This is a genomic window from Nocardia halotolerans (assembly GCF_042650145.1).
GTDB classification, from domain to species: domain Bacteria; phylum Actinomycetota; class Actinomycetes; order Mycobacteriales; family Mycobacteriaceae; genus Nocardia; species Nocardia halotolerans.
Window position 1 is genome coordinate 171,418 of sequence record NZ_JBHSDL010000028.1, and the last position, 55,616, is coordinate 227,033.

Consider the following 55,616-nt stretch of genomic DNA (forward strand, 5'->3'; position numbering starts at 1 on the left):
TCAGCCTCTACATCGCCGGCTCGGGTGTCTCGCTCAGTCAGGTGCTGCCGGTGTTGCAGAGCTTGGGTGTGGAGGTCATCGACGAGCGGCCCTATCAGCTCGAACTCGACGGCGGTGACGAGCGCTGGATCTACGACTTCGGTCTGCAGGCGCGTCCCGAACTGCTGCGCAACGCGCTCGGCGGTGACCTCGACGCCGAACTGCTCGAGACTCCCGGCCGGGCCGACGGTCTGCGTACCCGGTTCACCGACGCGTTCGAGGCGGTCTGGTACGACCGCGCCGAGGCCGACGGCCTCAACGAGCTCGTGCTCCGTGCCGGCCTGCCGTGGCGGTCGGTGGCGATCCTGCGTGCCTACGCGAAGTACTTGCAGCAGGCCGGTTTTCCGTACAGCCAGGTCAACATCGCCCGCGTGTTGCTCGCCCACCCGGAGGTGGCGCGCGACTTCGTGGCCCTGTTCGCCGCCCGCTTCGATCCCGACACCGTCTCCGCCGAGGTGGCCGCCGAGCTCGAGACCCGGGTACGCGCCGGTATCGACGAGGTGGTCAGCATGGATGCCGACCGTATCCTGCGTGCCATTCTGGGGCTGATCAAGGCGACGCTGCGCACCAACAATTACGTTCTCGACGTCGAGGGCCGTCCGCGTGAGTACCTGGCGCTGAAGGTCGAACCGCGCGAGATCGCCGAGTTGCCCAAGCCGCGACCACAGTTCGAGATCTTCGTGTACTCGCCGCGCGTGGAGGGTGTGCACCTGCGCTTCGGTTCGGTGGCGCGCGGCGGGCTGCGCTGGTCGGATCGGTTGGAGGACTTCCGCACCGAGATCCTGGGTCTGGTGAAGGCCCAGGCCGTGAAGAACGCGGTGATCGTGCCGGTCGGCGCCAAGGGCGGGTTCGTGGTGAAGCGCCCGCCCGCGGCCACCGGCGACGCGACCACCGACCGGCAGGCGAGTATCGCCGAGGGTGTGGCCTGCTACCGCACCTTCATCTCCGGCCTGCTCGATGTGACCGACAACGTCGATCTGGCCACCGGCGCGGTGTTGCCGCCCGAGCGGGTCGTGCGCCGCGACGCCGACGACACCTACCTGGTGGTCGCCGCCGACAAGGGCACCGCCAGCTTCTCCGACATCGCCAACGATGTGGCCAAGCGCTACGGCTTCTGGCTCGGCGACGCCTTCGCCTCCGGTGGCTCGGCCGGCTACGACCACAAGGCCATGGGGATCACCGCCAAGGGCGCGTGGGAAGCGGTGAAACGCCACTTCCGGGAGATGGGTATCGACACCCAGAGCCAGGACTTCACCGTCGTCGGCGTCGGCGACATGAGTGGTGACGTGTTCGGCAACGGCATGCTGCTGTCGCGCCACATCCGGTTGGTCGCCGCGTTCGACCACCGCCACATCTTCCTCGACCCCGACCCGGACGCCGCCACCTCCTACGCCGAGCGTGAGCGGCTCTTCGCCCTGCCGCGGTCGTCGTGGGCCGACTACGACCGCAGCCTGATCAGTGCCGGCGGCGGGGTCTTCGAGCGCACGGTGAAGTCGGTGCCGATCTCCCCGCAGGCCAGGGCCGCGCTCGGGCTGCCCGACTCGGTGCAGACGCTCTCGCCGCCGGAACTGGTGCGCGCGATCCTGCTCGCTCCCGTGCAGCTGCTGTGGAACGGGGGCATCGGCACCTATGTGAAGGCCAGTAGCGAATCCAATGCTCAGGTCGGCGACAAGGCCAACGACGCGGTGCGCGTGAACGGAAACGAGTTGCGCGTGCAGGTGGTCGGCGAGGGCGGCAACCTCGGCGCCACGGCGCTGGGCCGGATCGAGTTCTGCCGGGCCGGGGGCAAGATGAACACCGACGCCCTGGACAACTCGGCCGGTGTCGACTGCTCCGATCACGAGGTCAACATCAAGGTGCTGCTCGACGCTGTGGTGAGTGCGGGTGCCCTGGCACCCGCCGACCGCAATCCGCTGCTGGCTTCGATGACCGACGAGGTCGCTCGGATGGTGTTGCAGGACAACGTCGATCAGAACGTGCTGATCGGTATCTCGCGCACCGACGCGGCACACATGGTGAGCGTGCACGGCCGGGTCATCACCGATCTCGAACAGCGCCGCGGCGTGGACCGCAAACTCGAGGCACTGCCCTCGGCGGTCGAACTCGAACGCCGCGGCGAAGAAGGCACCGGCCTGACCTCACCCGAGCTGGCCAACCTGCTTGCGCACGTGAAGCTCGCGCTCAAGGCCGACCTGCTCGACACCGAACTGCCCGACAGTGTCTCCTTCGCGAGCCGGCTGCCGTTGTATTTCCCCACACCGCTGCGCGAGCGGTTCGGGGCCGAGATCAAGAAGCACCGGCTGCGCCGCGAGATCGTGACCACGATGCTGGTGAACGAGATGGTCGACTACGGCGGCATCACCTACGCGCACCGGCTGAGCGAGGAGATCGGCGCCACCAGCTCCGACACGGTGCGTGCCTTCGCCGCCGCCACCGCGATCTTCGAGTTGCACGACGTGTGGTCGCGGGTGCGCGGCGCAGACGCCCCGGCCGCGGTGTGCGATCTGCTGGAACTGGAGTCAAAGCGGACGCTGGACCGGGCCTCGCGGTGGCTGCTGACCAACCGTCCGCAGCCGATCGCGGTGGGAGCCGAGATCAACCGGTACCACCGGCGGGTTCAGGAGCTCGCGCCCCAGGTGCCGGGCTGGTTGCGTGGGCATCACGTCACCTCGCTCACCGAGGGTGCGGCCGAACTGATCGCCCGTGGTGCGCCGGCCGAACTGGCCACCGAGGTGTTCGGCCTGCTGAGCCTGTTCCCGCTGCTTGATGTGGTCGACATCGCCGACATCGCCGAGCGTGACGGCGCCGAGGTGGGCTCGCTGTACTACGCGCTCAACGACCACCTCAAGATCGACTGGCTGCTCGAGGCGGTGAGTCACCTCGAACGTGGCGACCGCTGGCACGCGCTGGCTCGTCTCGCCTTGCGCGACGACATGTACGGTTCGCTGCGCTCGCTCACCCTGGATGTGCTGTCCGCGGGCGACCCGGAGGAGACGGCCGACGAGAAAATTGCATACTGGGAGTCGAAGAACCAGTCCCGGCTGGGCCGTGCACGTGCGGCGCTGTCGGAATTGTTCGAGTCCGGGACCCACGACCTCGCCACATTGTCGGTTGCCGCACGACAGGTGCGGAGCATGGTGAGCGGGGTGGGCGCCCAATCGGAGGTACCACGGTGACCAGTTCGCCGAACGGCAACATCGCCACAGCCGCACCGGAAATGGTGCTGCCCAAGCGCTTTCATGCCAAGGTCGAGATCCGCTGGTCGGATATGGATGTGTTCCAGCACGTCAACCACGCTCGGATGGTGACCCTGCTGGAGGAGGCCAGGATCCCGTGGTTGTTCGACGGCGCCAAACCGACTGCGTCGCTGGGGCGCCAGGGGTGTGTGCTGGTCGATCTGCACGTGAAGTATCGCGGGCAGCTGCGCCACGAGGACACCCCGCTCGACATCGCCATGTGGATCGAGCAGTTGCGCGCGGTCGACTTCACCATCGGCTACGAAGTGCGCGCGCACGGTGCGCCGCTGGATTCGGCGCCCGCGGTGACCGCGAGCACCCAGCTCGCCGCGTTCGACATCGACACCCAGCGGTTGCGCAGGCTCGATGCCGCCGAGCGCGACTACCTGGCACTGTGGCGGGCCTGATCCCGTGAGCTCCGATCAGCGGGTGCTGCACACCCCCGACCCCGCCGAACGCGAGAACCTGGCCACCTTCCTCACCCATGCGATCCGGCTCGATCCGGCCGCCGTCGTGCGGATGCGCCGGCGGGGATCGAGCCTCGTGTCCGCCTGGGTCACCACCGGGTTCGAGACCCTGGCCGTGCGCACGGTGACCGCCGAGCTCGGTGTCGACGATGTGACCGTCGGTGCCGACTCTGTGCTGGCCGGGCTCGGCACCGGCCATCCGATCGACCTCGGCTATTCGCTGGATTCGGCCTGGCGCGGTGCCCTGCCGCCCACCGACGGGTTCACCCACCTCGACGACGTCCCGGCCCGCACCCTGGTCGAACTCGCCGAGCGCGGCGCCGATCTGGCACGTGAACACGGCGGCCCCCACGGCCCGCCGCCGTCCCTGCTGGATCAGTCGGTCCTCACCGTCACCGGTGCGGAGGATCTCGAGGTGCAGGTTCCCATGCGAGTCGTGTTCGCGCTCACCGCGATGGACTTCATTCCGCACGCCGGGGAAAAGGTCGAATCGCACCGCATCCAACCCTCGGAGCTGGTGCGCGTGCGCGCCACCCGAACCTGGTTGCGACTCGACGCCCGCTACGGTTCCGTCGCACGCAGACTCGGTGGCGGAATCCCGCTGACGCCCAGCTGAGGCCATGACGCCGCTCGCCTTGCGGAGTCAGTGCACGCCGAGCAGTCGCAGCAGCGCGGTGGTCGCCGCGGCGGCCAGGACGGTGACGAGCAAGGGGGCGCGCCGCCACGCGAGTGTCCCGCCCACGGCTACGCCCGCGGGCAGCGCGATGCCGAGCTCACCGGAACCCGTGGGCAGCGTCGAGGTGGCGACCAGTGCGGCGAGCAGGATCAGTGCGCCGGTGTCGAGCAGGCGGGCCATGCGGGCAGACAAGCGAAGCCGATGCCGGAGGGCGGGGCCGGTCCAGCGCAGCGCATAGGTGCCGATGGCCAGCGCGAGCATCGCGGGGACGAGGTACGGCTCGTTCACGAGCCCCGCACCGCTCGCGCGCCGCGCCGAGGTGGCTCGATGCCGAGGGCTGCCGATCGCCCGCCACGGGGCCCGGCGTGCGATCGCGTGCTCTGCGCATTCGCTGGGTGCCCGGCGCTGCACCGCGCCTGCCCCGCGTTGCACCGCGTCTGCCGCGGGCTGCACCGCGCCTGCCCCGCGTTGCACCGCGTCTGCCGCGGGCTGCACCGCGCCTGCCCCGCGTTGCACCGCGTCTGCCGCGGCCTGCACCGCGCCTGCCCCGCGTTGCACCGCGTCTGCGGCGGCCTGCACTGCGCCTGCCGCGCACTGCACCGCGTCTGCGGCGGCCTGCACCGCGCCTGCCCGGCGCTGCACCGCGTCTGCCGCGGGCTCCACCAGAAGCGCCGCATGCGCCGGGCGTGGTCGACGGACGGTGCCACGATCAGCATGATTGCCCCGCCGTGGCCACCTTTTCCTGCGGTCGCAACGCGAACACCAGGCCGAGCAACGCGATCAGCACCGGCAGTCCGGCCGGCACGAAAGGCGCGACCACCACAGCGAGCCCGGCGCCGGCCAGGACCGGCGGCAAGGTCGCTCGGTCGCGCAGGGCGGGCAGGATCAGGGCGAGCAGGATGACCGGGAACACCGCGTCCAACCCGAGGGCCGAGGTGTCGGGGACGAGCGAACCGAGCGCCGCGCCGAGGGCGGCGCCGAGCGGCCAGCACAGCGCCACGCCGATCCCGCACGCCCAGTACGCCGCGCGTTTGCGTTCGTGATCGCCGGGTGCGGCGGCGAAGGCCACCGATTCGTCGTTGAGGACGTGGATGCCGAGCGCCCGGCGCCATCCCTGCCCGAACACCTCGGGCGCCGACAGGCCGTAGGGCAGGTGGCGGACGTTGAGCAGCAGCCCGGCGACCACTGCCGCCAGTGGGCTGCCACCGGCCGCGACGATGCCGAAGAACAGCAGCTCCGAACCGCCCGCCAGCACCGTCACCGCCATCACCACCGGCATCCAGGCGGGGAATCCGGCCGCGATCGTCGAGGCGCCGTAGGACACGCCGAACAGGCCGACGGCGAGGCACGCCGCGGCAACGGCCGCGACGGTGCCTCTATCGAGTGTTCGCCATATCGAACGCATGTTTTTCATAGTGAACGGACCGGGTGGGTAAAGTCAACGTGATATCGCCAGCACCCAGGAGACACTGATGGACCGGCAGGACGCGGTCGCCGGACCGCCCCAAGCGGTGATCGCGGCGGCACTGCGCCGCGAGCGCGCCCGTGCGGGTTTGTCGCTGACCGAGGTCGCGAGCCGGGCCGGGGTCGCGAAATCGACGCTCTCGCAACTGGAATCGGGCACCGGCAATCCCAGCCTGGAAACCCTGTGGGCGTTGTGCGTGGCGCTGGAGATGCCGTTCTCCCGGCTGCTCGATCCGCCGCGGCCCAATGTCCAGGTGATCCGCGCGCAGGAGGGCACGCCGGTGCCGTCGGCCGATGCCGACTACCGGGTGACGTTGCTCGCAGCCGGCCAGTCACACACCCGTTGCGACGTCTACCGCATCGCGGCCGAACCCGGCTACCCGCGCCGTTCCGACCCGCACACCCCCGGCGTCGTGGAACACGTGGTGCTCGCGGCCGGACACGCCATGGTGGGACCAGCCGAGGAACCCGTCGAGATGCGCCCTGGCGACTACATCCGCTATCTGGGTGATCTGCCGCATGTCTTCGAAGCCCTCGAACCGGGGACATGGGCCACGATGGTCATCGAGAGCGCCTGATCAGGCCGCGCCTTCACCCAGGTATTGCAGCCAGGCCGGATCCAGCTCGGCGGTGGTCGAGAGCAACCGCCAGTGCGGGCCCTTGGGGGAGACCAGCGGATGGCGCAGGGTCCAGCCGAGCTCGGCGAGCATCTTGTCGGCTTTGCGATGGTTGCACGGTGCGCAGCTGGCCACGCAGTTCTCCCACGAGTGCTCACCGCCGCGGCTGCGCGGGATCACGTGGTCGATGGTCTCGGCTTTGCCGCCGCAGTAGCCGCAGCGGTAGCGGTCGCGGTGCATGAGCGCGGCGCGGGTCATCGGCACCCGGGCGCGGTAGGGCACGCGCACATAGGTGCGCAGCCGGATGACGGAGGGAATGGCCACCGTGGCGCCCGCCGAATGCAGGACGGGGGCTTCCGGGTCGTCGTGGACCGCGTCGGCCTTGGCGCAGATCAGCAGCACGACCGCGCGGCGCGCGGACAGGGCGGTGAGCGGCTCGTAGGTGGCGTTGAGCAGGAGCACCCGGCGTTTGCGCCATGCGGCGGCGTCGTGGTCGCCGGCGAGGTGCAGTGGCGTCCGGCGGTGCGGTAGGTCGTGCAGACCGTGTGCGCCCGGATAGTGGTCGGACAAGATGTGCAGCGGAATGGCCCCCGAGTCACGATTGTGGACCTCGGCGGGCTGGAGTTGTCGGTGCGCGCGCGCCTCGGGTGACCGGGCGCCTGGTCGCTGCTTCATCTTGACCTCAATTTCATGATTGGCAGGATCATGTGGTATCTGGGGCCGATACTGCCCCCAGTTGACCATGCCTGCGTCGGTATTGCACGGCTATTTTTCAAACTTCCGGGTGAACTGTGGTTGAAGGGCAGCGTGTTCGTGATCGAGGCTGCCGACGGGCCGCGCCGCCCGCGAGACGGGCACAATGGAGCGCGTGACTTCAGGCGAACAGACAGCGACCTCGTTCTACGACGCGGTGGGCGGCGCGGAGACCTTCCGCCGCATCGTGTCCGTCTTCTATCGTGAGGTCGCTGCTGACGAGATCCTGCGACCACTGTATCCGGAGGAGGATCTGGGGCCGGCCGAGCGCAGATTGCGGATGTTCCTCGAGCAGTACTGGGGTGGTCCGCGCACCTACTCCGACGAACGCGGGCATCCCCGGCTGCGGATGCGGCATCAGCCGTTCGTGATCGGCCCGCTCGAGCGCGACGCCTGGATGCGCTGCATGCGGATCGCGGTCGACGAGATCGAACCGTCGATTCTCGACGCCGCCCACCGCAAGGCGATGCTCGACTACTTCCAGATGGCCGCGGCCTCGCTGCAGAACGCGCCCGTGTGACGAAACGCGCACCGCGTTCGGGTGGCCGCGCCGCGCGATGTCGCGCCCGACAGCCGGGCGTGCCCCGGGTTCGCTGAACACCCGCCGGTGGGGGCCCTGTTCGGGGCAGAAGTTGGGGGGTACTCCGATGTTCGCGCCGCAGCCGGTGGAAGCTGACGATTTGCCGGATTCGCAGAAAGTCTCGTGCCGCAGGAATATTGTCGGTGCACTTTGGCAATATTGCGGGTGTGACACAGACACCTGCCTCGCCGGTGCCGGGGGATAAAAGCACCGCTCCGTGGTGGAAGACCGCCGTGTTCTATCAGGTCTATCCGCGTTCGTTCGCCGATTCCGACGGTGATGGCATCGGGGATCTCGGCGGTGTGCGCGAAAAGCTCGGCTACCTGGAGCTATTGGGTGTGGACGCGCTGTGGATCTGCCCGGTGACGCGTTCGCCGCAGGCCGACGGCGGCTACGACGTGTCCGATCCGCGCGATATCGACCCGCTGTTCGGCGGGCTGGCCGCCCTCGACGAGCTGATCGCCGAGGCGCACGACCGCGAGATCAAGGTCACGATGGACCTGGTGCCCAACCACACCAGTGTCGAACACGCGTGGTTCACCGCGGCGCTGTCGGCGGCCCCGGGCAGCCCGGAACGCGCCCGCTACATCTTCCGCGACGGTCGTGGCGCCGACGGCGCGGAGCCGCCCAACAACTGGCCGAGCATTTTCGGTGGCCCCGCCTGGACCCGGGTCACCGAGCCCGACGGCACCCCTGGGCAGTGGTATCTGCACATTTTCGCGCCCGAACAGCCCGATCTGAACTGGGACAACCCCGAGGTCGCCGACGACTTCGAGAAGACGCTGCGTTTCTGGCTCGATCGCGGGATCGACGGGTTCCGTCTCGATGTGGCCCACGGCATGGCCAAGCCCGACGGCCTGCCGGACATGGCGAAGGTCGACACCAAGATGCTGGTCCACGACGACGACGATCCCCGATTCAACAACCCGGGCGTGCACGCCATCCACCGCCGCATCCGCACCGTGCTCGACGACTACCCGCGCGCGGTGGCGATCGGTGAGGTGTGGGTCGACGACAATGTGCGCTTCGGCGAGTACGTGCGACCCGACGAACTGCACCTGGCGTTCAACTTCCGGCTGGCCGAGGCGCCGTTCACCGCCGAGGCGGTGCACACCGCGATCACCCACTCGCTGGACGCGGTCGCGGGGGTGGGTGCCCCGCCCACCTGGACGCTGTCCAACCACGACATCGAGCGTGAGGTGACCCGCTACGGTGGCGGCAAGGTGGGGCTGGCCCGGGCGCGGGCGATGCTGATGGTGGAGTTGGCGCTGCCCGGCGCGGTTTTCGTCTACAACGGTGCCGAACTGGGCCTGCCCAATGTCGACGACCTGCCCGAGGACGCGCTGCGCGACCCGGTGTGGGAGCGCTCGGGCCACACCGAGCGCGGACGGGACGGTTGCCGGGTGCCGATTCCGTGGGAGGGTGCCGCCGCGCCGTTCGGCTTCACCGAGGGCACGCCGTGGTTGCCGCTGCCCGGCGAGTGGGCCGATCGCACCGTGGAGGCCCAGCTCGAGACCCTGCACTCGACGTTGTCGCTGTATCGGCTGGCGATCGATCTGCGCGGCACCCGCGCGGAGTTCGCCGGTGACCGGATCGAGTGGTACGGCAGCCCCGACGGCTGCCTGGCCTTCCGTAGACCGGGTGGTCTGGTGTGTGTGCTGAACGCCTCCGACGGGCCCATCCAGATGCCGCCGGGCGAATTGCTGCTGGCCAGTGCGCCGGTCAGCGAGGAGCGTTTACCCGCGAACGCGGCGGCCTGGTTGGTCTGAGCCGGACGGACACGCGGCTTTCGGGGCAGCCGGAGGATGAACTACTACACAGCATCGTCTACCTTTGGGGGGTGAGCATTCTCGAGACAGTGCTGATCTTCGTCGGCATCCCGGCCGCGATCTACTTCGCGATCGCGGGTTTGTCCTATCTCGGTAAGCCACTGCCCGGTGAGAAGCCGGCCCACTTCGCGCTCGGGCAGAAGTGGACCCACCCGCCGGTGCTGTGGAGCGCTACCGACGAGGTGACCTCTGCGGGAGGTCACCACACCGCCGAGCCGCATGGCAGCCATGCGGCTCTCGAAACCGCGCATGCGGAGCTGATCGGAGGCCGGGCAAGTGGCAAGTTCTAGTTGGCCCACGGTGGTCGAGGCCGACCTGCCGCACGGATCCGCGCTCACCAGCAGCGGCCGGGTATCGGCCGTGCACGAGCCGGGCACGGTCTTCGACGAGGTGCCGTTCACCGACCGTGAGCGGGTGTCTCTCGACAACGCGCTCACCGAGGCGACCCGCGCGACGAAGGTCCGCTTCAACATCTATCTCGGCGATCTCGGCGCCACTCCGGCGGCCGGTGCCGACGCGATTCTGCCGAACACCCCCGAGGCGGCCGATTCGGTGCTCATCGCCGTGTCGCCGAACCAGGGTGTGATCGAGGTGCGTTCCGGTGCCGCGGTGGCCGAGCGGGCCGACGACCGCATCTGCCAGCTCGGTGTCACCGCTGCGCTGGCCTCGTTCCGGCAGGGCAACCTGATCGACGGCCTGATCTCCGCGGTCCGCGTGATGGCCGCCGCGATGAGTCGCTAGTTCTTTTCGCTGCCGTTCGGCGCGTTCACCCGTGAGGTGAACGCGCCGTTCGTGTTTCCGGCCCCGTGTGCGCCGATCTTTTTCGAAGTTTTTCTCCGATGCGGGAATCAACGCCCAGAAGTAACCGTTCAACACTTGATGAAAGGTTAGACAGTACTGATCGAAAGGCCCACACCATGTCTCGTCTGCCCCTGATCCAGCCCGACACCGCCACCGGCCGCGCCGCCGAACTGCTCGGCGACGTGCAGCAGGCACTCGGCGTCACCCCCAACATGACCAAGGCGATGGCCAACAGCCCCGCGGTGCTGGCCGGCTACCTGGGTCTGTCCGGTGCCCTGGGTGGCGGCGCGCTCGACGCCGCGACCCGTGAACGCATCGCGCTGCTGGTGGCGCAGGAGAACGGCTGCGACTACTGCCTGTCGGCGCACAGCTACATCGGCGCCAATATCGCCGAGCTCGCTGCCGACGACATCTCCGACAGCCGCCGCGGTGCGTCGTCGAACCCCAAGACCCAGGCGGTGCTCACCTTCGCCGCCGCGGTGGTGCGTTCCCGTGGCGAGGTCACCGAGGTGGAACTGAAGGCGGCGCGAGCGGCGGGCCTGACCGACGGCGAGATCGTCGAGGTCGTGGCCGGAGTCGCGCTGAACGTCTTCACCAACTACCTCAACAAGGTCGTCGACACCGACATCGACTGGCCGATCGTGCGGGCCCACACGCACTGAGTCCGGATGGGCCGCACCCACTTCCGGGTCCGGCCCGGCTGGTGATCGGAGAGGAAATCATGAGCGACAACTGTGTCGACGAGCAGGCGATCGTGATCGCACCGGTGACGTCGTGACCGGCCACTACGCGCAGGTGGCGTTCACCGACGCGGTGCGCGAACATCGACGCGCACACGGCAGTCTGCGCAGTTACGAGCGAATGGCGCAGGTCCCCGATGTGGCCGATTCGATCGGGCCCGACGAAGCCTGGTTCATCAGCGAACGCGACAGTTTCTACCTGGCGACGGTCGGTGAGACCGGCTGGCCCTACATTCAGCATCGCGGTGGCGCACCGGGTTTCCTGAAAGTGCTCGATGCCCACACGCTCGGCTTCGCCGACTTCCGTGGCAACAAGCAGTACATCAGCCGTGGCAATCTCGATCACAACGAGCGGGTCTCGCTGTTCCTGATGGACTATGCCGCCCAGGCCCGGATGAAGATCTTCGGCCGGGCGCGGGTGGTCGAAGCCGCCGAGGATCCGGATCTCGTCGCCTCGCTGATGGTCGAGGGATATCGGGCGCAGCCCGAGCGTGCGGTGTTGATCGAGGTCGAGGCATTCGACTGGAACTGCCGCCAGCACATTCCGCCGCTGTATCCGCGAGCCGCGGTCGCCGAGGCGATGCAGGGGCTGCGTGCTCGGATCGCCGAGCTCGAGGGCGAGATCGCCCGTCTGCGTACGGATTCGGCCGGAGACTGACGGCCCGTTACCGGCCTGGATCGAATGCTGTCCAGTGTCAACCGTTGAACACACTTTAGAGAGTTAGGATGTGACGGGCATGCGGCGCGAGCACCTTGCCTGGGCCGGACTGGCGGCGATGACCGTGTCGTTCGGCCTGAACTTCACCATGGGCGTGTTCTTCGCCCCCACCGCCGCCACGTACGGCGTCTCGGCGACCGCACTGGCCGTGGCCGCCGCGCTCGGCACCCTGGTCACCGGCCTGGCACAACAGGGAATCGGCAGGCTGCTGGACCGCTTCGGTCCCAAGGTCGTGCTGACCGGCGGGCTCACCCTGATCTCGAGCAGCTATGTGGTGCTGGCCGGTGTCACCACGACCTGGCAGTTCGTCGCCGCCTACATGGTGCTGGGCGGACTCGGCTTCGCGTCGGCGTCGACACTCACCGTGACGACCCTGCTCGGTCGGGCCCACGGCCCCCAGGCCGGACCCGCGATGGCCAGGGCCGCGATCGGCATCAACCTGGGTCAGCTGATCACCCCGTGGGCGGCGACAGCGCTGTTCGAACCGATCGGTGTGCGAGCCACCTTCGCGCTGCTCGGGGTGATCGGATTGGCCGCGACCGCCGTGCTGTGGCTGCTGCTGCCCGCCGACCAGCAGGCACCGTCGGTCCAGGGCGCGGGCGAGTCGTTGGCACATCGATGGAAAGTACTGGTGTCGTTCGGTTTACACGCGGCGACGCTCTACGTGGTGGTGCTGATGCTGCCCAAGCACGCGGTGGATCAGGGCTGGTCGGTCACCGGGGCGGGCCGGCTGGTGGCGCTGGCCGCACTCGCGGCCGGGATCACCTCCGCGGTGATGGTGCGGCTGCTGCGCCACTACTCGCCCGAAACCCTGCTGCGGGCGCTGTATTCGGTGCGACTGGCCGCCCTGCTGCCCGCCGTGTTCGTGCCGGGACCACAGGTGCTGATCGTGGTGGCCGTGCTGTTCGGCATCGCCTCGTTCCCGGTCATCCCGCTCACCATGGCGATCCTGTCGCGTGGCCTCGACCCGACCCGAATGGGCCGCACATTGGCTCCCGCCTGGGTGATCCACCAGCTCGCCGCCGCGGCGGGCCTCGGCGTGGCCACCGTCATCCACGCCGCCACCGACAGCTATCGCGGTTACTTCGCGCTCGGCGTCGCGTGCACCGTCGCCGCCGCCCTACTGCTCGCCCCGGTCCGCACCCGCGAACCGGCCGCCGTCTGACAACCAACCGTAGAACCCACTGAGAAAGCGAGATTCACGATGAGCGCGATCCACCACAACACCGCCGACATCCAGGGCCAGTCGATCTTCTATCGCGAGGCGGGCGACCCGGCCAAGCCCACTGTCGTGCTGCTGCACGGCTTTCCGACGAGCTCGGCGATGTTCCGCAACCTGATTCCCGCCCTTGCCGCGGACTACCACGTGATCGCCCCCGACCACCTCGGCTTCGGCCAGTCCTCGATGCCGGCGGTCGACGAATTCGACTACACCTTCGACAATCTCACCGAACTCACCCTGGCACTGCTCGATTCGCTCGGCGTGCAGCGGTTCGCGATCTACATCCAGGACTACGGCGCCCCCATCGGCCTGCGCATCGCCTCGCGCCACCCCGAACGGGTCACCGCGATCATCACCCAGAGCGGCAACGCCTACCTCGAGGGCTTCACCCCGTTCTGGGAGGTGCTCTTCGCACACGCGAACGACCGCGCCACCCACGAACCCGAGGTACGCAAACTGCTCGAACTCGACGCCACGACATGGCAGTACACCCACGGTGTTCCGGCCGACCGGCTCGCCCTGGTCAGCCCCGACACCTGGACCCTCGACCAGACCTACCTGGATCGTCCCGGCAACAAGGAGATCCAGCTGCAACTGTTCTTCGACTACAAGAACAACCTGGACGGCTACCCCGCCTTCCAGAAGTACTTCGCCGAGCACCGCCCGCCCACGCTGATCGCCTGGGGCGAACACGACGAGATCTTCGGCCCCGACGGCGCCCGCGCCTACCTGCGCGATCTCCCCGACGCCGAACTGCACCTGCTCGATGCCGGGCACTTCGCGCTGGAAACCCACGGTCCCGAGATCGCCGCCCTGATCCGCGACTTCCTCGCCCGCGCACTGAGCTGAGATCGGTGGACGGCTGGGTGCGCGCGCCCAGCCGTCCGGGCCGTCCATGATCATCGAGTAACCTGGTCGGCGGCTTATCGGCCGCGTCAGGGCTGTCGGTGTATCGGGGGAGAACTTGCAGACACGTAGTGCACTGGTGATCGTGGCAACCTGCCTGGCGTTGACCGCGTGTGCAAGCGACGACGCTTCGGTGGACTCGGTCGCGGGCGCCACGGCCGCCGGGTTCTACGACCCGAGCCCGGAATCGATTCCCGGGCGGCACGGTTCGGTGATCCGCTCGCAGCCGCTGACCGGCGCTCGAGCCGTGCCCGGCGCCCGCAACCATCTGACGCTGTACCGCTCGGTCGACGCGCACGGCGCGCCCGTCGCGGTCTCGGGGACGCTCGCCGTGCCCGAAGGTACGCCGCCGCCGGGTGGGTGGCCGCTCATCTCGTGGGCGCCGGGTACCACCGGCGTCGCCGACGTCTGCGCTCCTTCGCGTACCGAGGGTTCCTCGCCGAGCGCGCAGGAGCAGGCCCGCTGGGTGGCCGAGGGTTACGCGATCGCCAAGACCGACTACCAGGGCCTGGGCACGCCCGGCGGGCACGGCTACCTGATCGGTGACACCGAACAGCGAGCGATGGCCGACCTCGCCACCGCCGCCCGCGAAGTCGACGACTCGGTCGGGTCGCGCTGGGTGGCGATGGGCCACTCGCAAGGCGGGCACGCCGCACTGTTCGCCGCCGGGGCGGCCGCGGCGTGGGCACCGGATTCGGAGCTGCTCGGCGCGGTCGCGCTGGCGCCGGCCTCCCACCTCGGTGAGCAGGTGCGGATGGCGAAATGGTCGGTGTCGAACCCGCTGGGCTCCCTCGGCACCGGCGACGTGGCGGTCTACTTGCCGCTGCTGGTGCGCGGCGCGCAGACGGTCACCGATCTCGACCCGGCGCGCTTCCTCACCGACCGCGCGAACGCACTGTTACCGATGGCCGACTCGGCGTGCACGGGCGAGTTGCGCGAGCAGGACAACTGGGGTGGTCTCTCGCCGCGAGAGGTGTTCACCGAGGACGGCGACCTGTCGGCCCTGCTGCGCGTACTCGACGACAACGACCCGAGCGGACTGCGTTTCACCGCGCCGGTACTGGTCCTACAGGGTCGCTCCGACCGCACCGTCCCGTTGAAGGCCACCGACGCGATGGTCGCCGAACAACAGCTGCACGGCCAGTCAGTCGACTACCGAAAATACGACGATGTCGGCCACAGCGACATCGTCTCCGCTTCCTTCGCCGACGCCCTCGCGTGGGTGGACAGCCGCTTCGGCATCACCGGCTGATCGATCGCGCTTCGTGGGGGTTACGCCCAGAGCAGAAGAGGCGGGTGTGTCGGCGGTGGCGTACTTACTCTCGGAGTATGGGCGAGCACAACGGGTTGCGGGTGATTCCAGGCGGGCGCGATGCACAGCAGTCGCGGCCCGAACCACTCTGGCGGGAAGCGCTGGGTGCGCGACTGCGTGCGCTGCGGCTGGAACAGCAGGGCACGCTCGTCGACACCGCGGGTCGTGCGGGCATCTCGCCGCAATACCTGTCCGAGGTCGAACGCGGCCGCAAGGAACCCTCCAGCGAGATGATCGCCGCCCTGGCCGGTGCGCTGGGAACATCGCTGGGTGAACTCGTCGGCCAGGTAGCCGAAGCGATGCGCCGGCACGCGCTCGTGCCCGCGCGCGCGGTCGTGCTGGGCGGGCAGCGCCGGATCGCCCCGGCACATTCCACACCCACCATCGCACCCAACGCCGTGCTGCTGGCCGCCTGACCCGCACCCCGCCTGCGCCCGGGTCCCACTCGAGGTCCGTCCTCCGCGCACCGCCGGGGCTGAACGACTGCCGGCAGCGCGCAATCCCCACCCATAGCGCTGAACCCCCACGAATTCAGAACTCGATGGCCCGGGCCTGAAAATGGCACCGTTGTTGTCCGCGTGGGCCGGGGCACTGGTCGCCGTCGCCGTGTGGCCGGGTATTGGTCGGCGCTCAGGCTGTTCGGGCGGCGGCGATCTGGCTGCGGAGCAGGTCGACGATCGCGCTGACCGGGAGTTCCGGGTCGATCGCGCGCTGCACGCCGAGGCCGATGCCGAGTGAGAGTAGTTGCAGGGCGGTGTCTTCGGCCGGCATCGCCAGCTCGAGGCCCAGCTGGCTGGCCTGGGTCCGAATCACCGTGGCGAGCATCGCGGTGAGTGTCGCGCGGCGCTGGGCGAGTTCGGTGCGGACCTCGGGCAGGTGCCGGGTGCTCGTCGCGAACTCGACTTCCAGCGCGGTCCAGCCGACATCGCCGATGTTCGCGTCGGCCCAGCGCGCGAACCCTTCGATCCGTTCGGTCATGGTGTCGTGCGACAGCATCGCGTCGACCAGTGACTCTGCGCGCTCGACATGTACGACGTCGAGGACGGCGAGGCCCAGTTCGTGCTTGGTCGCGAAGTTTGAGTACACCGCGCCTTTGGAGAAACCCGCTTCGGTGGCCACTTTTTCCAGCGAGGTCACGTTGTAGCCGTCGGCGAGGAACAGCCGCTTGGCGGTCTCGACCAGTCGCTCGCGGGTGCGCGCGTGCGATTCCTTGCGGGTCATCCTGGCCATGTACCGAAGTTTAGCAATAGGGCTACCGCTGGAATCCGAATACCGTTAGTCTTTGAAATATGACTACTCGACGTGGCCTGGCCATCGGCTGCGGTGGCCTGCTCGGCTTCGCCTGGACCGCCGTGGCCCTCGATGCCGTGGAACGCGCCATGAACTGGGACACCCGCACCGCCGACGTGCTGATCGGCACGTCCGCCGGCGCGGAACTCGTGGCTGCGCTCGGCTCCGGCCGCACCCCCGCCGACCTGCTCGCCGCCCTCGACGGCGCTCCCGGCGCCGACCCGGTCCTGGCCCGGCACATAGCTGTCGACCCGGGCAGATTCCCGCCGCTGCCCGGGCTCGGACTCCCCGCCCTCGGCCTGATCGGCGCGGGTCTGCGCACCCGTTCGCCCTACACCGCGCTGGCCGGACTCCTGCCCCGCGGCCGCGGCGACGCCGACTGGCTGCGCTCCTACGGCCGCTCCTTGGCCGACCCCAGCGGCTGGGTGAGTCACCCCGCGACGTGGGTGGTCGGCGCCGACGCCGCCACGGGCGAGCGAGTGATCTTCGGGCCGGACGAATCCGGCAACGGCACCGGGTCGACCGCAGAGTCGGCCGGTACTGCGGTGTCCGGGCTGCCGGTCGACGCTGCGGAAGGTGAGAAGTCGCCCGGTACGTCGGCGGGATCGTCGGCCGGTGCCGGCTCATCACGGGAGCCGGTCACAGTGCCGACGAACCGGGCCGAGGCGGGAGCGGTGGACCTGGGTGACGCGATCGCGGCGTCCTGGGCGATCCCCGGCTGGTTCCCGCCCGTGCCGATCGGTCCGAGGTACTACGTGGACGGTGGTTCGGTGTCGTCGGTGTCGGCCGACCTGCTGGCGCCACTCGAACTCGACGAGGTGGTCGTGATCGCACCGATGACCTCGGCGGGCGGCGCACCCGCCACCGGCCTGGACCGGATCGAACGCCTGCTGCGCGCGCAGATGACTCGCGGCCTCGACCGCGAAGTGGCCCTGCTGCGCGCCGCGGGCACCCGCGTGATCCGCGTCGAGCCCGGCCCCCGAGAGCTCGCCGCCATGGGCCCGAACTTCATGGACAGCACCCGCCGCCCGGCGACCCTGGCGGCGGCCCGCGCGCACCTGCCCGCCCGGGTCACCGCGGCGATCCGCGCCGCCGATCTCGCGCAAGGCAGCGTGTGAGCGCGGTTCCGGTTCGCGCACAACGATCTTCGTTCGAAGGAGTACCTGTATGAGTCAGCACCACGAGGTGGTCGTCATCGGCGCCGGGATCTCCGGCATCGGTGCCGCGATCAAACTGGCCGAGGCCGGCGTCGACGATGTGGTGATCGTGGAGAAGGCCCACGCGTTCGGCGGTACCTGGCGGGCCAACACGTACCCGGGCTGCGCGTGCGACGTCCCCTCCGGCCTGTACTCGTTCTCCTTCGCCCCGAACAGTGAATGGTCGCGGCTGTTCGCGACCCAGCCCGAGATCCTCGACTACGTCGACCGGGTGGCCCGCGAGCACGGTCTGGCCGAACGGACCCGGTTCGGGGTGGCGGTGCTCGGCGCGCGCTGGGACGAGCCGAACCGATGCTGGCGGCTCGAGACCGACGCGGGCGAACTGACGGCGAACTTCCTGGTGTCGGCGGCGGGACCGTGGAACGAGCCGCGCGTCCCCGACATCCCTGGCCTGACCGAATTCCCCGGCGAGGTGTTCCATTCCGCGCGCTGGAACCACGACTTCGACCTGCGTGGTCAGCGGGTCGCGGTGGTCGGTACCGGAGCTTCGGCGGTGCAGTTCGTGCCGATGATCCAGCCCGAGGTCACCGAACTGCACCTGTTCCAGCGCACCGCGCAGTGGGTGCTGCCCAAACTCGATCACCGGGTGCCTGCCGTGGAGAAACAGCTGATGCGCCGGATACCGTTCGCACACAAGGCATTGCGTTCGATCGAATACGCGCTGATGGAAGGCCTCGGTGTCGCCTTCCGGCACCCGCGGCCACTGATGCAGACCGTGCAGGCCGTGGGTTCGGCGTATCTGCGGGCGGCGGTGCGTGATCCACACCTGCGAGCCGAGCTCACCCCGGACTATCTGCTCGGCTGCAAGCGGATTCTGTTCTCCAACAGCTATCTCCAATCCCTCACCAAGCCGAACGTGGACGTGCACGCCACCGCCGTCGCCGAATTCCGTGGCAGCACGGTGGTCGGCGCCGACGGCAGTACCGCCGAGGTCGACGCCGTGATCCTCGGCACCGGTTTCCACATCCTCGACACCCCGCTGGCCGACATCGTGCGCGGCGTCGACGGCCGTTCGATGGCCGAGCACTGGCAGGGCTCACCCGAGGCCTACCTCGGTACCGTCACCACCGGTTTCCCGAACGCGTTCACCGTGCTCGGCCCCAGCCTGGGCACCGGGCACTCCTCGGCTTTCGCGATTCTGGAAGCCCAGGTCGACTACCTGGTATCGGCGATCACCGGCGCGCGCCGTGCGGGGTGGGCGGTGCTGGACGTGCGCCCGGAGGTGCAGGCGCGCTACGTCGAGCAGGTGCAGCACGCGCTCACCGGGACCGTGTACAACGCGGGCGGCTGCCAGAGCTACTACCTGGATGCCAACGGCCGCAACAGTTTCAGCTGGCCGTGGTCCACCGGCGAGCTGACCAGCCGGGTCAGTTCCTTCGACCCCGCCGACTTCACCATCACCCACGAAGCCGCGGTGCTCGCGTGAGCCGCCCGGGCAGACGCAGCACGGGCCGTCCAACGGGCGAGACCGCACCGGCCGAGACGGCCGACCGCCTGGGCGCACGATACCGACGAGAGGGCACGACATGAGCTACCCAAGGATCGACCTCGATGGCGCACTGATCGCCATCACCGGCGCCGCCCGCGGCATCGGCCTCGCCACCGCCACCGCATTCGTCGAAGCCGGTGCGTACGTCGCCCTCGGTGACCTCGACGAAGCACTCGCGGTGCAGGCCGCCGCCGAACTGGGCGACCGGGCGATGGGCCACGCGCTCGACGTCTCCGACAAATCCTCCTACGCAACCTTTCTCGACGCGGTCACGCAGTGGCGTGGCCCGCTCGACGTGCTGGTGAACAACGCCGGCGTGATGCCCAACGGCCCGTTCCTCGACCAATCCGACCGCATCGACCAGCTCACCATGGACGTCAATGTCTACGGTGTCATCCACGGCATGCGCCTGGCGCTGCCCGGCATGGTCGAGCGCGGACGCGGTCACGTGGTGAACGTGGCGTCGCTGGCGGGGAAGTTCCCGCTCAAAGGACTGGCCGTCTACAACGCCAGCAAGTTCGCGGTGGTCGGGCTGACCGCGGCGACGCGCCTCGAGATGGACGGCACCGGGGTCAGCGTCAGCACGGTGCTGCCCTCGGCGGTGCGCACCGAACTCAGCTCCGGCATCGACGTGGGAATCCTGCCCACGGTCGAGCCCGAAGACATCGCCGCCGCGGTGGTCCGCACGGTCGAGACCAGGGCTGCCGAGACCGCTGTCCCCGGATATGTCGGCGTGCTGGCGAATGCTTCGGGGCTCGTGCCGGAGGCGGTGATGCGGGCTGTCCGCAAACTCGCCCACGACGATGCCGCCATCGCTCGCGTGGACGACAACGTCCGCCGGGTCTATTTGAACCGCATCGAGAAGCAGTGAGCGCGATGTAGTTCCGCTACGACTCAGCGTGTCCGCCGTGGGATTGTGCGTATGCGGGCGCCCTGGGGTGTGATCGGCCGGCTCATCGGGTGGCCGGCCGATCACTCCCGTTCGCGCAGGACCTGATCGACCAACCCGTATTCCAGCGCCGCATCGGCGGTGAACACCCGGTCACGGTCGGTGTCGCGGCGCAGGGTTTCCGGGGTCTGGCCGGTGTGTTCGGACAGAATCGCCTCGATCGCCGCACGCATCCGCACGATCTCGTCGGCCTGCAGAATCAGATCCGGGATGGTGCCCTGACCGCGAGTCGCGGGCTGGTGCAGCACGATTCGCGTGTGCGGCAGCATCGAGCGACGGCCCGCCGCGCCCCCGGCGAGCAGCACCGCGCCGACCGCGATGGCCTGCCCGACGCAGGTGGTGTGCACCGGCGCCTTGATGAACCGCATGGTGTCGTACACCGCGAGCATGGCCGACAGGTCGCCGCCTTCGCAGTTGATGTAGAGACTGATCGGCTGCCCCGGGCTGTCGGACTCCAGGTGCAGCAACTGGGCGATGAGCGCGTTGGCGACCCCGGAATCGATGGCCGTACCCAGGTAGACGATCCGCTCGCTGAGCAGATGTGAGTAGATGTCGGTGATCCGCTCACCGCCACCGCGGTGCTGGGACACGACATTCGGGATGGTGTAGGTCATGGTGTTGGCCCGCCTCTCGGTGTTTTCGGCCTGCTTCGCCTGCCGCCCGGCCGGTGCCGAGGGCGAGCGGATGTGTGGGTCATACGTGCGCGTTCCGTGGCTCTCACCGGCCGGACCGCGAGCGGGTCACGAGGTGATGCCGATGCGGTGGCGTTGGGGAATGACCTGGTCGAAGGACTCGACGATGTGGTCGATGAACCCGTACTCGCGCGCCTGGGGTGCGGTGAACCAGCGGTCGCGCAACGAATCCTCGTAGACCCGGTCGAACGGCTGACCGGTGTCGGCGGCGATGAGCCCGAGTACGGTGTCGACCGTGTAGCGCAGATCGTCGGCCTGCACCTCCACCTCCACGGCGCTACCGCCGATGCCCGCCGAACCCTGGTGCATGAGTACGCGGGCGTGCGGCAGGGCGTAGCGCTTGCCCGGGGCGCCGGACGAGAGCAGGAATTGCCCCGCGCTGCAGGCCAATCCGAGGGCGAGGGTCGACACCTCGCACGGGACCAGCCGCATCACGTCGCGGATCGCGAGCATCGAGGGCACCGAGCCGCCGGGGGAGTGGATCCACAGCGATACCCCCGCCTCGGGGCTCTGCGCGGCGAGGGTGAGCAATTGGGTGATGAGCAGGGTGCCGTTGTCGTCGTCGAGGGGGCCGTCGAGCACGAGGATCCGCCGCCCGAACAGTTGTTCGCGGACCCGCCAGCTGAACATCGGAGTCTTGTCGTCGTGTGCCATGGGTCCACGGTGCCCCGCGTCGGCCCGGTGGCGCCGCTCTTGCTGCCCCCAGCAGATCTGCTCTGAGCAGCGAGACGAACACGCAGCGTGCGCCGTAGGCACCCTCGACCCCGAGCAGCGCCGGTCCCGGATGCGACGGAGCCCGGTGCGCGAAGTCGCGACACCGGGCTCCGAGTTCGAACCAGTTACTTGGCGTCGAATTCCCTTGCACGCAGAGAGCGTTCGATGCCGGCCCGGCCCTCGGAGACCAGGCGGTACAGGGCGGGCGGGTGATCACCGGCCAGGAAGTCGTCGGCCTCGGCCATCGCTTCCTCGCTGATCGCCCAGTGCGGGTACAGGCCGACCACCACGGTCTGGGCGACCTCGCTCGAGCGGCGCTCCCACACGGCGGGAATCTCGGCGAAGTACTTGTCCACGTACGGCGCGAGCAGCGCACCCTGACCGGCGGGGGCGAACCCGCCGACGATGGCGCGGGCGGTGATGTTGGGCACCGAGTCGTCGCCCACCACGGTGTCCCAAGCCTGTGCCTTCACCTCGGCGATCGGGCGAGCGGTCGCCGCGGCAGCGGCCTGCCGCTTGCCCGCCGCGGTCGGGTCGCGCCGCAGCTCGGCGTCGATGGTGGGGGTGGTGAGGCCCTCGGCGTCGACCAGGCCGGCGGCGGCGAGCGCGGTGATGACCCGCCAGCGCAGGTCGGTGTCGACGGTGAGGCCGGCGAGGCCGGCCGTGGCCGGGTCGCCGTCGAGCAGCTGGGCCAACACGTCGGTGTGGCGGGTTTCGAGCTTCGCCCCGGTCAGCGCGTTGACGAAGGCCAGCTGGTGATCCGAGCCGGCCTCGGCCGCGCGAGCCAGTTCGAGCAGCCGGTCGGCGAAGCCGGGCCAGCCCTGCTGCTCGGCCCACCCCGGGTCGGCGTAGCTGGAGATGGCGGTGGCGGTCTGCATGAGCAGCCGCTGGACCACGCCGATCTCGGATTCGCTGCCGATGCCGCGCTGGACGAGGGCCACGAAGTCGCGAGCTCGCATCTCGGCCTGCCGGGTCATCTCCCAGGCCGCCGACCAGGCCAGGGTGCGCGGCAGCGATTCGGCGATGTCACCGACGCGCTGCACGGCCACCTCGAGCGAATCGGGATCGAGGCGCAGCGAGCAGTAGGTGAGGTCGTCGTCGTTGACCAGCACCAGCGCACCGCGCGGCACACCGACCAGCTCGGGCACCTCGGTTCGCGCGGCGGCGTCGAGGTCGAGTTCGACCCGGGTGGTGCGTACCAGCTTCCCGTCGACATCGTCGTAGACACCGACCGCGATCCGGTGCACCCGGAACTCGCCCGCACCCGGTGCGGCGCCTTCCTGCACCACCGCGAAATCCGAGAACGTGCCGTCGGCGCCGACGGTGAACTCCGGGCGCAGGGTGTTGAGGCCGGTGGTCTTGAGCCACTGCGCGCCCCAATCCGACAGGTCACGCCCCGACGCCTGCTCCAGCGCGGCCAGCAGATCGTCGAAAGTGGCGTTGCCGTAGGCATGCTCGGCGAAATAGTCACGCAACCCGGCCAGGAACGGCTGCAGTCCCACATAGGCGACGAGCTGCTTGAGCACCGAGGCGCCCTTGGCGTAGGTGATGCCGTCGAAGTTCACCTCCACCGCGTGCAGGTCGGGGATGTCGGCGGCAATCGGGTGAGTGGAGGGCAGCTGATCCTGGCGGTAGGCCCAGGACTTCTCCACATTCGCGAAAGTGGTCCAGGCGCTGATGTATTCGGTGGCCTCGGCCTGACACAGCACCGAGGCGAAGGTCGCGAACGACTCGTTCAACCACAGGTCGTCCCACCAGCGCATGGTGACCAGGTCGCCGAACCACATGTGGGCCATCTCGTGCAGCACGGTCTCGGCACGCCGCTCGTAGGAGGCCCGGGTCACCTTGGACCGGAACACGTAGTCCTCGAGGAAGGTGACCGCGCCGGCGTTCTCCATCGCGCCCGCGTTGAACTCCGGGACGAACAGCTGGTCGTACTTGCCGAAGGCGTACGGCACGCCGAAGTTCTCGTGGTAGAACTCGAAACCCTGCTTGGTCTCGGTGAACAGGCGGTCGGCATCCATGTGCGCGGCCAGGGACGCTCGGCAGTAGAGCCCCAGCGGGATCGTGCCGTGCGGGTCCACGAAGGAGTCGGACCACTTCGCGTACGGGCCCGCGATCATGGCGACCAGATAGGTGCTCATCCGCGGCGTGGTGGCGAAGGTGTGGCGCACGACCGCGCCGATCTTCTTTTGCTCGATGTCGGCGCCGTTGGAGATCACCGCCCAATCGCTCGGCGCGGTGGCCACGATGTCGAAGGTGGCCTTGAGGTCGGGCTGATCGAAGCACGCGAACATCCGCTTGGCGTCGGCGGTTTCGAACTGCGAGTACAGGTACACCTTGTCGTCGGCCGGGTCGACGAACCGGTGCAGGCCCTCACCGGTGTGCGAGTACTCGCAGTCGGCTTCGATCACCAGTTCGTTGTGCTCGGCCACGGCGGGCAGTGCGATCCCGGTGGATTCGTCGTAGCCGCTGATGTCGATCGGATCACCGTTGAGCACGGCCGAACGCACCTGCGCAGCGACCAGGTCGATGTAGGTGGCGGCCCCGGGGGTGGCGGTGAAGGTGACGGTGGTCTTGGAGCCGAAGGTGTCCGACACCTCCGAACCTGCGCCACGCGGCTGGTCGGTGAGGTCGAGTTCGATCCGGTAGTTCTGCACGGCCACGATGGCCGCGCGTTCGACCGCCTGGTCGCGGGTGAGGTTCGGGGCGGACATTGATCTCCTTCGTCGTCGACGAACAGGGCACGGTTGCGCTCCGACCGGGCCGGTGCGCACATGCGTCCACAATGCCACTTGCCGTGCACCGCCCGCGCACAGGTTTCCGGGCCGTGATTCCCGCCGGTGCCGGGCGTGGCGCTGATCCGAAGAATTGATGTAGCCGTGCATCCCGGGACACGCCGTTGCCCGGGCCTCGACCGTGTCTTCCGCCGACCTCGGCCGTGGCATCCGGGGCACGACCGGACCGGGCTGCCGCACGCCTCCTCGGCACCCCCGCTCCCGTCGCGGCGACCAGCCGGAATCCGGTGTACATGGCGGCCGGTACAGTCGCTACATATTCGTAGGTATGGAACCCCTGGATTCGGAGGCTCGACGTTGAAGCATGTGCACGCGGGGAAAGTTCGTGACCTCTACGAGGACGGCGACACCCTGCTGCTCGTCGCGTCGGACCGGGTCTCGGTTTACGACGTGGTGCTGCCGACGCCGATCCCGGGCAAGGGTGCGCTGCTGACCCAGCTGTCGAACTGGTGGTTCGAGTACTTCACCGGCATCCCGAACCACGTGGTCTCGGCCACCGAGGTGCCCGCGGAGTTCGCGGGCCGCGGTATTCGGGTGAAGCCGCTGCAGATGGTGCAGGTGGAGTGCATCGCGCGCGGGTACCTCACCGGGTCCGGGCTCAAGGAATATCAGCAGTCGGGGACGGTGTCGGGGATCGCCCTGCCGTCCGGTCTGCGCGACGGTGACAAGCTGCCCGAGCCGATTTTCACGCCGTCGACCAAGGCCAGTGAAGGTCACGACGAGGCGATCAGCTTCGCCGATGTGGTGAACCAGGAGGGCCGGGAGGTCGCCGAGAAGCTGCGCGATCTGACCCTCGAGATCTACTCGCGGGGCGCCGAGCATGCCGCGCGCGCCGGTGTGATCGTGGCCGACACCAAGGTCGAGTTCGGTTGGGACGGTAGCGTGCTCACCCTCGGCGATGAGGTCCTCACCTCCGACTCCTCCCGTTTCTGGCCCGCCGACGACTGGGCGCCGGGCCGGGCCCAGAGCTCCTTCGACAAGCAGTTCGTGCGCGACTGGTCGACCTCCACCGGCTGGAACAAGGAGTACCCGGGCCCGGAGATCCCCGCCGACGTGGTCGAGGCGACGCGGCGCAAGTACGAAGAGGCCTACGAACGCATCACCGGCCGGAAATGGGCCGGGATCCCGGCCTGAACCGTGTCGGTGCCGCTCGAGGTGTGGGCGTCACAGCACCTCGCCCGGCACGGGCGGGCCGGGCGGCGCGCTCCGGTATCAGTGCACGGGTGCGTCGACACCTTTGACCTCGCAGATGTGCTGCATGTTGTCCCTGCCCCACTCGCCGAGCATGACCAGTGCCGCGTTGAGTGAGGCCCCTCGTTCGGTGAGTGCGTACTCCACCTTCGGCGGAACCTGCGCGTAGACCTCGCGGCTGATGATGCCGTCGTGTTCGAGCTCGCGCAGTTGCTGGATCAGCATCTTCTCCGTCACGCCGGGGACCAGGCGTTTCAGATTGCCGAAGCGCTGGGTTCCGGTGGACAAGGCCCACAGGATGAGCGCTTTCCATTTGCCGCCGACGACGTCGAGTGCGGCATCGATACCGCAGGAATACGGGCGTTCTCGCTGCTTCATGCTCGCCTTACTTACTTTTTGGTGAGTATTGCACTTCATAGTCGGTACTTGTGAAGTCCAGCGTAACCCACAAATCTAGAAGGGTGTTGCCGATCGGTGACGAACACTTTCAAACAAGGGGAGTCATGACCAATATGGCGACAGCACAACAAGTTTCGTTGATCGGACTGGGCGCGATGGGTACCGCGCTGGCGAAGGCGTTGCTGGCGGGCGGCCATGAGGTGACCGTCTGGAACCGCACCCCGGCGCGGGCCGACGCGTTGGTGGCCGATGGCGCGAAGGTGGCGGCGAGCTCCGCGGAGGCGATGGCGGCGGCCGACCTGGTGATCTTGTGCGTGCTCGATGATGCCGCGGTGCGTGAACACGTCGAACCCGCGGCCACCGGGCTGCGGGGGAGCACCGTGGTGAACCTGACGACCACCACGCCCGAACAGGCGCGGGCGCTGGGTACTTGGGCTGCGGCCCGGGGCATCGACGTGCTCGACGGCGGCATCATGGCGGTGCCCGAGATGGTGGGGGGACCCGATGCCTTCGTTCTCTACAGCGGTGCGGCCGCGGCGTTCGAGCGCTACCGGTCGGTGTTGGAACTGTTCGGCCGGGCCGAGTACGTCGGCGAGGATCTCGGCGCCGCGGCCATGTACGACGTGTCGATCCTCGGCGGTATGTACGCCATGTTCGCCGCGTTCGAGCAGGGGGGTGCGATGGTCCGTAGCACCGGCGGCTCGGCGGCGCGCCTGGCCGAGCTGATGACGCCGTTCCTGCACGCCATGGCCACACTGCTCGCCACGCAAGCACCGGGCATCGACACCCCCGCCGATTTCGTCCAGGTCCAGAGCGACGAGTTCACCGCCGCGGCCATCGACCTGATCGACCGGGCGGCGACCGAGTCCGGTACGTCCACCGAGCTCTACGGTGTGCTGCGCCGTACGCTCACCGGACTCTGAACCTGATCCGCGCCGCTGCCGGATTCCGGCGTGTCGATGGGGCCGACGTGGTCCGGCCGACCGGAGAGCCAACCGGTCGGCTGGACCAGCGGTTCAGGCGGCGACGCGGCTCGCGGTGAGCAGTGCGTCCACGAAGCCGTCGGCTTTCGCCTCGAAGGCGGCGTAGTGAGCTGTGCGCGCCTCGCCGCTGATCGCCTCGCCGATCACGAGATTGCCTTCGGGGTCGATGCTTTGGGGCTGCTCCTCGGCGTCGGGCAGCAGGCCGACGTGGGAGTCCGCGAAACCGCTGTAGTAGGCAATGCCTTCGTTGAGCTGGGCTTCCAGTACCTGCTGCATGCCTGCGATGATCTCGTCATCGGCGGCCGCACCGGCCAAGCCGAGCCACAGGACACGCTTGCCGGCCAGTCGTGGCTTACTGCGGCCGTAGGCGAAACCGTAGTTCCAGACGTTGTCGATCCATCCCTTGAGTATTGCGGGCACGCTCTGCCAGTAGACCGGGAACACCACGACCACGACCTCGGCCGCCAGCAGCCGCCGCATGTGCGCCTCGGTCTCGGGGGAGTAGATTTTGTCGCGATTGTCCCAGTCGGGCTGGTCGGCCACGGTCATCCGGGGATCGAAGTTCTCGCGGTACAGGTCGAGATAGTCGATCGCGTATCCGGCGGTGGTGAGGCGGTCCACGGTGCGGGCGGCGATGTGGGCCGACAGCGAATCGGCACGATGGTGGGCGAGCACCACCATCGCCCGGCGCGCGCCTGAACCGCCGCCGGTCGGCCCCGCCCCGGAGGGGAGGATGTCCGGCCCCGCCGCATCGCCGGCATGAGGTGTGGTTGCTCCGGTGCTCGACCCGGTCGGCGCGGTGCGGGCAGCGTTCGATGCTGTTGCGGCAGCCGCGGATTCGGCGGTGGGGCCAGGTGTGGGTGTGTTGTGCGTGATCGTGGGGCCCGTTGCGGGTGTGGGGTGCGCGATGCTGGGGCGGGTGGTGTCGGAGGCGGTGGGCGACTTCGGCATGGTGGGCTCCCTGGTCGGATCGTTGGGCGAGCTGTGTGGCCCGCCCATTGAGTCAACCGCGGAAGGCGTGGACGATCTATGGTTGATCATCTCCGGTCGATAGGAATTCGTCTACGGTGGTGGGATGGATCCGTTGAGTTCGCTGCTGAGTGGAATTCGTGCCGAAGGGTCGGTGGTGGCGCATGCGGTGCTGCGCGCGCCGTGGACCATCCGGTTCGCCGATCGTGCCCCACTGATCCTGGTGACGGTGCTGCGCGGCGGCGGCACCCTGGTGCTCGCCGACGGGTCCCGGACCCCGTTGGTGGCCGGCAGTACGGCCATGGTGCAGGCGCAGGAGCCGTTCCACCTGGTCGACACCGTTGCCGCGCTCGAACCCGCCCCCACCGCCTACGAACTCTCCTGTTTCGTACCCGAGGGCTTCGGGCCGGTGGAATTCGCGTGTCCGACACCAGAAGTGATGTACCCGGCCGCGTCGGGCCAACTCGTGGCGGCGCACCTCGAACCGGTGGTCGACGCGCCGGGGGAGACCTCACTCATCGTCGGCGCCTACCGGGCTTCGGGCCGACGTCATGAACGGCTGTTGCGGGCGTTGCCGCCGGTGATGAGAGTCGACGACGACCCGGATGTGTGCGCGTGGCTGGAACAGACCGCCGCCGACGCGAGCCGCCACGGTGCGGGCTCGCAAGCCCTGATGGACCGGCTGCTGGACTGGGCGCTGGTCTGCACGTTGCGCACCTGGCTCGCCGAACAGCAGCATTGCGCACCCGCCTGGTACCGGGGAATGGCCGACCCGGTGGTGGGGCCCGCCCTGGAAGCCATCCACGACAAGCCGTTCCACCGATGGACCGTCGCGAGCCTGGCCACCGAAGCCGCGGTCTCGCGTGCCCTGTTCGCCCGGCGCTTCAATGAGGTGATGGGCGAGCCGCCGCTGGCCTACCTCACCGATTGGCGAATGGCCGAGGCCGAGGAACTGCTCGCCGATCCGGCGCACAGCGTCGCCCAAGTCGCGACCACCGTGGGCTATTCCGATGCGTTCGGTTTCAGCGCGGCGTTCAAACGCCTGCGCGGGCAGTCGCCGACCGAGTTCCGTACCGCGATCCGCGCAGCTACCTGAGTTCGAAAAGGCGGCCCCACAGAACTTGTTGCCCTGGGAAGCGGCCGGCACGATATGACCGGCGCTCATCGTCGGGCTGGTCGGGCTCGACTCGAGCAGTGTCGCGGGCGGCTACGTATGCGGGCAGGGGCGCGGTCGGATCATCCGGCTGATGGGCCTTCGCGGGCTGTCACGGTGCGGGATCGAGTATGGCGGTGAGTCTTTCGAGGAGCGGACGCTGACCGGCGACGAGCTTGTCGTAGGCCGGGCCGGGCTCGAACCAGGCGGCCCGATCGATCTCGGGGAACACACTCGTACGCCCCGAGCGCGGCGGCCATTCCATCTCGAAGGTGCCCGCCACGATGTCGGCCGGGTCGAGGTCGCCCTCCACAGCCCACGCCACCAGCGTCTTGCGTCTGCTTCCGCTGCCGTAGGCGACCTCGCCGAGTTCGGTCCAGGTGCCGTCGGGGACGGGCAGCCCGAGCTCCTCGGTGAATTCGCGTCGCGCGGCCTCGCGTGCCGATTCCTCGCCGATCAGATACTCGCCCTTCGGGATCGACCAGGCGGCGGTGTCCTTCTTCGCCCAGAACGGGCCGCCCATGTGCCCGAGCAGCACCTCGATCCGGCCCGCGTCACGCCGGTAGACCAGTACGCCGGCGCTGTAAACACCTGTCACCGGTCCGAGTCTGCCAGTTCGACGACGCGAGGCCGGGTTCAGCCGAGCGCGTCGCCGAATCGAGCGGGCAGCGGCAGCGAATTCGGCCCGGTCAGCGCCGGGCCGGGCCGTTCATCGCACGATCGAAGGCCGGCGTCGACGGTGTGGGCCGCACAGATCGGCGCCACGGTCGGCGAGTTCGAGCAGTGACCGCCTGCCGTCGGACCGGTCGGCGACGCGCCGCAGCAGTCCGGTGACCGCCAGCTGCACTTCGAATGACATCAGCTCTGTGCGGCGTCGATGTGGGCGGCGCGCAACAGCAGATAGTCGCGTTCGGGGATACTCGCGGTCCTTCTCGCGGCGCTGCGGTACTCGGCTACCGCGCTCCGGTGGTCACCGGCCATCTCGTGCAGGTGCGCGCGCACCGCGGCGAGCCGATGGCTGCGCGCCAACGGCTCGGCCACGGTCTCGGCCAGGGCCAGGCCGGCGGCGGGGCCGTGCACCATCGCCGTGGCCACCGCTCGGTTGAGGGTGAGCATGGGGTTGGGTGCGCGGCGCTCGAGCAGGGCGTAGAGCGCCACGATCGACGCCCAGTCGGTGTCCTCGAGCCGACCGGCCTGCGCGTGCAGACCCGCGACCGCCGCCTGGATCTGATATGGCCCCGACAGGCCGCCGGGCAGCGACGCGGTGAGCAGTCGCAGCCCCTCGGTGATCTGGGCGCGGTCCCACCGCGACCGGTCCTGTTCGGTGAGCGGGATCAACTCGCCGTGAACACCCGTGCGCGCCGCGCGTCGGGCGTCGGTGAGCAGCATCAACGCGAGCAGGCCGGCGACTTCGGTGTCCTCGGGCAGCAGTGTGCGCAACGCGCGGGTCAACCGGATCGCCTCGGTGGACAGGTCGGCGCGGCGCAGACCGGTGCCGGAGCTGCTGGTGTGGCCTTCGGTGAAGATCACGTACAGCACCTGCAGTACCGCACCCACCCGCGCGCTGTCGTGCGCACCGTCGGCGAACGGCCGCGGCGAGTCGGCCAGGCGTTTCTTGGCCCGGGAAATGCGCTGTGCCATCGTGGCTTCCGGAACCAGGAAGGCCGCGGCGATCTCGGCGGTGCTCAGGCCACCGACCGCACGTAAGGTCAGCGCCACCGCACCCGCCGGTGGCAGATCCGGATGACAGCACAGGAAGTACAGGTCGAGCGTGTCGTCGCGGGCGCTCGCCTCGGTGGTGACATCGCGTACGAAAACCGTGGTCTCCCTGCGCCTGCGTGCCACCTCCGCGCGCACGGCGTCGGCCATGCGCCGCTGGGCCACCTGGATCAACCAGCCGCGCGGATTCGCGGGCACACCCTCGGTGTCCCACTGGGTCGCCGCGGCGAGCAGGGCGTCCTGCACCGCGTCCTCGGCCAGATCGAAATCGCCGAAGCGGCGTACCAGCACGCCGAGGACCTGCGGCGCGAGTTCACGCAGCAGGTCCTCGGCGGGCGCGGTGCGGGTCACGACGCGGGCGCGCTCATCACCTGGCGCACCTGGATGTACTCGCCGATCGGCTGCCCGCCGGGGCCGGGAGCGGCCGAGGCCTGCGCGGCGATCTCGATCGCGCGTTCGTGCGAGTCGACGTCGATCATCCAGTATCCGGCCAGCAGTTCCTTGGTCTCGGGGAACGGCCCGTCGGTCACCACCGGCGCCGAACGGCCGTCGGACGACACGATCACGGCCTGGTCCGGGTCGGCGAGGCCCTGGGCGTCGACGAGTTCGCCGGAGGCGGCGAGCTGTTCGCCGAGCGCGCGCTGGAAGTCGATGTGCGCGGCGATGTCCTCGGGGGCCCACTCGGGCAGCGGGGTGGTGCAGTTCGCGGCGGCGGAGTAGGTCTTGACCAGCATGTACTTCATGGCGATGCTCCTGTTTTCGGTGCACCCGGCGGGTGCGCTCGACTGTTGGTCGGAGCCGAAGCGTCACATTCGACAGACCCGGCCCACCGATATTGTGTGAACTGGATCACAATTTCTGATCGGTGTCGCCTAAGCGTTCCGGGTCGACCGGTTCGCCCGACAAGATCAGTTCCTTGATCCGGTCGGTCACATCCCACACATTGACGTTCATCCCCGCCCGCACCCGATTCTGCGGATCGAGCCAGAACGCCACGAATTCGCGGCCGGCCACATCGCCGCGCACCACCACCCGCGCGTCGTCGCCGCGACCCACATAGCCGGTGTACTCCATACCGAGGTCGTACTGATCGCTGAAGAAATACGGCAGCCGGTCGTAGGCGGCCGGCTTGCCCAGCATGGTCTGCGCGGCGACCGCGGGCTGATTCAGCGCCGTGGCCCAGTGCTCCACGCGGACACGCCGGTCCAGCAGCGGATGCTGCTGCTCGGCGATGTCGCCCACCGCCACCACGTCCGCATCGCTGGTGCGCAACGCGGCGTCCACCAGCACGCCGCTGTCGGTCGCCAGCCCGGCGGCGACGGCCTCCTCGATGTTGGGTTGCGCACCCACCGCCACCAGAACCACCTCGGCGGGCACCACGGTTCCGTCACCGAGCTGCACGCCGGTCGCCACCCCATCGTCGGTGAGGATCAGCTCGACCTCCGTCGAGATCCGCAGGTCCACCCCGTGTTCGCGGTGCAACTCGGCGAACACCGCGCCCATCTCCGGACCCAGCACCGTGAGCAGTGGCAACTGCGCCGCCTCCACGATCGTCACCGCCATGTCGCGGGCGCGCGCCTGCGCGGCCACCTCTAGCCCGATCCACCCGCCGCCGATGATCACCAGCCGCCGATCAGGCCCGAGCACTTCCAACAGGGCGTCGGAATCGCCGATCGTGCGCAGCGTGTACACATTCGACGCGTCGGCACCGGGAATGTTCAAGGTGCGCGCCCGTGAGCCGGTGGCCAGGGCGAGTTTGTCGTAGGCCAGGGTGGAACCGTCGGGCAGGGTCACGGTCTTGGCGGCCACGTCGAACGCCGTGGCGGTGGTGCCCAGCCGCAGATCGATGTGGTGGTCGCGGTACCAGGCGGCCGGGTCGACGGTGAAATCCGGCAGCTGCTCGGTGCCCGCAAGATGCTGTTTGGACAGTGGCGGACGCTCATAGGGCAACTCGTCCTCGGCGGCCAGCAATGTCACCTGACCGTCGAAGTCGTTGGCGCGCAACGCTTCGGCGAGCTTGGCGCCACCGAGCCCACCGCCGATCACCACGAAATGCTGATTCGAGCTCATACACGGACTCCTTCTCGCGGACGACCCGGACAGACTCGCCGTCGAGCCTAGTGCCAGGTCCCGGCCGAGGGAACGAATCGCGCGGCGACGGGGTTGCACCAGGCAGCGGACCGATGGTCCGCGCCAGCCGACCCGAGAGGAAGACCTGTGAGCGATCAGGCCACCAAGGACGTCGTCGATTTCTGGTTCGATCCACTGTGCCCGTGGTGCTGGATCACTTCCCGCTGGATCCTGGAAGTCGAACAGGTCCGCGACATCGAGGTGCGCATGCACGTGATGAGCCTGGCGGTGCTCAACGAGGGCAACGACGACCTGCCCGAACAGTACGTCGAGCTGATGGCGGCGGGCTGGGGACCGGTGCGGGTCGCCATCGCCGCCGCCCAGAAATACGGCGACGAGATCCTCGCCCCGCTCTACACCGCGCTGGGCACCCGCATCCACGACCGCCGGGCCGAATACGAGCGGGCGAGCACCCAGGAAACCCTGACCGCCGTGATCGCCGACGCCCTCGCCGAACTGGACCTGCCCGCCGACCTCGCCGAGGCCGCCACCAGCACCGACTACGACGAGGCGCTGCGGGTGAGCCACCACGCGGGCATGGACGAGGTGGGCCCCGACGTCGGCACCCCGACCATCCACGTCAACGGTGTCGCGTTCTTCGGGCCGGTGCTCTCGCGGATTCCGCGCGGTGCCGACGCAGGCCGGATCTGGGACGGAGTGCTCGCGCTGGCCTCCTACCCGCACTTCTTCGAACTCAAGCGCACCCGCACCGAGGACCCGGTCTTCGACTGATCACCGTAGGGGTGCCCGCATCGGGCACCCCGCCTGATCAGACCGGCTTGGGCGGTACTGCGCGCGGCGCCGATTGCAGCGGGTAACCGCCCGGCGGCGGAATCATGCCGGGCCGGTGCGGGCGCGGGCGCCAGAACAACGGACCCGGTCTGCTGCGGTCACGCAACGCCCACATGCGCCAGGTGAGCACCGGATGGCTGGCCATCGCGTTGACCAGGAACACGAATCCGCCCCGTTCGAGCGCCGCGCGATCGGCCATCTCGTCGACACCGACATCGGTGTTGAGGTACTTGCCCGCCGCCAGGGTCGCCATCGCGCCGGGTGCACCGTGCGGGCGGTAACTGAAGCCGTGATTGTCGGCGGTGTACTCCTGGGCGCGGATCAGCGACGACCCGAGCAGCGGCAGCCACGGCACCACGAACATGCCCAGCTGGCGCCAGTACGACACGTGCCCCGCCGCGATATGGCCCACCTCGTGGCCGATGATGAAAGCGAGCGCATCGGGTTCGCGTGCGGCGCCACCGACTTCGAACAGGTCGCTGTAGACCACGACGAACCGGCGGAACCCGTGGCCGGAGGCGAACGCGTTGATCTGACCGTTGCCGAGGATCACATAGGCGTCCGGCGCCTTGCGCATCCCGAAATGCGCCGCCGCCTCCTGCACCATCCGGTACCCCTCGGGAAACTGGGTGGGCGACATCTTCACCCCGTTCACCCGCTGAGACGCGAAGTTCAGACCACGACCGGCCCACAACAACACCGGCGCGAACAACAGCAGCAGCACGTAAGGACTCGTCACCAACGAACCGGCCTGCTCCGCGCCGTTCTCGTCGACGACGGGCGCGGCGAACAATTCCAGCGTGATCAGCAGCAACGCCAGCAGGTACGCGACCGCGGTGACCATGATGACCACGATCAGCAACGGAATCTCCCACGGATGCCGGGCCGGGCGGTCCCACGGCATCAAGCCGCGCGGGCGATGGTGCGGCGGCACCGGCGGAGGGTAGCCGGGAGCGTACAGGCCGGGTCGTCCGCCGGTGTGCTCCGGTAGTGGACCTGCCGAATGCGGGGAATGCGGTTCGCGCGGGTGCATGAAACGACTCTAAGCGGGCCTGCGACAATCGCTGCCATGCGCGTTTACCTGGGTGCCGACCATGCCGGTTTCGAACTGAAGAATCACGTCAAGGCCCATCTGCAGGAGGCCGGACACGAGGTCGTCGATTGTGGCGCCCTCGAATACGACGCTCTCGACGACTACCCCGCCTTCTGCATCGAAGCCGCGCGGCGCACCGTCGCCGACCCGGGCTCGCTCGGGCTCGTCTTCGGCGGCAGCGGCAACGGCGAGCAGATCGCCGCCAACAAGGTCCCCGGCGCCCGCTGCGCCCTGGCCTGGAGCGTGGAGACCGCCAAGCTGGCCCGCGAACACAACAACGCCCAGCTGATCGGCATCGGCGGCCGCATGCACACCACCGAAGAGGCCCTCGCCATCGTGGACGCGTTCATCGCGCAGCCGTGGTCGGAAGAGGCGCGCCACCAGCGCCGCATCGACATCCTCGCCGAATACGAGAAGACCGGCCAAGCCCCCGAGTGCTGAGCTGATCCGCCTCTCCGCGTATTTTGGCCGGACCGAGGTGCGGGGTGAGTGGGGGAGGCGGCAAGCTTTGGGGGCGTGGTGAGTTGGCCCGTTCCCGGTGAGTTACCCATGTGCTCGCTGTTCCGCCTCGCCGCGTATTTTGGCCAGTCTCAGGTGTGGGGTTGGGTGAGCATGCGGCAAGCTTTTGGGAGCGTGGTGAGTTGGCCCGTTCCCGGTGAGTTACCCCATGTGCTCACCTGCTTCTCCGCGACTCTTGTCGAGGTTGTTGTTCGTGGGAGGTTTGTTCCTTGCCTGAAGGGCACACCCTGCATCGGATCGCTCGGCTGCATCAGGAGCGGTTCGCTGGTGCGGTCGTTCGGGTTTCGAGTCCGCAGGGGCGGTTCGTGCAGGGGGCCGCGCTGGTGGACGGGCGGGTGCTCGAGCGGGCCGAGGCTTATGGGAAGCATCTGCTGCATCACTATGCGTCGGGGGTGTCGGTGCATGTGCACCTCGGGCTGTACGGGACCTTCAGTGAGGTCGAGGGTTCGATGGGGGCGCCGGTCGGGCAGGTGCGGATGCGGATGCGCGGGACGGACTTCGGGACCGATCTGCGCGGGCCGACCGCCTGTGAGGTGCTGCTGCCGCCGGAGGTGGACGCGCTCACCGCTCGCCTGGGTGCCGACCCGCTGCGGCCCGACGCCGACCACGAACGCGCCGGTGCGCGAATCCGCCGCTCCCGCAGAGCCATCGGCGCGCTGCTGATGGATCAGGCGCTGATCGCCGGTGTCGGGAATGTGTACCGCGCGGAAGTCCTTTTCCGGCACGGCATCTCGCCTTACCGTCCGGGCACGTCACTGACGGCCGCCGAATGGGATGCCCTGTGGGCCGACCTGGTCGAGCTCATGCCGATCGGTGTCGAGACCGGCCGCATGCACGTCGTGCGCACCGAATACGACACGGGCGCACCGTCTTACGACAAGAACCGGCCACGCACCTACGTGTACCGCCGCCAGGGCGAACCCTGCCGTGTGTGCGCGACCCCCGTCGCCCACGCCACGATGGCGGCCCGAAACCTGTTCTGGTGCCCCACTTGCCAACCGGGCTGACCGGTTTTCGCTGTGCCATGATGAGGCGTGGATTTTCTAGGGGGACGTCCGGTCAGAACTGGCTATCACGGCGCCGAACGTGATGCTCGCTATCAGTCGCCGCGGCGACTGCGCAACGCAGTGGCCAACACCATCGATGTCGTGCTCGTCATGGGCTTGTTCGTGGGCGCGGTCCTGTACTTGGTCATCGCCACCCGGCTGCTCCTGGAGTACCCGTGGCTGCCCGCCGCGCTGAGCGTCGGGTTGTTCGCGCTCAATCTGGTCAACCTCGTGTGCCTGCCCAGCTGGGTGGGCGGCAGTGTGGGCCAACTGCTCACCGGTCTCGTACAGATCCGCGGCGCCGACGGCACCCGACCGAGCCTGCGCGAGACCGGCCGCGTCTACTTCCGGGACCGCAGGGTCTTCCGGATCGGTGGGGTGCACACGGCCGCACCCTGGATGGTCGTGGTCCGCAGGCAGGACACCGTCGAACCGATGGCTCCCCGGCGGGCCGAAGCCGATGCGCACACCACGGGTAGCTATCTCGAGCACTGAGCGCGGCCGAACATCGAAAACGCCTCGGCCACGGACGAATCCGTGACCGAGGCGTGCGTACAGCTCGACTGAGCCGGAACGCGAAGTGCAGGCTTCGCGATCCGACTCAGCCGGCGACCGCGGTTCCCAGTTCCGGGTCGCCCGATTCGGCGAGGGCGAAACGCCGCCCGCCCGCGGATTTCGCCGAGTACATCGCGCGGTCGGCGCGACGCAGCAGGTCGGTGAAATCGCACGTCTTTCCCGGTGGGCAGAAAGCGGTGCCCACACTGGCCGAAACCGGCACGGGGCCCGCGCTCGACCACACCGGGTCGCGCAGGGCGGCCACGACACGATGCGCCAGCTCGCCGAGGGTGTCGCGGCGGGGATTCGCCGCCACCACGAACTCGTCGCCGCCGTAACGGCAGATCACCGTGTCGGGCGGGCACACCTCACGCAGTCGGTTGGCCAGTTCGACCAGTACCTCGTCGCCGATCGCGTGTCCGTAGCCGTCGTTGATCTGTTTGAAGCGGTCCAAGTCCACCACGAGCACACCGACGCCGCGAGTCGGGTCGGCGGCGAAGGCGCGCACCCGTTCCTGGAGCAATGTGCGATTCGCCAGGTCGGTGAGCGCGTCGTGGGTCGCTTCGTGGCGCAAGCGGTGCTGCAGCGCGGCGATCTCCTGCACGCGCAGTGACACTTTCGCCGAAATGTTCTGTTCCTGTTGTGCCAGTGCGCGTTCCTGCAGTGCCTGGGCGTAGCTGTCGATGGCCTGGCTGGCCACCAGCGGCCACCGGGTCGCCACCAGCGAACCGGGCACCCCGGAAGGGAAACCGAGCAGCCAGCGGGTGGCGTGCGCCAGCATCCTGGTGCGTTCGAACGGCGCCTCGGCCAGCCGGGCGCCGAGCATGCGTGCCTGTGGCACCGGGAACGGTTCGGTCCGCGCCAGGTGCAGCAGGCGCTCGACGATCTCACGAAGCACGGGCTCCAACTGGTGCGGCGCCGTCGACGAACCCGGCTCGGCACATACCGCGCGGGCCCAGGCGCGGGCCATCGCGGCGACCGGTGGCTCGATCTGTACTGCCATCGACATCACCGGTGGTCGGTGGCGACGGTCTTGCCACCTCGATCGTTCGCACTGCTCCGCGGTTGAGTCCACCGAGTTCGGCACACGCTCACCGCCCCCTTTCCAGATACCCCCGTCCGGCAAAAAGGATCCTAGCAAGCCACCCGAGACCGAAAAGTCGCGTTCTGGACGCATGAGTAGGTCTCTCGCGAATGGCGATCGGCTGTACATCGCTACAGATGTCGGGGCGTTACACACTTCCCGAAAAAAATTTCGAGGCCGCCGAAATGTGCAGCGTGTTGCCCGTCGACGGGCGGTGGGCGTTGCGTCGCCATGGTCGTCCTCCTGGCAAGGGGTTCGTGTGGGCCACGAGCCGTATAGCGCCTTTTCATGGTGGCCTACTCGCCGCCCACCTGCCAGGTTTTCAAGGAAAATGGTCCTATTTAATCCCCCGGTGGAGCAGGCGCCGGTCCCCGAGGCGCGCACTTCCACCATGATGTGCGGAACCGGCGGTTCCGAGATAGGGCCGTTAGGCCCTAATCGGGCACGGCTCGAGGGGGCGGCGCGGAGCCGGATTGGCATTTGTCGCGCGGGATTCGGTACAGTCGTGGCGCACACGACATCGTGGCGATCCCATCGATGTCGTATGCCTGCGGGTGTAGTTCAATGGTAGAACCTCAGCCTTCCAAGCTGATGGTGCGGGTTCGATTCCCGTCACCCGCTCAAAACACGAATTCCCTCGTCGGCGGACCCCCGCCCGAGGTATCGGGGTGTAGCGCAGCTTGGTAGCGCATCCGCTTTGGGAGCGGAGGGTCGCAGGTTCAAATCCTGTCACCCCGACAAATCACTCGAATCCAGCCCCAGTTCAGGGGCTTTTTTCGACTCCGAGCCACGCGATAGGGTGGCGCCCATGTCCACTACCTCTCGGGTCGCGATCGTCACCGGTGCCGCTCGCGGCATCGGCGCCGCCGTCGCCAGGAAACTCGCCGCCGACGGCCATGCCGTCGCCGTACTCGACCTCGACGAAGCCGCCTGTGCCGACACCGTCGCCGCCATCGAAACCTCGGGTGGGACCGCGCTCGCCGTGGGCGCCGACGTCGCCGACGAAGCCGCTGTCGCCACCGCGGTCGAACGCATCGCCACCGAACTCGGCGCGCCGACCGTGCTGATCAACAACGCCGGCGTGCTGCGCGACAACCTGCTGTTCAAGATGTCGGTCCAGGATTGGGACACCGTCATGAACGTGCACCTGCGTGGCGCCTTCCTGATGACGCGCGCGGTGCAGAAGCACATGGTCGAAGCGAAGTTCGGGCGCATCGTCAACCTGTCGAGCACCTCGGCGCTGGGCAATCGCGGCCAGGCCAACTACGCCGCCGCCAAGGCGGGCATGCAGGGATTCACCAAGACCCTCGCCTTCGAACTCGGCAAGTTCGGCGTCACCGCCAACGCCATCGCCCCCGGCTTCATCGAAACCGAGATGACCGCGGCCACCGCCGCCCGCGTCGGCGCCGACTTCGAGGCGTTCAAACAGGCCGCGGCCGCCCAGATTCCGGTGAACCGGGTGGGCACCCCCGACGACATCGCCAACACGGCCGCCTTCTTCGTCAGCGAGGGCGCCGGGTTCGTCTCCGGGCAGGTGCTCTACGTGGCCGGCGGGCCGAAGGACTGACCCGCTGTCGCTGAATCAGGCACAGCGGAAACGGAATTCGGCGCGCGCCTCGGTGCCGGCCGCGACCGTGAGCCGGACCGGTTCGGTATCGGCCAGGCCGCAACCGCCGGGGACGGTGGCCACCTGGGCGTCATAGCAGCCGACGGGCAGGGTCACCGTCGCCCGGCCGTCGGCGCCGCTGAGCAGAACCGCCACGGGCTGCTCGGCGCCGCACGGGGTCACCGTGATGTCGGCCCGGTTCACCGGAATCGGTTCCGAGCCGGTGATCGCGCGCACCGTCAAGGTGCCGGTGTCGGTGGGGGCCGGATCGGCGTGCGCGATGCCGGTGGCCACGAGCGGAGCGAGTACGGACAGTGCGAGCAGTGCAGAGCGCATGAACCTCTCCTCGTCGATGAGTCGGGTCGTCCGCTGCGATCGTAAGCCGGTCGCCGCCGCGCACCGCCCGTCACGCGCGGTTTCGCGTCGACGATTCGGCGAAGATCCGACCGCCGGAATTCCTCGGGCGCGACCACGGAGCCGCCCGCGAACAGAGCGCTGATCCGGCGGCGCCGCGCTGTGCGGTGGGGTCCGCCCGTCACGGCGAGGGCGCGGTGAGCTACCCCGCTGCCGGGGTGATGCCGGCTCGTTCGCTCCACACCTGTTGGGCGGGCACCGAGACCGTGGTGAGCTCCGGGTAGCGCAGGGCCGACAGCGCGCCACCGAAGACCACCCCGGTGTCGAGGCAGAGCGTGTTGTTGACCCACACGAGTTCGGGCACCGGGGTGTGGCCGTAGACGACGGTGGCCGTGCCGCGATAGTCCTGGGCCCAGTCGTAGCGCACGGGGTACCCGTGCTCGTCGACCTCACCGGTGGGTGCGCCGTAGAGCGCGAACGAACGCGCGCGACCCGACGTGCTGCCGTGCAAGCTCTGCGGCAGACCGGCATGGGCGACGACGAGCCGGCCGTGGTCGAGCAGATAATGCCCGGGCAGATCCCGGCAGAAATCGTGCGCGGCGGAACGGAATTCGGGATCCTCGTCGGCCAGTTGGGCCAGCGAGCGCTCCAGGCCGTGCGCGATGCGGACATTGCGGCCGTCGAGAGCGCGTACCAGCTTGAATTCGTGATTGCCCGCCACACACAGGGCGGTGCGGGCGGCGACCATGCCCATCACGAGGCGCAGCACACCCGGTGTGTCGGGACCGCGGTCCACCAGGTCACCGACGAACACCGCGGTGCGGCCCGCGGGATGGGTGGCACCGACCGGCCTGCCGCGCTCGTCACGGTCGAGGCGGTAGCCGAGCTCGCCGAGCAGGGTCTCGAGTTCGGCGCGGCAACCGTGCACGTCGCCGATCACGTCGAACGGCCCGGTGAGGTCACGGCGGTCGCGCGGCAGGATATCGATACGGCGGGGCTCGGTCATCGACTCCATCGTTGTGCAGTCACGGCCCGCACCGCAACCGTGTTACCGCACCGTCGGTATCCCGGCTTCGGGCCACACCCAGTTCGCCACCACCGGGATGTCCTCGCCGTGTTCCCTGGTCCAGCGGCGCGCGGTCAGGCGGGCGTCGACCATGTCCGCGCGCAGCCCGGCCGCACGTTCACGCAAAGTGGGGACGCGGTCGATCACGTCGATGACCAGGTGGAACCGGTCGAGGTCGTTGAGCATCACCATGTCGAACGGGGTGGTGGTCGTGCCCTTCTCCTTGTATCCGCGCACGTGCAGATTGGCGTGGTTGGTGCGCCGGTAGCTGAGGCGGTGCACCAGCCAGGGATAGCCGTGGAAGGCGAAGATCACCGGGCGATCGCGGGTGAACAGGGTGTCGAAATCGGCGTCCGAGAGGCCGTGCGGATGTTCCTCGACGGGCAGCAGGCGCATCAGATCCACCACATTGACCACCCGCACGCGCAGTTCGGGCAGCCGGGCACGCAGGATCGCCGCGGCGGCCAGGGTCTCCAGGGTGGGCACGTCACCGGCGCAACCCAGCACCACATCCGGGGTGGTGCCGAGATCGTCGTTGTGGCCGGCCCACTGCCAGATGCCGAGCCCGCGGGCGCAGTGCACGGCCGCTTCTTCCGCCGAAAGCCAATCGGGGCCCGGCTGTTTGCCCGCCACCACCACGTTGGCGTAGTGCAGCGAGCGCAGGCAGTGGTCGTAGGTGGACAGCAGGGTGTTGGCGTCCGGCGGCAGGTACACCCGCACTATCTCGGGATTCTTGTTGACCACCACGTCGAGGAAACCGGGGTCCTGATGAGTGAACCCGTTGTGGTCCTGGCGCCACACGTGCGAGGACAGCAGATAGTTCAGGCTCGGGATCCGGCGCCGCCACGGCACGGCCAGGCTGGCGGCCAGCCACTTGGCGTGCTGATTGAACATGGCGTCGACGATGTGGATGAACGCCTCGTAACAGGTGAACACCCCGTGGCGCCCGGTCAGCAGGTAGCCCTCGAGCAGGCCCTGGCAGATGTTCTCCGAGAGCACCTCCACCGCGCGCCCGGTGGGGCTCAGCGCGACGTCCCAGGGCCCGACCTCGGCCTGCCAGTCGCGCCCGGTCGCCTCGAGGATGTCCTGCAAGCGGTTGCTGGCCAGTTCGTCGGGCGCGAAGGTGAGGAAGTTGTGCGGGTTGAGCGCGGTGACATCGCGCAGCCAGCTGCCCAGCACCCGGGTGGGTTCGTGCGTGCTCGCACCGGGGGTGTCGACGTCCACGCCGTAGGTGCGCCAGTCGGGCAGGTCCAGCGCGCGGGTCAGCAGCCCGCCGTTGGCCACCGGATTGAGGCTCATCGGCAGGTCGGGGACCTGCTCACGCAACAGCGGTACCGGCGAACCGTTCTCGTCGAAGAGTTCCTCGGGCCGATACGAGCGCAACCACTGCTCGAGTACCCGCCGGTGCTGCGCGTCGGTGCGGGCGGCCGGCAGCGGCACCTGGTGGGCGCGGAAGGTGCCCTCCACCCGTTCGCCGTCGACGACCGGGGGACAGGTCCAGCCCTTCGGGGTGTGCAGCACGATCATCGGCCAGCGCGGGCGGGTGGTGTCGCCGTCCGCGCGGGCCGCGCGCTGGAACCGGGCGATGCGATCGAGGCAGGCGTCCATCGCCGCGGCCAGCTCCTGATGGACGGCGGAGGGGTCCTCGCCCGACACGATCAGCGGCTCGTAGCCGTAGCCGCGCATCAGCTCCACCAGTTCGCCGCGGGGGATGCGCGCGAAGATCGTCGGATTGGCGATCTTGTACTCGTTGAGCGCCAGGATGGGTACCACGGCGCCGTCGCGGCCCGCGTTGAGGAATTTGTTCGCGTGCCAGCTGGCCGCCAGCGGGCCGGTCTCGGCCTCGCCGTCGCCGATCACGCAGAACACCGTGAGGTCGGGATTGTCGAGTGCGGCGCCGTAGGCGTGCAGCAGGCTGTAACCGAGCTCGCCGCCCTCGTGGAACGAACCGGGGGTCTCGGGCGCGCAGTGGCTGGGCACGCCACCGGGGAAGGAGAACTGGTGGAACAGCCTGCCCATCCCGTCGGCGTCGCGGGCGATGTCGGGGTAGAGCTCGGTGTAGGCGTCCTCGAGCCAGGCGCAGGCGTTGGGACCGGGCCCGCCGTGACCGGGACCGGCGACATAGACCGCGTTCAACCCGCGTGACCGGATCACCCGGTTCGCGTGCGCCCACACCAGGTTCAACCCGGGCACGGTGCCGAAATGGCCGAGCAGGCGTGGCTTGATGTCCTCGGCGGCCAGCGGCTCGCGCAGCAGCGGGTTGCGCATCAGATAGATCTGGCCGACCCCGAGATAGTTCGCCGCCCGCCACCAGGCATCGACAGCGACCAGTTCGTCCCAGCTCAACGGGCCGGGGGCATGGGTGAGGCGGTAGGGCCGGGGCGCGATGGTCTCGCCATCGCCGCCACCCACATTGTCGGCGGCGGTGTCATCGTCGATATCACTGGTCCGGGTCATCGCGGACTCTCCTCGCAGTCGCCAGCACTGACGCGGCGCGGTGCGCGCCGCGGAGGACCTGCCGGGCGCCGATCGACCCTCGGCGCACCGGTGGACAAACGCATCAGCGAGCCTACCGCCGAGCCGCTCCGCCCCGTGTCGCCCGTGGTCGATTACTGTGCGGGCCATGCATTCTCTCGCCAGGACCCTCGGCATCGGACTTCTCGCGCTCGCCGCGGCCGCGACAACGGCCTGCGGGACGGACTCCGGGTCGGCAGATCAGCCGAGCACCACCGCCACCGCCGGCGCCACCGCGAGCACCGGCCAGGAGTGCACCGCCGAGGACGTCCAGGTCAACGGCGGCTTCGGCGACCCGCCCGAGATCACCATCCCCGACAGCTGCGACCCGCCCACCTCGCTCGTGGTCAAGGACCTGGTGCCCGGCACCGGGCCCGGCGCCGAAGCCGGTCAGTCGCTGACCATGAACTACGCGCTGGTCACCTGGTCGAACAAGGAAACCCTCGACAGCTCCTTCAAGCGCGGCAAGCCGTTCGGGCTGACGCTGGGCGAGGGGCAGGTCATCGAGGGCTGGGACCAGGGTCTGCTCGGGGTGCAACAGGGTGCGCGCCGGCTGCTGATCGTGCCGCCGGAGCTCGGCTACGGCGCGGGCGGCCAGGGGGTCGCGCCGAACGAGACACTGGTGTTCGTGACCGACGCCGTGCAGGTCGGCAGCTAGCGGCCGCCGCAACCAAGCGCCGATTGCGCGACCGCGCAGGCAGTCAACTACCCTGGTCGGGATGCGTGCCGCACCTGTCTGAGGGCGCGACGCCCCATGTGGGGACACCACCATGAACTACGAACCGAGGAGTATGTCCGTGAAGAGCACCGTCGAGCAGCTGAGCCCGACCCGGGTCCGGATCAACGTCGAGGTGCCCTTCGAGGAGCTGAAGCCCGACTTCGACAAGGCGTACAAGGCGCTCGCGCAGCAGGTCAAGATCCCCGGTTTCCGTCCCGGCAAGGCTCCGGCCAAGCTGATCGAGACCCGTGTGGGTCGCGGCGCGGTGCTCGAGCAGGTCGTCAACGACGCCCTGCCCGCCCGCTACGCCGAGGCCGTGGAGAGCGCCGAGGTGAAGGTCATCGGTCAGCCCGAGATCGAGATCACCAAGATCGAAGACGGCGACGAACTGGCGTTCAGCGCCGAGGTCGACGTGCGTCCCGAGATCGCCCTGCCCGACTACTCCGGCCTCGAGGTGAATGTCGACTCCTTCACCATCGGCGACGAGGACATCGAGCAGCAGCTCACCTCGCTGCGTCAGCGCTTCGGCACCCTCACCGGTGTCGAGCGGGCCGTGCAGGACGGCGACTTCGTGTCGATCGACCTGTCGGCCACCGTCGACGGCGAAGACGTCCCCGAGGCGGCCACCACCGGCCTGTCGCACGAGGTCGGTTCGGGTCAGCTCATCGAGGGCCTCGACGAGGCGATCATCGGCCTGTCGGCCGGCGAGTCGAAGGAGTTCACCTCCACCCTGGTCGCCGGCGATCACGCCGGCAAGGAAGCCGTCATCACCGTCACCGTGCAGTCGGTCAAGGAGCGCGAGCTGCCCGAGGCCGATGACGAGTTCGCCCAGCTGGCCAGCGAATTCGACACCATCGACGAACTCAAGGAAGACCTGAAGGGTCGCGTCGAGCGCACCAAGAAGGTCGAGCAGGCCGGTCAGATCCGCGACAAGGTGCTCGACGCCCTCCTCGAGACCGTCGAGGTCCCGCTGCCCGAGGCCGTCGTCAAGGCCGAGGTCGACGCGGTCGTGCACGACGCCGTGCACGGCTTCGACCACGACGAGGCCAAGCTGGCCGAGGCGCTCGAGGCCCAGGGCTCCTCTCGCGAGGAGTTCGACAAGGACACCCAGGAAGCCGCCGAGAAGTCGGTGAAGACCCAGCTGCTGCTCGACGCCATCGCCGAGGCCGAGAACACCCAGGTCGGTCAGCAGGAGCTCACCGAGCGGATCCTGTTCCAGGCCCAGCGCTACGGCATGTCGCCGGAGCAGTTCATCCAGCAGGTGCAGCAGGCGGGCCAGCTCGGCGCGGTCTTCGCCGACGTGCGCCGCGGCAAGGCGCTGGCCGGAGTTGTCGGTCAGGTGAAGGTCACCGACTCCGACGGCAATGTGGTCGACACCACCGAAATGTTCGGTGACCCGGCCGAAGCCGCTGAAGGCGAGCAGAGCGAAGCCGCCGCCGAGTAGGTTTCGATTGCGTGATTTGATTGCGCTCTGAGCGAAGAAGGGCGGTACCGGGAGTTCGGTGCCGCCCTACTTCGTTAGTGTTTGAGACGACGACGAACCGTATGGCCGTTAGTAATCGGTGAGAAGAGAAGGCAGGTATCCGTGACAATCAACCAGGCAGGGGTCATGACAGCCACTACTGCTGGTCTCAACCTCAGTGATTCGGTGTACGAGCGGCTGCTGCGCAACCGCATCATCTTCCTCGGCACCCAGGTCGACGACGACATCGCCAACAAGGTGTGTTCGCAGATCCTGTTGCTCACGGCCGAGGACTCGACCAAAGACATCGCTCTCTACATCAACTCGCCCGGTGGCTCGGTCACCGCGGGGATGGCGATCTACGACACCATGCAGTTCGCCGAGTGCGACATCGCCACCTACGGCATGGGTCTGGCGGCGTCGATGGGGCAGTTCCTGCTGACTGCGGGTACCAAGGGCAAGCGCTTCGCGCTGCCGCACACCCGGATCATGATGCACCAGCCCTCGGCGGGCATCGGCGGTTCGGCTGCCGACATCGCGATCATGGCCGAGCAGTTCGTACACACCAAGCGCGAACTCAACGAGCTGCAGTCCCTGCACACCGGCAAGTCGGTGGAGCAGGTGACCGAGGATGCGGACCGCGACCGCTGGTTCACGGCCAAGGAAGCCCTCGAATACGGCTTCATCGACCACGTGGTCACCCACGCGAACCAGGCCCACTGAGCCCCGGCTGCGCCCCACACACTCGACACAAGCTTGGAGACAACGATGGCCAATCCGATCGACCCGCGCGCAGGCCTGGGCGGCGCTGCCGCCGCCAACCCGCGGGCGCGCTACATCCTGCCGCAGTTCACCGAGCAGACTTCGTTCGGCGTCAAGACCTCCGACCCGTACAACAAGCTGTTCGAAGAGCGCATCATCTTCCTGGGTAACCAGGTCGACGACGTCTCGGCCAACGACATCATGGCGCAGCTGCTGGTGCTGGAGTCCCAGGATCCCGATCGCGACATCACCATGTACATCAACTCGCCCGGTGGTTCGTTCACCGCGCTGATGGCGATCTACGACACCATGCTCTACGTGCGCCCCGACGTGGTGACGGTGTGCCTGGGTCAGGCCGCCTCGGCCGCTGCGGTGCTGCTGGCCGCCGGTGCTCCGGGTAAGCGGGCCGCGCTGCCCAACGCCCGCATCCTGATCCACCAGCCGTCCTCCGGCGGTGTGCAGGGTCAGGTGTCGGACCTCGAGATCGCCGCGGCCGAGATCGAGCGGATGCGCCGGTTGATGGAGGTCACCATCTCGCGGCACACCGGTAAGTCGGAGGAGCAGGTCCGCAAGGACACCGACCGCGACAAGATCCTGACCGCCGATGAGGCCAAGGAGTACGGCATCATCGATCAGGTCTTCGACTACCGCAAGCTCAGCGGCCAGAAGTGACACGCCCGGGCCCGTCGCCGGTGATCCGGACGGCGGGCCCGGCCTTTCGGCACGACCCTTCACAGAAACATGCGCGAGTTGTCGACCTGTCTCGCGCACAACAGGTACGGTCGACACAGGGACCAATGCTCTGATTGTCGGCACCGAAACGTATTCCGGCCCAATCGGAGGACGAGGGTCGCACTCGGACAAGGAAGTAGGGACCTACGAGATGGCGCGCATCGGAGACGGCGGCGATCTGCTCAAGTGCTCGTTCTGCGGAAAGAGCCAGAAGCAGGTCAAGAAGCTCATTGCGGGCCCCGGGGTCTATATCTGCGACGAGTGCATCGACCTCTGCAACGAGATCATCGAAGAGGAATTGGCGGAGTCGAGCGAGGTCAAACTCGACGAGCTCCCCAAGCCCTCGGAGATCCGGGATTTCCTCGAGAACTACGTGATCGGCCAGGACACCGCCAAGCGGACCCTCGCCGTCGCGGTCTACAACCACTACAAGCGCATCCAGGCCGGCGACAAGGGCCGCGACAGCCGTGGTGAGACCGTCGAACTGATGAAGTCGAACATCCTGATGCTCGGCCCCACCGGTTGCGGCAAGACCTACCTCGCGCAGACGCTGGCCAAGATGCTGAACGTGCCGTTCGCCATCGCCGACGCCACCGCGCTCACCGAAGCGGGCTATGTCGGCGAGGACGTCGAGAACATCCTGCTGAAGCTGATCCAGGCCGCCGACTACGACGTCAAGCGCGCCGAGACCGGCATCATCTACATCGACGAGGTCGACAAGATCGCTCGCAAGAGCGAGAACCCGTCGATCACCCGCGATGTGTCCGGTGAGGGTGTGCAGCAGGCGCTGCTGAAGATTCTGGAAGGTACCCAGGCGAGTGTGCCGCCCCAGGGCGGTCGCAAGCACCCGCATCAGGAGTTCATCCAGATCGACACCACGAATGTGCTGTTCATCGTGGCGGGCGCCTTCGCGGGCCTGGACAAGATCATCTCCGACCGCACCGGTCACCGCGGTATCGGTTTCGGCGCCGAGGTGCGCTCCAAGGCCGAGGTCGACACCGACGACCACTTCGCCGATGTCATGCCCGAGGACCTGATCAAGTTCGGGCTGATCCCCGAGTTCATCGGCCGCCTGCCGATCGTCGCCTCGGTGACGAACCTGGACAAGGAATCGCTGGTCAAGATTCTCTCCGAACCGAAGAACGCACTGGTCAAGCAGTACGTTCGGCTGTTCGAGATGGACGGGGTGGACCTCGAGTTCACCACCGACGCGCTCGAGGCGATCGCCGACCAGGCCATCCTGCGTGGCACCGGCGCTCGTGGCCTGCGCGCCATCATGGAAGAGGTCCTGCTCCCGGTGATGTACGACATCCCGGGCCGCGACGATGTCGCCAAGGTGGTCGTGAACGCCGACACCGTCAACGACAACGTCCTCCCGACGATCGTGCCCCGTAAGCCGGAGCGCACCGAGCGCCGCGAGAAGTCGGCCTAGCACTTCACCGAACCAGCACTCACCGAACGAAAGGCGCCCGCCGGATCGAATCCGGCGGGCGCCTTTCGCGTGTCGGTGGCTAGGAGTTGGTGGCGAAGTTGCCAAGGCTGGGCGCGGCCAGCTGGTCTTCGGCCTCCTCGGCCGGGATCTCGGCCGACGCACGCGCGATGGCGGTGCTGTAGCGCGCGCTGGCGGCGTTGTGGATCAGCAGGGCGACACCGATCATCACCGGCGCCACCGCGTGCACAGCGGCGTCGTACCAGTGCCCCTTGCTCAGGTGCGGGTAGGTGTTGAGGGCGATGGTGAGGGTGAGCAGGAACATCTCGGCGACCAGCACCTGGGTGCGGTTGCCCATCACGCCCCACTCGGCCACCCGGGTGGTGCCGATCATGATGATGATCAGGCAGACACTGATCATCGCCTCCAGGCCGAAACTGGCCCAGTAGAGCGGGTCACTGGGCCCGCCCGGTGCGATGTTGTGCTGGACGTTCACCGCCGACCACAGCATGCCGGCGATCACCACACCGGCCAGTGCGCGCAACGACCACGTGCGGTGCTGATACAGCGAGGCCAGCCGGGCGCGTGGATTGGATTCGCGGCGCTGGGCGGCGATCGCTTTGCGAGCCAGCATCAGGTCGGCCATCTCGGCGCGCTCGAGCTCGGCGTTGGTGTCGCGTAGCCGGTCGGCGTGAGTGGAGGAGGCCTTGATCTGCTTCCACCGTTGGTCGCGCTCGTAGGTGCGAATCTTTTCCGCCAGTTCACGTTCGGCGCGCAGTTCGTCTTCCGACAGCGCGTCGGTGAGTGCGGGATCGGACTGATAGCTGATTCGTCGTCGGGCCTGTTCGACCCGGACAGGCAGTGCAACGACCTCGTCGTCGGGCGGGTTTTCCTCGCGCATCGCAACTCCAGTAAGCAAATGGGTTCGCCGGGTCGCGTCATTGTCGCGCATAGAGGGCCCGAGAGCACATCCGCACCACCACCGGACCCGGTGACGACCGGGGAAACCGGTCACGCCCGGGGTCGAGGAGCTTCGTTGATCCTCCGTGGTTCGCCGTTGAACCTTGGTCCCGTGTGGTGCTTCGTGTGGTGTTTCGTCCGGAATCCGGACGGTGTTACGCCGATCACTTCGTCCGTTTAGTCCGTCTTGCAGGTCGTTCACCCATTAAGACGAGGTCGGCACGCAAAACTCATCGGCGTATCCTCGCGGTGTGTCGGACTGATGCTGTCGATCTCGTGCTGTTTACTCGGTCCGTCAATCAGATGTTCGAGTGACGAGTGGAAGCGGAGGAGACATGGCACTGCCTACGATGACCGCCGAACAGCGCACCGAGGCGTTGGCCAAAGCGGCTGCCGTGCGCAAGGCGCGCTCGGAACTGATCGGCCAGGTGAAGGAGGGCAAGGTCACCGTCGCCGATCTGCTCAAGAAGGCCGACAGCGACGACCTGGTGAAGAAGACCAAGGTCGCTGCCGTGATCAAGGCGTTGCCGGGCGTTGGCCCGGTCAAGGCGGCCAAGCTGCTGGACCAGGCCGAGATTCCCGAAGATCGTCGTATCGGTGGCCTCGGTGCACGCCAGCGCGCGGCACTGCTCGACGCCCTCGAGGCCTGAGCCGAATCGCGATCCGGCGCCCGTGGTGCCCCACGCACGGGCGTCGGGATGGTCTTCGCGCTCAGACGCAGTAGGTCAGCAGGAAATCATTGATACGCAGGCGCCAGCCCGGCTGTAGTTCGATCGGGAGGGTGCCGACTCGGGACCAGCGTTCGCTGTCGGGGGCGGCGAAGAAGGTGCCCGAGGTCGCGGGGGCTTCGCGGACGAACACCTTGCCACGGTCGGGGGCGACGAAGGCATGTACCCGCGAGACGAGCCGGTCGCGCTCGATCAGAATCGGCGTGGCGGCGGCCGCCCGCACCGAATCGTCGCCGGACGGATTCCGGCCCAGCACGTACGACCGATCCAGGGGATAGCTGAGCCCGTCCTCGGTGACCAGCGCACCGCGGGGACCGGTCGAGTTACGTTGAGCCGCCGATCCAGCCTGGGCCGTCGAATTGCCCTGAGCCGCTGAGCTTTTGTCCAGCGCGGAATCGGATCGCTTGGCCGCGTCGAGGGCTTGGGACCAGGCGCGCGGTGCGTGCGCGGCGGGGGAGTTGCGCTGGCCGGTGCTCACCGTGACGCCGTCGGCGGATCCGGCACTCACCAGTTCGCTGTCGGGCCCGCTCGTGTCCGTGGATTGCGGATGCTCGTCCGCCTCCGGTGCCGGGAAAGCCGCCGTCGCGGGCAGAGCGTCGCCGGAAGCCTGCCCCTGCGCGAGCGGGACTCGGTCTTCCTCGGGCGCGACGTGACCCGACGCTCGGCTCTGGGCGGGTGCGGCACGGCCGCCCGGCCGGCTCTGCGCACGCGGGGTCTCGCCGGTCGACCTGCCGTTGGCGGGTCGCAGCGCCTGGAAGCCGGTGGCCTCGGTCGGGGCGGGTTCTTCCATGCCCTCCACCCGACGCGGCGGTCGATTGCGGCGCCTGCCGAGGTTGAGCACGAAACCGTTGCCGGTGACGATGCCCGCGCGCAGATCGGTGCGCGGGTTGGCGCTGGTGGGGTCGGCCATCTCCGCGCCGACGGCGATCCGGCGCACCGGTTCGCGGATGATCTCGTCGACCCAGGTGAAGGCGCGGTCGCCGGCTAGCCTGCGGTTGCCCTCGGCGCCGGATATCTCGGCGATCACCGCGCCCCGCAACAGGATCAGCATGCCGTCGGCGGTCGGGGCGAGTACGCCGAACGGTGGTGGCGCCGAGGCGCCGCCGAAGACCACGCCGGCCAGCCGCTGAGCCAGGGCCGCACCGGGTGCGGACGCGGCGGTGCTGGCGGCGACGGTTTCGACCGCGCCGAGTAGGCGGTCGGTGGAGGGGGTCTCCCCGGCGAGGTAGACAACGACATCACCGAAGCGGGCGACGATCCCGGTCCCTGGCACGATGGCCACGGTGGACGAATGCGCGTGCATCAACGCCTCCTTGTCGGACTGGCGCTTGCCAGCATAGATGGCCCGGCGGCCGGGAATCGGTGATCCCACCGTGACCCGAACGATGTTCGTGGCAAACGTCGTTCGCCCACTGCGTATCATCGTGGCATGAATGCCGTTCCCGTCAGTCGCCGGGCACGTCCGGCGAAAGCACCACTGAGCCGTGAACTCGTCATCGAGACCGGGCTGCGCATCCTCGACACCGAGGGCCTGGCCGCGCTGACCATGCGCCGGGTCGCCCAGGAACTCGACACCGGCGCCGCCTCGCTCTATGTCTACGTCGCCAATCGCGGCGACCTGATGACCGGCATGCTCGACCACGTCCTGGCGACCGTCCCCGCACCGGTCGGCGGCAACTGGCGAGCGCGCCTGACCACACTGGTCGAAGCGACCATCGAGGAGCTCGGCAGGCACGAAGGCCTGGCCACGATCGCGTTCGGCCGGATCGCCGTCACCGGCCACGCACTCGGCCTGATCGAACAGGTGCTGGCGTTGCTGCGCGAAGGTGGCCTCGATCCGGCGACCGCCGCCTGGGCCGTCGATCTGATCCAGCTGCACATCGCCGCCGAGGCCGCCGAGCGCGCCGCCGCCGTGCCCGGCCACGAGGCCGTGATCACCCGCCGGCTCACCGAACTGTCGGCCGAGCAGTACCCGACCGTCGCGGCGCTGCGCCACGAACTGCTCGCCGGCGACGGCGCCGAGCGCGCCCGCTGGGCCCTGCGCGCCATGCTCAACGGCATCCTCGCCACCCCGGTGGGTGCGCGATGACCGGCATCGAGGAGCCCCGCACCGACTTCGTCATGACGTGCCCGGACGGCGGGCCGGTGCGGCTCGCACGTGAGCACGAGATCGGCGCGCTGCAGGAGATCGAACGCCGAGCCGGTGCGCCGTTCGCCGAAGTGAACATGGTGGCGATCGCCGAGGACGAGCCACCCGCGGCCGAAACCCTGCGCGAATTCGTCCTGGTCGACCGCGCCTGGGTGTGGCCCGACGCGGCCGACCGCCCCATCGGCTACCTGATCCTGGGCATCGTCGACGGGCAGCCGCACATCGACCAGGTCTCGGTCGACCCGGCCCATGCGGGCCGCCGCATCGGCAAACGCCTGATCGACCACGCGGTCACCTGGTCGAAAGCCCACGGTTTCCGCGAGATCACCCTCACGACCTTCACACAGGTCCCCTGGAACGGCCCCTACTACGAACGCCTCGGCTTCACCTATCTCGCCGCCGCCGAGGAAACCCCCGGACTGCGCGCGATCCGCGCCGAGGAGAGCGCGAACGGACTCGACGAATGGCCCCGCGCCTGCATGCACGCCGACCTGGACACGTGGGTGTTCGGCTGAACTGTGCTCCACGGGTCGGCTGAACGCGCTCGCTCGCGCCGGTGTTCGACCGAATGGCTGCGGGCGCGTCCGACCGTATGGCTGCGGGTGAGCGTGGGACTCGCCTGCGGCACCCGGGCGGGGTGGGGTGCCCAGCGCATCGGGCGGCCTCGGTCAGGTTCCGATGGTGGTGTGGCGGGCCAGGGCGGCTTCGGCGGCGGGGGTGGCGGCCGCGCGGTCGGTGGGGACCAGGCCGATGCGGGTGCGGCGGTCGAGGAGGTCGGCGACGGTGTGGGCGCCCTCGTGGGTGATGGCGAAGTCGAATTCGGCGGCGGTGACATCGATCCCGGGGGCGACCGGTTCGGCCAGCGCCGGGTCCGACAGCCAGGCCGACACGATATGGCTCGCCTCGCGGCCGTAGCGCTCGATGAGCACCGGGGGCGCGTCGATGCGGTCGCGCGCCGCACCCGTTACCGCGCCCACCAGCGGCAGCGCGGTGGTGCGGCAGGCGGCGGCGGGGAGACCGGCCTGGGCGATCGCGGCGTCGACGGCGTCCTGCGCCATCTGCCGGTAGGTGGTGAGTTTGCCGCCGACCACGGTGATGAGCCCGTCGGGCGCGGTGAGCACCGCGTGCTCACGGGAGATGTCGGCGGTGCTGTCCTCGGCGGTTTTCAGCAGCGGCCGCAGACCGGCGAAACGGCCACGGATGTCGTTGCGCGTCAACGGTTCGCGTAGGGCGGTGTTGATCGTGTCGAGCAGGAAGCCCACTTCGGCTTCGGTGGGTTGGGGTTCGTCGGGGATCGGGCCGGGCGCGTCCTCGTCGGTGAGACCGAGGTAGACACGGCCGTGAGCGGCGGGCAGCGCGAACACGAAGCGGCTGATGCTGCCGGGTACGGGCACCGTGAGCGCCGCGCTCAGGCCACCGAAGGCGGCGGCGTCGAACACCAGGTGGGTGCCACGGCTGGGTCGCAACTCGATGCTGTGGTCGACCTCGCCCGCCCACACGCCCGTCGCGTTCACCACCGCGCGCGCGGAGACCCGCAGTGTTTCGCCGGTGACGGTGTCGCGTAGCTGAGCCGAATCACCCGTCGCCGAGACCGCTGCCACCCGGGTGAGCACGGTGGCGCCCGCGGCGGCCGCGGTGCGCGCCAGCGCGACGACCAGCCGCGCGTCGTCGACGAGCTGACCGTCCCACGCCTGTAGCCCGCCGCGTAGCCCGTCGCGGCGCACGGTCGGTGCCAGCCGCAAGGCTTCGGCGGCGGCGACCCGGCGCGAGCGCGGCAGGGTGGCGGCCCGGGTGCGCGCCGCGATCCGCAGGGCGTCACCGGCGGCGAAACCGGCCCGGATCAGTGAACTCTGGGCGGTGGAGACGCCCGGTAGCAGTGGAACCAGCTGGGGGAGCGGGCGCACCAGATGTGGTGCGGTGGTGCGCAGCAGGATGCCGCGTTCCACCGCGCTCTCGTGCGCGATGCCCACGCGCCCGCTCGCCAGGTACCGCAGCCCGCCGTGCACCAGCTTCGAACTCCACCGGCTGGTGCCGAAGGCGAGATCCTCGCGTTCCACCAGCAGGGTGCGCAGTCCGCGTGCGGCCGCGTCGAGCGCGACCCCGGTACCGGTCACCCCGCCGCCGATCACCAGGACGTCCACCTCGGGACGATCACCGAGGGCGGTCAGGTCGGCAGTGCGCCGGGCGGCGTCGAGCGCGGCGCCGGGCTTCGAATCAGCAGTCATCACAATCCTTGTCGCGTGGCGGGAGTAAGTAACCCTCGATCGCCCTCGACAACTCGGCGTCGAAGTCCGCACCGGCCAGCAGTGGTGCCACCGTGCCCGCCGACTGCACCGCGGACTGGGTGATCAGCAGCAGCATGGCGGCCATCTGCTCGGCCGCGCCCGCTCGGATCGACCCGTCGGCGTGGCCGTCCCGGATCACCGTGCTGAACAGCTCGATCAGGGTGCGCTGATTGCGGCCCAGCCGACCGAACACATACGTGAGCATGAGGTCGGTGTCGGTGCGGAAGATCTTGGCGAACACCGCGTTCGACCGGATCGCGCCCGCGCCCGCGACGATGCCACGGACCAGCCGCTCCCGGCCTGGGCCGGTGTCGGGCATGGTGTCGGTGACGATCGTGCGTAACTCGCGCACCAGCAGTTCCGCGATCAGCGAGCCCGTGTCGGGCCAGCGCCGATAGACCGTCGGCCTGCTGACCCCCGCCCGGCGCGCCACCTCGGTGAGCGTGGTGCGGCGCACCCCGAAATCGACCACACATGCCCGGGTGGCATCGAGGATGGCCATGTCGGTGGGTGAGAGCTGCTGGTCAGCGTGGGTCGCGAGGTCGATCATGTGCTTCACCGCCGGTGGGGTTGTGGCGCCGGGGTTGTGGCGCCGTGGTCGAGCTGGAACGCCCAAGGGTATCGAGCGCGTCAGTGGGGTCGCCGCCGTGAATCGGTGGCAGTGACATCCGACAAATACGCGGATGCCGACTCGAGGACAATCTCTTGT

General features: G+C 68.8%; 55 protein-coding genes, 2 tRNA genes and 1 pseudogene (1 of these 58 running past the window's edge). 35 read left to right on the top strand and 23 right to left on the bottom strand.

The annotated features are described in order from the left end of the window. The 3 genes in view from ACFO5K_RS22920 to ACFO5K_RS22930 are tightly spaced (at most 41 nt apart) and all read left to right on the top strand, a layout consistent with a single transcriptional unit that may run on beyond the window. On the top strand, positions 1–3,215 hold the 3' portion of the coding sequence (locus ACFO5K_RS22920; protein ID WP_378566713.1) for an NAD-glutamate dehydrogenase. 1,672 nt of this gene lie to the left of the window's left edge; the window shows 3,215 of its 4,887 coding nt (coding positions 1,673–4,887); the start codon falls outside the window, past its left edge; the stop codon is at positions 3,213–3,215. Between the two features lie 41 nt (positions 3,216–3,256). Then, positions 3,257–3,682 (top strand): acyl-CoA thioesterase, encoded by a 426-nt coding sequence (locus ACFO5K_RS22925; protein ID WP_378566939.1) that lies wholly within the window; start codon positions 3,257–3,259, stop codon positions 3,680–3,682. Next, positions 3,642–4,358: a hypothetical protein gene (locus ACFO5K_RS22930; RefSeq protein WP_378566716.1), complete on the top strand. Its 717-nt coding sequence runs from the start codon at positions 3,642–3,644 to the stop codon at positions 4,356–4,358. Before ACFO5K_RS22925 ends, ACFO5K_RS22930 begins: the two co-directional genes overlap by 41 nt. 27 nt (positions 4,359–4,385) lie before the next feature. On the opposite strand, the gene ACFO5K_RS22935 is transcribed toward ACFO5K_RS22930, so the two are convergent. Together ACFO5K_RS22935 and ACFO5K_RS22940 are read right to left on the bottom strand one after the other, a co-directional pair. Then, positions 4,386–5,081, bottom strand: coding sequence for an AzlD domain-containing protein (locus ACFO5K_RS22935; protein WP_378566719.1), 696 nt, complete (start codon positions 5,079–5,081; stop codon positions 4,386–4,388). A gap of 46 nt (positions 5,082–5,127) precedes the next feature. Beyond that, positions 5,128–5,823 (bottom strand): AzlC family ABC transporter permease, encoded by a 696-nt coding sequence (locus ACFO5K_RS22940; protein WP_378566722.1) that lies wholly within the window; start codon positions 5,821–5,823, stop codon positions 5,128–5,130. A 67-nt stretch (positions 5,824–5,890) separates the two neighbouring features. Between ACFO5K_RS22940 and ACFO5K_RS22945 the strand changes: the two genes are divergently transcribed. Further along, entirely contained in the window at positions 5,891–6,460 is a 570-nt protein-coding gene (locus ACFO5K_RS22945) for a helix-turn-helix domain-containing protein (RefSeq protein ID WP_378566724.1), read from the top strand. On the opposite strand, the gene ACFO5K_RS22950 is transcribed toward ACFO5K_RS22945, so the two are convergent. Next, positions 6,461–7,069, bottom strand: a complete 609-nt coding sequence (locus ACFO5K_RS22950) for an HNH endonuclease (protein WP_449289694.1) — start codon at positions 7,067–7,069, stop codon at positions 6,461–6,463. Positions 7,070–7,358: 289 nt separating this feature from the next. Here ACFO5K_RS22950 and ACFO5K_RS22955 point away from each other — a divergent pair, with 289 nt between their 5' ends. From ACFO5K_RS22955 to ACFO5K_RS23000, 10 genes are all read left to right on the top strand, one after another. Further along, entirely contained in the window at positions 7,359–7,772 is a 414-nt protein-coding gene (locus ACFO5K_RS22955) for a globin (protein ID WP_378566730.1), read from the top strand. 227 nt (positions 7,773–7,999) lie between these two features. Then, positions 8,000–9,601, top strand: a complete 1,602-nt coding sequence (locus ACFO5K_RS22960; RefSeq protein ID WP_378566733.1) for a glycoside hydrolase family 13 protein — start codon at positions 8,000–8,002, stop codon at positions 9,599–9,601. A 71-nt stretch (positions 9,602–9,672) separates the two neighbouring features. Next, positions 9,673–9,951 carry an aa3-type cytochrome oxidase subunit CtaJ gene (gene ctaJ, locus ACFO5K_RS22965; protein ID WP_378566736.1) on the top strand — a complete coding sequence of 93 codons (279 nt, stop codon included), beginning with the start codon at positions 9,673–9,675 and terminating at the stop codon, positions 9,949–9,951. Then, positions 9,938–10,402: a DUF5130 domain-containing protein gene (locus tag ACFO5K_RS22970; RefSeq protein ID WP_378566739.1), complete on the top strand. Its 465-nt coding sequence runs from the start codon at positions 9,938–9,940 to the stop codon at positions 10,400–10,402. The genes ctaJ and ACFO5K_RS22970 overlap by 14 nt, the downstream gene beginning before the upstream one ends. 176 nt (positions 10,403–10,578) lie before the next feature. After that, a complete protein-coding gene (locus ACFO5K_RS22975) occupies positions 10,579–11,124 on the top strand; it encodes a carboxymuconolactone decarboxylase family protein (protein ID WP_378566742.1) in 546 nt (181 codons plus the stop codon). A gap of 112 nt (positions 11,125–11,236) precedes the next feature. Then, positions 11,237–11,860 carry a pyridoxamine 5'-phosphate oxidase family protein gene (locus ACFO5K_RS22980; RefSeq protein WP_378566745.1) on the top strand — a complete coding sequence of 208 codons (624 nt, stop codon included), beginning with the start codon at positions 11,237–11,239 and terminating at the stop codon, positions 11,858–11,860. A 79-nt stretch (positions 11,861–11,939) separates the two neighbouring features. Beyond that, the gene (locus tag ACFO5K_RS22985) at positions 11,940–13,085 is read left to right on the top strand and encodes an MFS transporter (RefSeq protein ID WP_378566748.1); all 1,146 of its coding nucleotides are present in this window, start codon (positions 11,940–11,942) and stop codon (positions 13,083–13,085) included. Between the two features lie 39 nt (positions 13,086–13,124). Further along, positions 13,125–13,991, top strand: a complete 867-nt coding sequence (locus tag ACFO5K_RS22990; protein WP_378566751.1) for an alpha/beta fold hydrolase — start codon at positions 13,125–13,127, stop codon at positions 13,989–13,991. Between the two features lie 115 nt (positions 13,992–14,106). After that, positions 14,107–15,300, top strand: a complete 1,194-nt coding sequence (locus tag ACFO5K_RS22995) for a lipase family protein (protein WP_378566754.1) — start codon at positions 14,107–14,109, stop codon at positions 15,298–15,300. Between the two features lie 77 nt (positions 15,301–15,377). Next, complete coding sequence (locus ACFO5K_RS23000; RefSeq protein WP_378566757.1) at positions 15,378–15,776, top strand: helix-turn-helix domain-containing protein; 399 nt, start codon at positions 15,378–15,380, stop codon at positions 15,774–15,776. 214 nt (positions 15,777–15,990) lie between these two features. On the opposite strand, the gene ACFO5K_RS23005 is transcribed toward ACFO5K_RS23000, so the two are convergent. Then, positions 15,991–16,590 (bottom strand): TetR/AcrR family transcriptional regulator, encoded by a 600-nt coding sequence (locus ACFO5K_RS23005; RefSeq protein WP_378566760.1) that lies wholly within the window; start codon positions 16,588–16,590, stop codon positions 15,991–15,993. Positions 16,591–16,649: 59 nt separating this feature from the next. Between ACFO5K_RS23005 and ACFO5K_RS23010 the strand changes: the two genes are divergently transcribed. The 3 genes from ACFO5K_RS23010 (at position 16,650) to ACFO5K_RS23020 (ending at position 20,227) form a co-directional block, all read left to right on the top strand. After that, entirely contained in the window at positions 16,650–17,768 is a 1,119-nt protein-coding gene (locus tag ACFO5K_RS23010; protein ID WP_378566763.1) for a patatin-like phospholipase family protein, read from the top strand. A 49-nt stretch (positions 17,769–17,817) separates the two neighbouring features. Next, a complete protein-coding gene (locus tag ACFO5K_RS23015) occupies positions 17,818–19,293 on the top strand; it encodes a flavin-containing monooxygenase (RefSeq protein WP_378566766.1) in 1,476 nt (491 codons plus the stop codon). Between the two features lie 100 nt (positions 19,294–19,393). Then, positions 19,394–20,227, top strand: coding sequence for an SDR family oxidoreductase (locus ACFO5K_RS23020; RefSeq protein ID WP_378566769.1), 834 nt, complete (start codon positions 19,394–19,396; stop codon positions 20,225–20,227). Between the two features lie 101 nt (positions 20,228–20,328). Here ACFO5K_RS23020 and ACFO5K_RS23025 read toward each other — a convergent pair whose 3' ends face one another. The 3 genes from ACFO5K_RS23025 to pepN all read right to left on the bottom strand — a co-directional run bounded on the left by ACFO5K_RS23025 (position 20,329) and on the right by pepN (position 24,428). After that, complete coding sequence (locus tag ACFO5K_RS23025; RefSeq protein ID WP_378566942.1) at positions 20,329–20,991, bottom strand: ClpP family protease; 663 nt, start codon at positions 20,989–20,991, stop codon at positions 20,329–20,331. Positions 20,992–21,045: 54 nt separating this feature from the next. Next, positions 21,046–21,651: a ClpP family protease gene (locus ACFO5K_RS23030; protein ID WP_378566772.1), complete on the bottom strand. Its 606-nt coding sequence runs from the start codon at positions 21,649–21,651 to the stop codon at positions 21,046–21,048. A gap of 185 nt (positions 21,652–21,836) precedes the next feature. Then, positions 21,837–24,428 (bottom strand): aminopeptidase N, encoded by a 2,592-nt coding sequence (gene pepN, locus ACFO5K_RS23035; RefSeq protein ID WP_378566775.1) that lies wholly within the window; start codon positions 24,426–24,428, stop codon positions 21,837–21,839. 378 nt (positions 24,429–24,806) lie between these two features. Between pepN and ACFO5K_RS23040 the strand changes: the two genes are divergently transcribed. Next, positions 24,807–25,643, top strand: a complete 837-nt coding sequence (locus ACFO5K_RS23040) for a phosphoribosylaminoimidazolesuccinocarboxamide synthase (RefSeq protein ID WP_378566778.1) — start codon at positions 24,807–24,809, stop codon at positions 25,641–25,643. 78 nt (positions 25,644–25,721) lie between these two features. Here the strand turns inward: ACFO5K_RS23040 and ACFO5K_RS23045 are convergent, their stop codons facing one another. Beyond that, on the bottom strand, positions 25,722–26,078 hold the full coding sequence (locus ACFO5K_RS23045) for a winged helix-turn-helix transcriptional regulator (protein ID WP_378566781.1): 357 nt from the start codon (positions 26,076–26,078) through the stop codon (positions 25,722–25,724). Positions 26,079–26,203: 125 nt separating this feature from the next. Here ACFO5K_RS23045 and ACFO5K_RS23050 point away from each other — a divergent pair, with 125 nt between their 5' ends. Beyond that, entirely contained in the window at positions 26,204–27,022 is an 819-nt protein-coding gene (locus ACFO5K_RS23050) for an NAD(P)-dependent oxidoreductase (RefSeq protein ID WP_378566784.1), read from the top strand. A gap of 93 nt (positions 27,023–27,115) precedes the next feature. On the opposite strand, the gene ACFO5K_RS23055 is transcribed toward ACFO5K_RS23050, so the two are convergent. Then, a complete protein-coding gene (locus ACFO5K_RS23055) occupies positions 27,116–28,033 on the bottom strand; it encodes an NAD(P)H oxidoreductase (protein ID WP_378566787.1) in 918 nt (305 codons plus the stop codon). Between the two features lie 124 nt (positions 28,034–28,157). On the opposite strand from ACFO5K_RS23055, the gene ACFO5K_RS23060 reads away from it, so the two are divergent. Continuing rightward, a complete protein-coding gene (locus ACFO5K_RS23060; protein ID WP_378566790.1) occupies positions 28,158–29,147 on the top strand; it encodes an AraC family transcriptional regulator in 990 nt (329 codons plus the stop codon). A 169-nt stretch (positions 29,148–29,316) separates the two neighbouring features. On the opposite strand, the gene ACFO5K_RS23065 is transcribed toward ACFO5K_RS23060, so the two are convergent. The 5 genes from ACFO5K_RS23065 to ACFO5K_RS23085 form a co-directional block, all read right to left on the bottom strand. Beyond that, positions 29,317–29,802, bottom strand: a complete 486-nt coding sequence (locus ACFO5K_RS23065) for an NUDIX domain-containing protein (protein WP_378566793.1) — start codon at positions 29,800–29,802, stop codon at positions 29,317–29,319. A gap of 111 nt (positions 29,803–29,913) precedes the next feature. Further along, on the bottom strand, positions 29,914–30,063 hold the full coding sequence (locus ACFO5K_RS23070; RefSeq protein ID WP_378566796.1) for a hypothetical protein: 150 nt from the start codon (positions 30,061–30,063) through the stop codon (positions 29,914–29,916). Continuing rightward, a complete protein-coding gene (locus ACFO5K_RS23075) occupies positions 30,063–31,274 on the bottom strand; it encodes an RNA polymerase sigma factor (protein WP_378566799.1) in 1,212 nt (403 codons plus the stop codon). Before ACFO5K_RS23075 ends, ACFO5K_RS23070 begins: the two co-directional genes overlap by 1 nt. Next, positions 31,271–31,666, bottom strand: coding sequence for a YciI family protein (locus ACFO5K_RS23080; protein WP_378566802.1), 396 nt, complete (start codon positions 31,664–31,666; stop codon positions 31,271–31,273). The genes ACFO5K_RS23075 and ACFO5K_RS23080 overlap by 4 nt, the downstream gene beginning before the upstream one ends. A 106-nt stretch (positions 31,667–31,772) precedes the next feature. After that, positions 31,773–32,993: an NAD(P)/FAD-dependent oxidoreductase gene (locus ACFO5K_RS23085; protein WP_378566805.1), complete on the bottom strand. Its 1,221-nt coding sequence runs from the start codon at positions 32,991–32,993 to the stop codon at positions 31,773–31,775. A 147-nt stretch (positions 32,994–33,140) separates the two neighbouring features. On the opposite strand from ACFO5K_RS23085, the gene ACFO5K_RS23090 reads away from it, so the two are divergent. Then, complete coding sequence (locus tag ACFO5K_RS23090) at positions 33,141–33,785, top strand: mycothiol-dependent nitroreductase Rv2466c family protein (RefSeq protein WP_378566808.1); 645 nt, start codon at positions 33,141–33,143, stop codon at positions 33,783–33,785. Between the two features lie 37 nt (positions 33,786–33,822). Here ACFO5K_RS23090 and ACFO5K_RS23095 read toward each other — a convergent pair whose 3' ends face one another. Continuing rightward, positions 33,823–34,749: a M48 family metallopeptidase gene (locus ACFO5K_RS23095; protein ID WP_378566945.1), complete on the bottom strand. Its 927-nt coding sequence runs from the start codon at positions 34,747–34,749 to the stop codon at positions 33,823–33,825. A 165-nt stretch (positions 34,750–34,914) separates the two neighbouring features. On the opposite strand from ACFO5K_RS23095, the gene ACFO5K_RS23100 reads away from it, so the two are divergent. From ACFO5K_RS23100 to ACFO5K_RS23110, 3 genes are all read left to right on the top strand, one after another. Next, on the top strand, positions 34,915–35,379 hold the full coding sequence (locus ACFO5K_RS23100; protein ID WP_378566811.1) for a ribose-5-phosphate isomerase: 465 nt from the start codon (positions 34,915–34,917) through the stop codon (positions 35,377–35,379). Between the two features lie 287 nt (positions 35,380–35,666). Then, on the top strand, positions 35,667–36,464 hold the full coding sequence (locus tag ACFO5K_RS23105) for an Fpg/Nei family DNA glycosylase (protein WP_378566814.1): 798 nt from the start codon (positions 35,667–35,669) through the stop codon (positions 36,462–36,464). 120 nt (positions 36,465–36,584) lie between these two features. Further along, positions 36,585–36,998 (top strand): hypothetical protein, encoded by a 414-nt coding sequence (locus ACFO5K_RS23110; protein WP_378566817.1) that lies wholly within the window; start codon positions 36,585–36,587, stop codon positions 36,996–36,998. Between the two features lie 106 nt (positions 36,999–37,104). Here the strand turns inward: ACFO5K_RS23110 and ACFO5K_RS23115 are convergent, their stop codons facing one another. Continuing rightward, positions 37,105–38,061, bottom strand: a complete 957-nt coding sequence (locus ACFO5K_RS23115) for a diguanylate cyclase domain-containing protein (RefSeq protein WP_378566820.1) — start codon at positions 38,059–38,061, stop codon at positions 37,105–37,107. A gap of 631 nt (positions 38,062–38,692) precedes the next feature. Between ACFO5K_RS23115 and ACFO5K_RS23120 the strand changes: the two genes are divergently transcribed. From ACFO5K_RS23120 to fabG, 3 genes are all read left to right on the top strand, one after another. Next, positions 38,693–38,763, top strand: a tRNA-Gly gene (locus tag ACFO5K_RS23120). Between the two features lie 43 nt (positions 38,764–38,806). Then, a tRNA-Pro gene (locus tag ACFO5K_RS23125) sits at positions 38,807–38,880 on the top strand. A 70-nt stretch (positions 38,881–38,950) separates the two neighbouring features. Continuing rightward, entirely contained in the window at positions 38,951–39,709 is a 759-nt protein-coding gene (fabG, locus tag ACFO5K_RS23130) for a 3-oxoacyl-ACP reductase FabG (protein WP_378566823.1), read from the top strand. A gap of 15 nt (positions 39,710–39,724) precedes the next feature. Here the strand turns inward: fabG and ACFO5K_RS23135 are convergent, their stop codons facing one another. The 3 genes and pseudogenes from ACFO5K_RS23135 to ACFO5K_RS23145 all read right to left on the bottom strand — a co-directional run bounded on the left by ACFO5K_RS23135 (position 39,725) and on the right by ACFO5K_RS23145 (position 43,625). Beyond that, a complete protein-coding gene (locus tag ACFO5K_RS23135) occupies positions 39,725–40,084 on the bottom strand; it encodes a hypothetical protein (protein WP_378566826.1) in 360 nt (119 codons plus the stop codon). A gap of 250 nt (positions 40,085–40,334) precedes the next feature. Next, positions 40,335–41,072 (bottom strand): annotated as a pseudogene (locus ACFO5K_RS23140) (metallophosphoesterase); the annotation flags it as partial. A 78-nt stretch (positions 41,073–41,150) separates the two neighbouring features. Next, complete coding sequence (locus ACFO5K_RS23145; protein ID WP_378566832.1) at positions 41,151–43,625, bottom strand: phosphoketolase family protein; 2,475 nt, start codon at positions 43,623–43,625, stop codon at positions 41,151–41,153. Between the two features lie 166 nt (positions 43,626–43,791). Between ACFO5K_RS23145 and ACFO5K_RS23150 the strand changes: the two genes are divergently transcribed. From ACFO5K_RS23150 to clpX, 5 genes are all read left to right on the top strand, one after another. After that, positions 43,792–44,340 (top strand): FKBP-type peptidyl-prolyl cis-trans isomerase, encoded by a 549-nt coding sequence (locus ACFO5K_RS23150; RefSeq protein ID WP_378566835.1) that lies wholly within the window; start codon positions 43,792–43,794, stop codon positions 44,338–44,340. Between the two features lie 139 nt (positions 44,341–44,479). Beyond that, positions 44,480–45,844, top strand: a complete 1,365-nt coding sequence (tig, locus tag ACFO5K_RS23155) for a trigger factor (RefSeq protein ID WP_378566837.1) — start codon at positions 44,480–44,482, stop codon at positions 45,842–45,844. 165 nt (positions 45,845–46,009) lie between these two features. Then, positions 46,010–46,585 (top strand): ATP-dependent Clp protease proteolytic subunit, encoded by a 576-nt coding sequence (locus ACFO5K_RS23160; RefSeq protein WP_378566840.1) that lies wholly within the window; start codon positions 46,010–46,012, stop codon positions 46,583–46,585. A gap of 45 nt (positions 46,586–46,630) precedes the next feature. After that, positions 46,631–47,296 carry an ATP-dependent Clp protease proteolytic subunit gene (locus ACFO5K_RS23165; protein WP_378566843.1) on the top strand — a complete coding sequence of 222 codons (666 nt, stop codon included), beginning with the start codon at positions 46,631–46,633 and terminating at the stop codon, positions 47,294–47,296. 211 nt (positions 47,297–47,507) lie between these two features. Further along, complete coding sequence (gene clpX / locus ACFO5K_RS23170) at positions 47,508–48,788, top strand: ATP-dependent Clp protease ATP-binding subunit ClpX (RefSeq protein ID WP_378566846.1); 1,281 nt, start codon at positions 47,508–47,510, stop codon at positions 48,786–48,788. Between the two features lie 79 nt (positions 48,789–48,867). Here clpX and ACFO5K_RS23175 read toward each other — a convergent pair whose 3' ends face one another. Then, positions 48,868–49,686: a hypothetical protein gene (locus tag ACFO5K_RS23175; protein ID WP_378566849.1), complete on the bottom strand. Its 819-nt coding sequence runs from the start codon at positions 49,684–49,686 to the stop codon at positions 48,868–48,870. Between the two features lie 394 nt (positions 49,687–50,080). On the opposite strand from ACFO5K_RS23175, the gene mihF reads away from it, so the two are divergent. Then, a complete protein-coding gene (gene mihF, locus ACFO5K_RS23180; protein WP_378566852.1) occupies positions 50,081–50,395 on the top strand; it encodes an integration host factor, actinobacterial type in 315 nt (104 codons plus the stop codon). A 61-nt stretch (positions 50,396–50,456) separates the two neighbouring features. On the opposite strand, the gene ACFO5K_RS23185 is transcribed toward mihF, so the two are convergent. Continuing rightward, positions 50,457–51,776, bottom strand: coding sequence for an FHA domain-containing protein (locus tag ACFO5K_RS23185; RefSeq protein ID WP_378566855.1), 1,320 nt, complete (start codon positions 51,774–51,776; stop codon positions 50,457–50,459). Positions 51,777–51,902: 126 nt separating this feature from the next. Between ACFO5K_RS23185 and ACFO5K_RS23190 the strand changes: the two genes are divergently transcribed. Together ACFO5K_RS23190 and ACFO5K_RS23195 are read left to right on the top strand one after the other, a co-directional pair. After that, positions 51,903–52,562, top strand: a complete 660-nt coding sequence (locus ACFO5K_RS23190) for a TetR/AcrR family transcriptional regulator (RefSeq protein ID WP_378566858.1) — start codon at positions 51,903–51,905, stop codon at positions 52,560–52,562. After that, positions 52,559–53,137: a GNAT family N-acetyltransferase gene (locus ACFO5K_RS23195; RefSeq protein WP_378566861.1), complete on the top strand. Its 579-nt coding sequence runs from the start codon at positions 52,559–52,561 to the stop codon at positions 53,135–53,137. Before ACFO5K_RS23190 ends, ACFO5K_RS23195 begins: the two co-directional genes overlap by 4 nt. Before the next feature lie 153 nt (positions 53,138–53,290). On the opposite strand, the gene ACFO5K_RS23200 is transcribed toward ACFO5K_RS23195, so the two are convergent. Both ACFO5K_RS23200 and ACFO5K_RS23205 read right to left on the bottom strand, forming a co-directional pair. Beyond that, positions 53,291–54,847: a glycerol-3-phosphate dehydrogenase/oxidase gene (locus ACFO5K_RS23200; RefSeq protein ID WP_378566864.1), complete on the bottom strand. Its 1,557-nt coding sequence runs from the start codon at positions 54,845–54,847 to the stop codon at positions 53,291–53,293. Further along, positions 54,837–55,457: a TetR/AcrR family transcriptional regulator gene (locus ACFO5K_RS23205; protein WP_378566867.1), complete on the bottom strand. Its 621-nt coding sequence runs from the start codon at positions 55,455–55,457 to the stop codon at positions 54,837–54,839. Before ACFO5K_RS23205 ends, ACFO5K_RS23200 begins: the two co-directional genes overlap by 11 nt. Positions 55,458–55,616: the final 159 nt, after the last annotated feature.

Bases quoted from the DNA above. Each gene is read 5' to 3' on its own strand.
- ACFO5K_RS22925 (WP_378566939.1), top strand. From the start codon at position 3,257: ATGGTGCTGCCCAAGCGCTTTCATGCCAAGGTCGAGATCCGCTGGTCG.
- ACFO5K_RS22930 (WP_378566716.1), top strand. From the start codon at position 3,642: ATGCCGCCGAGCGCGACTACCTGGCACTGTGGCGGGCCTGATCCCGTG.
- ACFO5K_RS22940 (WP_378566722.1), bottom strand. From the start codon at position 5,823: ATGCGTTCGATATGGCGAACACTCGATAGAGGCACCGTCGCGGCCGTT.
- ACFO5K_RS22945 (WP_378566724.1), top strand. From the start codon at position 5,891: ATGGACCGGCAGGACGCGGTCGCCGGACCGCCCCAAGCGGTGATCGCG.
- ACFO5K_RS22955 (WP_378566730.1), top strand. From the start codon at position 7,359: ATGGAGCGCGTGACTTCAGGCGAACAGACAGCGACCTCGTTCTACGAC.
- ACFO5K_RS22975 (WP_378566742.1), top strand. From the start codon at position 10,579: ATGTCTCGTCTGCCCCTGATCCAGCCCGACACCGCCACCGGCCGCGCC.
- ACFO5K_RS22985 (WP_378566748.1), top strand. From the start codon at position 11,940: ATGCGGCGCGAGCACCTTGCCTGGGCCGGACTGGCGGCGATGACCGTG.
- ACFO5K_RS22990 (WP_378566751.1), top strand. From the start codon at position 13,125: ATGAGCGCGATCCACCACAACACCGCCGACATCCAGGGCCAGTCGATC.
- ACFO5K_RS23000 (WP_378566757.1), top strand. From the start codon at position 15,378: ATGGGCGAGCACAACGGGTTGCGGGTGATTCCAGGCGGGCGCGATGCA.
- ACFO5K_RS23005 (WP_378566760.1), bottom strand. From the start codon at position 16,590: ATGGCCAGGATGACCCGCAAGGAATCGCACGCGCGCACCCGCGAGCGA.
- ACFO5K_RS23010 (WP_378566763.1), top strand. From the start codon at position 16,650: ATGACTACTCGACGTGGCCTGGCCATCGGCTGCGGTGGCCTGCTCGGC.
- ACFO5K_RS23015 (WP_378566766.1), top strand. From the start codon at position 17,818: ATGAGTCAGCACCACGAGGTGGTCGTCATCGGCGCCGGGATCTCCGGC.
- ACFO5K_RS23020 (WP_378566769.1), top strand. From the start codon at position 19,394: ATGAGCTACCCAAGGATCGACCTCGATGGCGCACTGATCGCCATCACC.
- ACFO5K_RS23030 (WP_378566772.1), bottom strand. From the start codon at position 21,651: ATGGCACACGACGACAAGACTCCGATGTTCAGCTGGCGGGTCCGCGAA.
- pepN (WP_378566775.1), bottom strand. From the start codon at position 24,428: ATGTCCGCCCCGAACCTCACCCGCGACCAGGCGGTCGAACGCGCGGCC.
- ACFO5K_RS23045 (WP_378566781.1), bottom strand. From the start codon at position 26,078: ATGAAGCAGCGAGAACGCCCGTATTCCTGCGGTATCGATGCCGCACTC.
- ACFO5K_RS23050 (WP_378566784.1), top strand. From the start codon at position 26,204: ATGACCAATATGGCGACAGCACAACAAGTTTCGTTGATCGGACTGGGC.
- ACFO5K_RS23055 (WP_378566787.1), bottom strand. From the start codon at position 28,033: ATGCCGAAGTCGCCCACCGCCTCCGACACCACCCGCCCCAGCATCGCG.
- ACFO5K_RS23060 (WP_378566790.1), top strand. From the start codon at position 28,158: ATGGATCCGTTGAGTTCGCTGCTGAGTGGAATTCGTGCCGAAGGGTCG.
- ACFO5K_RS23070 (WP_378566796.1), bottom strand. From the start codon at position 30,063: ATGTCATTCGAAGTGCAGCTGGCGGTCACCGGACTGCTGCGGCGCGTC.
- ACFO5K_RS23080 (WP_378566802.1), bottom strand. From the start codon at position 31,666: ATGAAGTACATGCTGGTCAAGACCTACTCCGCCGCCGCGAACTGCACC.
- ACFO5K_RS23085 (WP_378566805.1), bottom strand. From the start codon at position 32,993: ATGAGCTCGAATCAGCATTTCGTGGTGATCGGCGGTGGGCTCGGTGGC.
- ACFO5K_RS23095 (WP_378566945.1), bottom strand. From the start codon at position 34,749: ATGCCGTGGGACCGCCCGGCCCGGCATCCGTGGGAGATTCCGTTGCTG.
- ACFO5K_RS23100 (WP_378566811.1), top strand. From the start codon at position 34,915: ATGCGCGTTTACCTGGGTGCCGACCATGCCGGTTTCGAACTGAAGAAT.
- ACFO5K_RS23115 (WP_378566820.1), bottom strand. From the start codon at position 38,061: ATGGCAGTACAGATCGAGCCACCGGTCGCCGCGATGGCCCGCGCCTGG.
- fabG (WP_378566823.1), top strand. From the start codon at position 38,951: ATGTCCACTACCTCTCGGGTCGCGATCGTCACCGGTGCCGCTCGCGGC.
- ACFO5K_RS23135 (WP_378566826.1), bottom strand. From the start codon at position 40,084: ATGCGCTCTGCACTGCTCGCACTGTCCGTACTCGCTCCGCTCGTGGCC.
- ACFO5K_RS23145 (WP_378566832.1), bottom strand. From the start codon at position 43,625: ATGACCCGGACCAGTGATATCGACGATGACACCGCCGCCGACAATGTG.
- ACFO5K_RS23150 (WP_378566835.1), top strand. From the start codon at position 43,792: ATGCATTCTCTCGCCAGGACCCTCGGCATCGGACTTCTCGCGCTCGCC.
- ACFO5K_RS23160 (WP_378566840.1), top strand. From the start codon at position 46,010: ATGACAGCCACTACTGCTGGTCTCAACCTCAGTGATTCGGTGTACGAG.
- ACFO5K_RS23165 (WP_378566843.1), top strand. From the start codon at position 46,631: ATGGCCAATCCGATCGACCCGCGCGCAGGCCTGGGCGGCGCTGCCGCC.
- clpX (WP_378566846.1), top strand. From the start codon at position 47,508: ATGGCGCGCATCGGAGACGGCGGCGATCTGCTCAAGTGCTCGTTCTGC.
- ACFO5K_RS23175 (WP_378566849.1), bottom strand. From the start codon at position 49,686: ATGCGCGAGGAAAACCCGCCCGACGACGAGGTCGTTGCACTGCCTGTC.
- mihF (WP_378566852.1), top strand. From the start codon at position 50,081: ATGGCACTGCCTACGATGACCGCCGAACAGCGCACCGAGGCGTTGGCC.
- ACFO5K_RS23185 (WP_378566855.1), bottom strand. From the start codon at position 51,776: ATGCACGCGCATTCGTCCACCGTGGCCATCGTGCCAGGGACCGGGATC.
- ACFO5K_RS23190 (WP_378566858.1), top strand. From the start codon at position 51,903: ATGAATGCCGTTCCCGTCAGTCGCCGGGCACGTCCGGCGAAAGCACCA.
- ACFO5K_RS23195 (WP_378566861.1), top strand. From the start codon at position 52,559: ATGACCGGCATCGAGGAGCCCCGCACCGACTTCGTCATGACGTGCCCG.
- ACFO5K_RS23200 (WP_378566864.1), bottom strand. From the start codon at position 54,847: ATGACTGCTGATTCGAAGCCCGGCGCCGCGCTCGACGCCGCCCGGCGC.
- ACFO5K_RS23205 (WP_378566867.1), bottom strand. From the start codon at position 55,457: ATGATCGACCTCGCGACCCACGCTGACCAGCAGCTCTCACCCACCGAC.